Source organism: Paraburkholderia diazotrophica (assembly GCF_038900755.1).
Lineage (GTDB): Bacteria > Pseudomonadota > Gammaproteobacteria > Burkholderiales > Burkholderiaceae > Paraburkholderia > Paraburkholderia diazotrophica_A.
Genome location: NZ_JBBPEN010000002.1, coordinates 115,344 through 171,355 on the forward strand (window position 1 = coordinate 115,344; position 56,012 = coordinate 171,355).

A 56,012-nucleotide genomic window follows, 5' to 3' on the forward strand; every position below is an offset into this window, starting at 1 on the left:
TACGCGCAGCAACTGTCGACGCGTTTGACGGCTACGGCTTGATGTTCCTGGCAGTCTGAGTGTTTTGCGATAAAAAATCGGCGCCCCTTGGGGCGCCGATTTGCTTTGTGCGCCCGGCACGTGTGCAACCTTGCGGGAGTAAGTCCTGCCGTGAGTTCGCGACAGCAAACGAAGCGAAGCGCAACTGCGCGAGGGCGGCGGGCGTGGGAGCGGGTAGCCGCTACGACTGCTCCCTGTCACGATTGCGGGCGCGATGCGCCAAATGTCGATCGCCTATCGGCGCCGCGGAGGTCAAGATCACCTTTCATGGAATGGATCATGTTCCCAAACGTCTTGCGGTCATGGCCCAGCATTTTCGCCGCATAGTTTGATTGTTCACGGCGTCACCGCATGCATCTCCCTACAGATCACCGCTCACCCGCGTCGACATCAGCGGCATGATTCGCTTCGAGCCACATCACATTGATGATGCCGAACGCGAGCGCGAGGCCAATCCCGAGAATCCAGCTGAAGTACCACATGATTTGCTCCTCTTGGCGAGTCGTGCGTCAGTACATCGAGTGATGGTTTTGCTCGATTGCTTCGGCGGTCACTTTTCCGCGCATCACGCGATACACCCAACTCGTGTAGATGAGCACGATGGGCAGAAACACGATCACCGCGATGAGCATGATCTGCAGCGTCATCTGGCTCGATGTCGAATCCCAGACGGTGAGACTGCTGCGGCCATCCAGCGACGACGGCATGATGAACGGAAACATCGAGAAGCCTGCCGTCAGAATGACGCCGATCACCATCAGCGACGTCGACAGAAACGCCGTGCGCTCGAAGCGCGAGTTCGCGAGCACCAGCGCGAGCATGCCGCCGATGATGCCGGCCAGAGGCGCCGCGATCATCCACGGATACAGCGAATAGTTCGTGAGCCACAGGCCGGGCGCGCCGATCACGTTTTTCAGCAACGGATTCGCGACGGTATCGAACGGGGCTGGGTCGATGATCTGATAGCCGCCGATCAGCGTCGCGACCAGCACGCCCGCGATCAGGAACAGCGCGACGGCGGTGAGCGACGCGATGCGCAACGCGACGGACGCGCGCCGTGCCACGATGCCATCCGCTTTCATCTTCACGAACGCCGCGCCGTGCGCCGCGAGCATCGACACGCTCAATAGTCCGCACAGAAGCGCGAACGGGTTGAGCAGCGCGAAGAAGCTGCCGTGATAGGTGACGCGCAGTTCCTGATCGAACGCGAACGGCACGCCTTGCAGCAGATTGCCGAACGCGACGCCGAACACCAGCGCGGGCACGAAGCCGCCCGCGAACAGCGCCCAGTCCCACGCGCTGCGCCAGCGCGGGTCATCGCGTTTGCCCCGGTAGTCGAAGCCGACGGGGCGGAAGAACAGCGCAAACAGCACGAGCAGCATCGCAAAGTAGAAGCCCGAGAACGACGCCGCATAGACGAGCGGCCACGCGGCGAACATCGCGCCGCCAGCCGTGATGAGCCACACCTGGTTGCCTTCCCACGTCGCGCCGACGGTGTTCACGACGATGCGCCGCTCCGCGTCCGTCTTGCCGATGAACGGCAGCAGCATGCCGGCGCCCATGTCGAAGCCATCGGTGAGCGCGAAACCGATCAGCAGTACCCCAATGAGCGCCCACCAGATCAGTTTGAGAGTTGCGTAATCCATGGCGTGGTATCCCTCGATGCAAGCGTCTCGATGCCGTTCATGCGGCCGTGTTCGCGCCGACCGTGGCCGTCTCGGTCCGCTCGTGGTGATAGCGGCCCGTGTGCAACGACGACGGACCGAGCCGCGCATACTTGAACATCAGCGTGATCTCGATGATGAAGAGCGCGGTGTAGAACACGACGAAACCGGCAAGGCTCAGATACAGATCGCTCGCCGTCAGACTCGACGCGGACAGCGACGTCGGCAGAATGCCCGCGATGGTCCACGGCTGGCGTCCCAGTTCGGCGACGACCCAGCCGAATTCCGCCGCCAGCCACGGCAGCGGAATCGCCCACACGGCCCAGCGCAGGAACCAGCGCCGGTTGTCGCGCAGCAGCGTGCGCTGTGCGCAGAAGAAGAACGCGAGCACGAATGTCGCGAGGAACAGCAGCCCGAGACCGACCATCAGCCGGAGCGACCAGAACACGGGCAGAATGGGCGGGACCGTTTTCTTCGCGGCCTGCCTGATCTGATCGGCGGAGGCGTCGGTGACGTTAGCCGTGAACTGCCTGAGCATCAGGCCGTAGCCGAGATCCTGCTTGTGCGCGTCGAACGAGGCGCGCGTTTGGTCGCTCGTATCGCCCTGCTTGATCTTTTGCAGCGCGCCATACGCGATCATGCCGTTTCTGATGTGCGCTTCGTTGCGCGTCATTAGTTCCTTGAGTCCGACGACGGGTTCGTCGAGCGAACGTGTCGCGATGATGCCGAGCGCGAAGGGCACACGCAATGCGTAATCGGTGCGCTCTTCCTGCTGATTCGGGATGCCGAAAATCGTGAACGACGCGGGCGGCGGCGCGGTTTCCCATTCGGATTCGATCGCGGCGAGCTTCATCTGCTGGACTTCGCCCGTCGTATAGCCCGATTCGTCGCCGAGCACGATCACGCACAGCGTTGACGCGAGTCCGAAGCCCGCTGCGATCGCGAACGAGCGCAACGCAAACTCGGTGTCGCGGCGCTTGAGCAGATACCACGACGACAAGCCGAGCACGAACATCGACGCCGTCACATAACCTGCCGATACCGTGTGCACGAATTTCACCTGCGCGACCGGGTTGAAGATCACGGCGAAGAGGCTCGACAGTTCCATGCGCATCGTTTCGTAGTTGAACTCGGCGCCGACGGGATTGTTCATCCAGCCGTTCGCGATGAGAATCCAAAGCGCGGACAGATTCGAGCCGAGCGCGACGAGAAACGTGACCATCAGATGCTGGACGCGGGACAGCCGGTTCCAGCCGAAAAAGAACAGCCCGACGAAGGTCGATTCGAGAAAGAACGCCATCAGCCCTTCGACGGCGAGCGGCACGCCGAAGATGTCGCCGACGTAGTGCGAGTAGTACGACCAGTTCGTGCCGAACTGGAATTCGAGCGTGAGCCCCGTCGTGACGCCCATCGCGAAGTTGATGCCGAACAGCTTGCCCCAGAACTGCGTCATGTCCTTGTAGATCGGCTTGCCCGTCATCACGTAGACGCTCTCCATGATGACGAGCAGCCACGACAGTCCGAGCGTCAACGGTACGAAGAGAAAGTGATACAGGGCCGTAACGGCGAACTGCAGACGTGAAAGGTCGACGACATCGCTAGCGGGCATGGTTGTCACCTTGGGACGGGGGCGAGGCGGGCACGGAAAGCAGTGCCTGGGCGACCTGGGCGGGCGGCAGCGACATGTGCTGCGCCTGCGGATGATCGAAGAATGCGAGCTTGAGCGAGAGCAGAAGCGCGAATTTGACGGCGAGGACGATAGCGATATCGCGTGCGAAGGTCGGGCTGCGGGCCCACGCGACGATGCGGCTGCCGGGGGCGCGGCGTGAAGGATTCCTATGATTGAACGTTATGGCCATGATCGGTTGGAAACGACATCGCGCCGGATGCTCCGGCAGGACCCAGCGCCTCACACAGCCGCACTGGCGCATGCATAACGATTGTAGGAATGGTCTGTCGGTTGGAGGCGCGTCATCGCGTCGCGAGCCCGGCAATGCTTCACCACTAATAGGCCAGGTTCCACATCAGGTCAAGGCGAGTGCCCGGCGGCGAGTCGCGGTGACTCAGCTTTCGACGATGGAAATAAAAAGCCCTGCCTTCTTTCGAAAGGCAGGGCTTGGTGCGGGTTCGATGCGGCGGCTTTCCGCCGCCCGATGCTTCTCTGACTGTTTCTCTCTAAGGTTACGCGTACTCGGCCAGCGCGGTGCGCATCTTCTTCATCGCGCTAGCTTCGATCTGACGGATGCGCTCAGCCGACACGCCGAATTCATCGGCGAGTTCGTGCAGCGTCGAGCCGCCCGAGCCGTCGTCTTCGACCTGCAACCAGCGCGCTTCGATGATGCGGCGGCTGCGCGGATCGAGCGACTCCAGCGCGCTCGCGATACCGTCGCTTTGCAGGCGGTCGCGCTGGCGTGCAGCCAGCACGGCCGTCGGCTCGTTGTGCGAATCGGCCAGGTAGGCGATCGGGGCGAACGCTTCTTCGCCGTCCTCGACCTGTCCTTCGAGCGCAATATCGCCACCCGACAGACGCGTTTCCATCTCGGCCACTTCCTCGCGCTTCACGTTCAACTCTTTCGCGAGACCGTCGATCTCGTCCGGCGTGAACGACTGCAACCCTTGCTTGTGGCTGCGCAGGTTGAAGAACAGCTTGCGTTGCGCCTTGGTCGTTGCCACTTTCACCGTGCGCCAGTTGCGCAGGATGTATTCGTGGATCTCAGCCTTGATCCAGTGCATCGCATACGACACGAGGCGCACGTTCTGCTCCGGGTCGAAGCGCTTCACCGCCTTCATCAGGCCGATGTTGCCTTCCTGGATCAGGTCGGAGTGCGGCAGACCATACCCGAGATAGTTGCGCGCGATCGACACGACCAGCCGCAAATGCGACAGAACGAGCCGGCGAGCGGAGTCGAGGTTGTTGTGCTCGCGGTATTCGGTGGCGAACTGGCGCTCTTCTGCCGGCGTCAGCATCGGAATCCGGTTCACGGCCTGGATGTAGGCGTCGATATTGCCCAGTTGGCCGGGCAGAAGAGAAGCATGCGAGAGCGTCAGCGCACCTGCCGAACCGGCCTTGGCCGACGACGGGCTCAGAGTACTCGGAAGGGTCAATGTGTTGCTCACGTAGCAAACTCCTTTATTCAGACAAAAGTCCGGCAAAGCCAGACCACGATGGATGTTAGCACTCTCGTATGCTGAGTGCTAATACTTAGAGCCGATAGGGGCATCCAAGTTCCCGACTGTCTATCGAAACTCGCATGTCAATAGCATTGTACCTCGTCTGCTAGTTCTCTACCGAACGCGTAGCATCCATCGCCTGAAGCAGGAAATCGCAATCATCAGTAAGATTTTTTCGGAAACGGAAGCAATTATTTGCGACTCTTTGGTTGTTTTTAAAGGGTCCGATAATTGCTGCTGTCTCTAAAATGTTGCTGCGCGATTTTGCCGCTCGACCCTTGAAATCTCAGTGGACACACGATGGAAGAAAAGAACAAGGCTTGGTGTGGTCTGGTACTCAGTTGCGCTGCGGCGGCCGCGCTTTTGGGCGTGTGCGGTCCGGCTTTCGCGGACCAGTTTGGCGTGCAGATCACGGGCGCTCTTGCCGATCATCATGTACGCAAGCTCGATCTGGGCTTCGTCTGGGACCCGAACCTGACGTGGTGGGAAATCGGCGGCTGGCACTTCGCGCTGATCGGCGAAGCGCACGCAGCGTGGTGGCACACGGACGAAGGCAACGTCCACGACAACATCGGCGAATTTGGTGTCACGCCTGTCGTGCGGTTCATCAAAGGCTCGGGAGCGTTCCGGCCGTTCGTCGAGGCGGGCGTCGGCGTTCGCGTGCTGACCAGTCCGCGAATCTCTTCGACCTTCACGATGGGCTCTGCGTTCCAGTTCGCCGACATGGTGGGCGCGGGCGCGCAATTCGGCTCGCATCAGCAGTATCAGCTCGGCTACCGTTTTCAGCATGTCTCGAACGGCGGTATCAAAGAGCCGAATCCTGGTATAAATTTCCACCAGGTTTACGTGCAGTACAACTTCTGACGACGGCCGCCGTTGCGAGCGCTGTCGTCCTTGGGGGCGAACGCGATGGCGGCAAAAGTGATCGAGGCGATTCGCGGGCTGGAGCGCGATCGCTTTCGCGCGATGGTCGAAGGCAACGGGCAGCAGCTCGACGCGCTGCTCTCCGACAACGTCATTTACGTCCACACGAACGGCAAGCGCGAGTCGAAGCAGCAGTTCATCGATGCGATCACGGCCGGGCGCCGCCGCTATCGGCAGATCGAGATCCAGTCTCAGGACGTGCTGCCCGTCGGCCGCGAGACGTGCGTAGTCACGGGACGCGCGTTGATCGAGATGGAGGCCAACAGCGGCGCGCTGCTCTTTCCGATCGCTTACACCGCGATTCAGGCCCAAGAGGACGGAAAGTGGCGGCTGATCGCCTGGCAGGCGACGCGTTGCGCAATCGAGTGACGCGGATCCCGCGATCCCTCTGTTCCTGACGGCGCCGCCTCGTGGGCGGCCCGTGCGCGCCGCGGTGATCCGAACCGTTGGCGCTGGCGTTTTTCTGCGTTCCCGCTCGTGTGTCCGTCCCGATGTCTCTACGTCAGTCCGGCTACTACGCAGCAACGCGCCGGTCCGCCGTTGGCCATCCGGCTCGATTGACGCCGCTGACTACGGCATCGACGACGGCAGTCATTTGGTCGTCCGCGACGCCGACGCCATGCCTGATCGGCTGCTCGCCGACACGGCAACCGACGAACACCGCCGTGCGCCCGTCCGTCGTGCGCACGGTCTCGAACGACGTGATTTCGATGGGCTGCTTCGCCGCCGCTGCCATTTCCTGCGCGACAGCCTTTGCATACGCCTCGTGACCGTCGACGCGCGTCGCCGCCGTCGCGGGCACGCCGATCTCGCGCTTGTTCCAGCGGACCGTCGATCCGTTCACGCGCTGCGCCGGTCCTTCAGCCTCGTAGTATTCGCGCGCGAAGAGCGCGCAGATCGCGTCGCCCGTCACTTCTTCGCCCGACTGGTCGGCAACCGTCTGCACGGCGTGGCTGAATTCGATCTGCACGCGACGCGGCGGCGCGAAGCCCATGCCGCGCTCGAGCAGATACGTCGCGCCGCCCTTGCCGGACTGGCTGTTCACGCGAATCACCGCGTCGTAGCTGCGGCCGACGTCGGCGGGATCGACGGGCAGGTATGGCACTTCCCACACCGCGGCCGCCTTCTGCTGCGCGAAGCCCTTGCGGATCGCGTCCTGGTGCGAGCCGGAAAACGCCGTGTAGATGAGATCGCCCGCATACGGATGGCGCGGATGCACGGCAATCTGGTTGCAGCGCTCGACCACGCGCCGCACTCCGTCGATATCCGAGAAATCGAGCTTCGGGTCGACGCCCTGCGTGTACAGGTTCATCGCGAGCGTCACGATGTCGACGTTGCCCGTCCGCTCGCCGTTGCCGAACAGGCATCCTTCGACGCGGTCCGCGCCGGCCATCAACGCGAGCTCGGCCGCCGCGACGGCCGTGCCGCGATCGTTATGCGGATGCACCGACAATACGATGCTGTCGCGGTAGCCGAGATTGCGATCCATCCACTCGATCTGATCGGCGAACACGTTTGGCGTCGCGGCTTCGACGGTGGCGGGCAGATTCACGATCATCTTGTGGTCGCGCGTCGGGCGCCACGTCTGCGCGACGGCGTCGCAGACTTCGCGCGCGAACGGCAGCTCGGTCATGCTGAACGTCTCCGGCGAATACTGATAGGTCCAGTGCGTCTGCGGGCGGGCATCGGCGTGCTCGCGAATGATCCGCGTGCCCTCGACGGCCAGCGCCTTCACCTCTTCCTTCGACTGGTCGAACACGATCTTGCGGAACGACGGGCAGATCGCGTTGTAGAGATGGACGATCGCGCGCGGCACGTCTTGGAGCGCCTCGAACGTACGCGCGATCAGCTCTTCGCGCGATTGCACCAGCACTTCGATCGTCACGTCGTCGGGAATGCGCTTTTCGTCGATCAGCTTGCGGATGAAGTCGAAGTCCGTTTGCGACGCCGACGGAAAGCCGACTTCGATCTCCTTGAAGCCGATCAGGACGAGCATCTCGAAGAACTCGGTCTTTTGCCCGATGCTCATCGGCTCGATCAGCGACTGGTTGCCGTCGCGCAGATCGGTGCTCATCCAGATGGGCGCGCGCTCGATCGTGCGACTGGGCCACTTGCGTCCCGTCAGGCGGACGGCGGGGAAGGGACGGTATTTCTCGGCAGGGTTGCGCAACATGGTGAGCCTCGTTCGTTTCGTTTAGTCGTGTGCTGGGTGATGTGGCGTCGAGCGGCTGGCGGGCTGCCACGGATGCACGTCCCGCAAGCCGGGCGCTAGCGGGAGCAACGAACGGGCGCGGACGAAGAACGTCATCGGGACGACGACGAAGGCAACGATCGGTACTGAAGCCCATGCAACGTGCATTTGACCCTCGCGATTCGTCCGAGCGGTAAACGGACGAATACAGACGACTACAGGTTTTGAAGGAACTACGGACTGGGGTGAAACAGGAACTATGGGAACTGCTTCGGAGGACCGCGCGAGCCGCTCTGACGACTGCGTGCGGCGCTACGCCTGGCTTACGCTAGACGTAGCGATAGAGGCCGCGCTAGGCGGCCGAGGGTAATTCGGAGGGTGTTCGGGTGAGAACGCATTTTTTAAGAGTAAGCGAGGCCGCGCGTGGCTGTCAACACGCCGCGGCCTTACGATGCTTTTCTGAGTGCGCTCGCCGCGGCCATCCGCGGCGGTTCGCAGCTTGCGTGAAGCCGCTGTTTGCCTCCATCAGGCGGCCTTCCTGGCGATGTCGACGATCAGCTCGACCTGGCGCGTGATCGCGGCCGGCACAGGCGCTTCGCCACGCAGAACGGACTCGATCCACGCCGCCGTCGTAGGCGCGTCGCGGCCTTCGGGCAGTTCGACTTCGGGCGCACCCGGCGACGAGCGCTCGGCGGCGACGCGCGTTTCGCAGATGCCGTCGTGCAGCCAGTCGATCTGCACCTGGCGGCGTGTATCGGCGACCGCTTCGCCTTCCGTGCCGCGCGCAAGCAATGCGCCGCCAATGGCCGCGTCGGGATGCGAGACGAATAGCTGCGTCAGACTTTCACGGTACGGCGGATGCGTGTAGTTCACGAGCCGCAGACCTGCGGGCGCGAACGGCTGAAGGATCTTCACGAGCGTATGCGTCGAGTTGCGCACGCCCATCCGCCGACGCAGCGACAGCAGCCGCGCGAGCTTCGGCGCCAGCGTTTCGATGGGCGCGAATGCGATGCGCCGGATCGCGAGGCCCGTTTCGATGTCGGCGTGCGTTTGCGCTGGCGCGACGTCCAGATGGGCGAAGATTTCCGCGCTGGTCACGCGTCCGGGGTCTTCCGTCACGCCGTGAACCAGCACGGGCACGCCTTCGCGCGCGAGTAGCGACGCGAGCAGCGGCACGAGGTTCGGCTGCTTGCGCGCGCCGTTGTAGCTCGGGATCGAGACGGCCTGATGCACGTCGTGCGTCACGTTGACGGGCGCGAACGACGCATGGGCTGCCGCCAGCATGGCGGCCAGCTCATCGGCGGATTCCCCTTTCACGCGATACGCGAGCAGAATCGCGCCCAGTTCCAGGTCGGACACGCGGCCGTCGAGCATCGCGGCGTAGAGCGCATGCGTGTCGCCGGGTGTGAGCGCGCGCGCGCCATTGGGGCCGCGCCCGATTTCCTTGATGAATCGGGCGCAGGGGAAAGGAGCGGCAGTGTCGGTGAAATCGGTCATCGGGCAAATCGGTTCGTGGAGACAGCGCGCAACGAGGCTTCGCATTGGCTCGTGAGCGAGCGGGCGCGGATCGCGTGGCGTGGGCCGTTTGGTTCTGGTTCAGTCCAGTATCGCACGCTGCGCATGCCTCCAGAATTCGAGCAAATTGCCGGCCTGCATCGAACGTTAAAGCATGGCTGCGAGGCTCGCCACCTGGCCATTCGGCCAGGCTACGCGCGTGATGGTGTCGCGTTACACTCAATGCTTCGCCGCGTCGGGCGGCTCAACCAATAGAAGACGGAGAACGGAATGGGTTACGTGTTTGCGCCAGCGCCGGTGACGGCAGTGCCGGTCGTCGGATCGGACGATCAATTCGCGGTGCGCCGCATTTACTGTGTCGGCCGGAACTATGAGGCGCACGCGCGCGAAATGGGCCACGATCCCGATCGCGAGCCGCCGTTCTTCTTCGCGAAACCCGCTGATGCCATTCTGTACGTGGCGCCTGGCGCGACGGGCGAATTCACGTATCCTGCGCAGTCGAAGAATGTGCACTATGAGATGGAGCTTGTCGCGGCAATCGGCAAGGCGGGCAAGAACATCTCCGCCGATAAAGCGCTCGACCACGTCTACGGTTACGCCCTCGGCCTCGACATGACGCGCCGCGACCTGCAGGCCGAGGCGAAAAAGCTGGGCCGTCCGTGGGACACGGCAAAGGGCTTCGACCAGTCGGCGCCGCTCGGGCCGATTCATCCCGTGTCGAAAGTCGGGCACGTCGGCGAGGGCGCGATCTGGCTCACGGTCAACGGCGAGGAGAAGCAGCGTTCGGATGTGTCGCAACTGATCTGGTCAGTCGCGGAGACGATCGCGTATCTGTCGACCTTCTTCGAGCTGCAACCGGGCGACCTGATTTTCACGGGCACGCCGGAAGGTGTCGGCGCGATCATGCAAGGCGATCTGATGAAAGGCGGCGTGGACGGGTTGGGCGAGTTCAGCGTACGCGTCGTTTGATGATGTAGAAGTGAGGTTGGGGAGGACAACACAATGAAGCTGTATAGCTACTTTCGCAGTTCCGCGTCATATCGCGTGCGCATTGCGCTGAACCTGAAGCACCTGCCGTACGAGTATTTGCCGGTGCATATGCTGCGCGATGGCGGCGAACAGTTCAAGCCCGAATATCGCAAGCTCAATCACGATGCCGTCGTGCCTACGCTGGTGGACGACGGCACCGTGCTGACTCAGTCGATCGCGATCGTCGAGTATATCGAGGAGACGCATCCAGAACCGCCGCTGCTGCCGTCAAATCCCGCCGACCGGGCGTATGTCCGCTCGATCGCGTTGCAGCTCGCATGTGAGATTCACCCGTTGAACAATCTGCGCGTGCTGAAGTATCTGAAGCGCACCGTCGGCGTGAACGACGAGGTGAAGGATGCGTGGTATCGCCACTGGATCAGTTCGGGCTTTGCGGCGCTCGAAGAATATCTGGTTGCGGACGGGCGCGCGGGCAAGCTGTGCTTCGGCGACACGCCGACTCTGGCGGATATCTGTCTCGTGCCGCAGGTGTTCAACGCGACCCGCTTCAATGTCGATATGAGCCCATATCCGACTATCCAGCGCATCTGCGAATATGCGAACACGCTCGATGCGTTCGCACGTGCGGAGCCCGGCGTGCAGCCCGACGCTGAATAAATCAAGGCCTTTGAGCGGCCTGTTATCGCGATACCCGAACGGTGAGCGCAACAAAAAGGGCGTCATGCGAACACATGACGCCCTTGGTGCCGGATGCATCACCAGCCTTAGCGGCCTGACACCTCAACCCAGCAACGCATCCGAGAACTCTTCGGCGCTGAACGGCTGCAAATCCTCGACTTTTTCGCCTACGCCGATGAAATACACGGGCACTGGCCGCTGCCGCGCGATCGCTGCGAGAATGCCGCCCTTCGCGGTGCCGTCCAGCTTGGTCACGATCAGGCCGGTGAGCTTCAGCGCATCGTCGAATGCCTTGACTTGCGCGAGCGCGTTCTGACCGGTGTTCGCGTCGATGACGAGCAGCACCTCATGTGGCGCACCGTCCATTGCCTTGCCGATCACGCGCTTCACTTTGCGCAGCTCTTCCATCAGATGGAGCTGCGTCGGCAGACGGCCGGCCGTATCCGCCATTACCACGTTGATCTTGCGAGCGCGCGCCGCGCCGACCGCGTCGAAAATCACGGCAGCGGGATCGCCGCTTTCCTGCTGCACGACCGTCACGTTATTGCGCTCGCCCCAGATCGCGAGCTGTTCGCGCGCTGCGGCGCGGAACGTATCGCCCGCAGCCAGCAGCACGGACTGGTTGAAGTTCTGCATGTGCTTCGCCAGCTTGCCGATGCTCGTCGTCTTGCCGGCGCCGTTCACGCCCGCGATCATCATCACGGTCGGCTGGTAGTGGCCGAGCGTCAGTGACTTTTCGAGCGGCTTCAGCAGGTCGACGAGCAGTGCGCGCAGCGCGCCCTTGACCTGCTGCGGGTCGGTAAGGCGCTCGGCGCGCACTTTTTCGCGCAGCGCTTCTAGCAGATACTCGGTCGCGTCGACGCCCGCGTCGGACATCAGCAGCGCCGTCTCCAGTTCTTCGTACAGTTCTTCGTCGATCTTCGTGCCGACGAAAATGCCCGTGATGCTCGAACTGGTCTTCGACAGGCCGCTCCGCAGACGCGTGAGCCATGTGCGCTTCGCTGCCGCTTCGGGTTGCGGCGGCGGGATGATTTCGACTGCCTCCTCTGCGTCTTCGAAGTCGGCGGCGCTGGGCACGTAGTCGGGGTCGAATTCGGGCGCGTCGGCCGAGTCGGGCACCGGCCGCGCGTCACGCGCGGGCTTCGACGAAGCGGCGGGCGGTCCAGAAACGGCGGGTGCTTCGGGTGCGGCGGCGTCCTGCGTATCGACGTCGTCGCCGGAATCGGTCTGCGACGCCTCAGGCGTGCCGTCGGGCGTCTTCGAACCCTTGAATCGTTTGAAAAAGCTGAACATGGTCTGAGCTGCGTGAGAGTGCGCTGGATTCCCGCTATTTGCCCGATGGCGCGTGGCGACGAACGTCGACGCGTCGGTTCTGGCGGCGGGGCATGGCAGTGCGGGATGCGAGGCGCTGGAAGCCCGACATTTTATCAGGCGCTTCCGGCGCCGTCGTGACGGCGTGTCATTGGCACCGCCACAGGCGGCATCGCGCACCAGCCGGTGAACTTCGGCGAAGGCCACCGCGCGCGTGTGGTAACGTGGGCGCTCCGGCCCGCCTGTCGACGAAGCCCACGCGATCTATCGATCCCGACGCGTTTCGACCGCATCCGCGACAGGCAGGCGCACGCTCAACACACGAACCGCATGCCCCGTACTTCCCCTGCACGCGCAAGAAGCGCGCCGTCCGGCCGTGGCCAGGCGCACACCATTCGCATCATTGGCGGCGACTGGAAACGCACGCCGCTGCCCGTGATCGACATCGACGGGCTGCGTCCGACGCCCGACCGCGTCCGCGAAACGCTGTTCAACTGGCTCGGCCAGCGGCTTGACGGCCAACGCTGTCTGGACCTTTTCGCCGGCAGCGGCGCGCTCGGCTTCGAGGCCGCGTCGCGCGGCGCGGCGCGTGTGCTGATGGTGGAGCGCAACGCGCGCGCGGCGGCGCAGTTGCGCGCCAATCAGGCCAAGCTGTCGGCGAGCGCGATCGAAATCGCCGAGGCGGATGCGTTGCGTCTCGCCGCAAGCCTCGCGCCCAGCTCGTTCGACGTGGTCTTTCTCGATCCACCATTCGGCGAGGATCTGCTGGGCCGCGCCCTCGAGGTCGCCGTACCGCTCGTAAGCGCGGATGGCTTTCTTTATGTCGAGTCCGGAGAATCGCTCGACGCTGCTGCAAACGCGGCGCTCGAAGGCTGGACGCTGATCCGCGAGGGAAAGGCTGGCGCCGTCCGCTATCATTTGCTGCAACGCGAAAATGAGGAATAATGCGCGTTCATAACAAGCGCCGGGCGGCTTGCCGCTGAACGCGCGGTGTCGTTGTCGGACAGGTCCTGCGGGCGTTCCGGCACGCTTCTAGTCTGTAGAGAGGAGAAATCCCATGGTAGTCGCCGTGTATCCCGGTACGTTCGATCCGCTCACGCGTGGTCACGAGGACCTCGTGCGCCGCGCATCGAGCATTTTCGACACGCTGGTGGTGGGAGTGGCGGATAGCCGCAACAAGAGGCCGTTCTTTTCGCTCGAAGAGCGGCTCGACATCGCCAACGAGGTGCTCGGCCACTATCCGAACGTGCAGGTGATGAGCTTCAAGGGGCTATTGAAGGATTTCGTCCGCGTCAACAACGCGCGCGTGATCGTGCGCGGCCTGCGCGCCGTATCGGACTTCGAGTACGAGTTTCAGATGGCGGGCATGAACCGCTATCTGCTGCCGGACGTCGAGACGATGTTCATGACGCCGTCCGATCAGTATCAGTTCATCTCGGGCACGATCGTCCGCGAGATCGCCCAACTCGGCGGCGACGTGAGCAAGTTCGTATTCCCGTCGGTGGAAAAGCGGCTGCAGGACAAGGTCGCGGCAATGGAGCAGGCGCGGGCGGCGGCGCAACCGTGATCTCTGTCGCCCGACGGAGCGCTGCGTTCTCGTAGTCGATAACCGGATGCTGAACGTGGTCAATCCGACAGGCGTAAAATTGCAGATTACGGAATGTTAGCCGGCATGCGCGCGACGCGCGCCGGCATGAAGTGAGAACAGCATGGCCCTGATGATTACCGACGAGTGCATCAATTGCGACGTTTGCGAGCCCGAGTGCCCGAACGACGCGATTTCGATGGGCCCGGAAATCTATGTGATCGATCCGAAGAAGTGCACCGAATGCGTCGGCCATTTCGACGAGCCGCAATGCGTGCAGGTGTGTCCCGTCGAATGTATTCCGCACAATCCGGAACATCTCGAGACGCCGGAACAGTTGATGACGAAGTACAACGCGCTGCAGGCCGCAAAGAGCGCGTGATCTCACCCAAAGCGGCGCTCTGGGCGCGCCGCTTGTCTTGTTCTCGGCGTATCAGCCGACGATCTCCTTCAGCGCATTCAAGAGCGTGTCGCACTCGGCATCGGTGCCAATCGAAATGCGCAGATGCTGATCGATGCGCGGCGCCTTGAAGTGTCGCACGAAGATTTCCTTTTCCCTGAGCCGCGCGGCAAGCGTCGCGGCATCGTATCCGGCGTGACGCGCGAACACGAAATTCGCCGATGACGGCACGACTTCGAAGCCGAGCGCGGTCAACTGCACAGTGAGCCGTTCGCGGCTTGCGATCACTTTCTCGGTGCAATCGCGGAACCACGCGTCGTCCGTGTATGCGGCCGTCGCGGCGGCTTGCGCGAGACGGTCGAGCGGATACGAGTTGAAGCTGTCCTTCACGCGATTCAATGCATCGATCAACGCAGCATCCCCGAAAGCAAAGCCGACGCGCATGCCGGCGAGCGAGCGCGACTTCGACGTCGTATGCACGACGAGCAGATTCGGATACTTGCCGATCAGCGAAATCGCAGACTGCGCGCCAAAGTCCACATACGCTTCATCGACGACGACCACCGAATCGGGATTCGATGCGACCACTCGCTCGATGTCCGATAGCGGCAGCGCGTGGCCGGTCGGCGCATTCGGATTCGGAAAGAGGATGCCGCCGTTCGGCTGCATGTAGTCGTCGATGCGAATCTTGAACGCGTCGTCGAGTGGAATCGTCCGATACGCGACATCGTAGAGACGCGCGTACGTCGGATAGAAGCTGTATGTGATACCGGGAAAGAGAATCGGCTTATCGTGCTTCAGAAGCGCCTGAAATACGGTCGCGAGCACTTCATCTGAGCCGTTGCCCGCAAACACCTGATCCGCCTTCAGTCGATGATGCGCGGCCACCGTCTCACGCAGCACGCGCGCAGTCGGATCGGGATAGCGGCGCAACGACTCGGCGTGCTCGCCCAGTTCGTTGCGGACCGCGCTCACCACGCCGGGCGACGGCGGATACGGATTCTCGTTGGTGTTCAGCTTCACGGGATGCGCAAGCGCGGGCTGTTCGCCCGGCTCGTACGGCGTCAGCCGATGAACGATATCGCTCCAGTAGTGGCTCAAGCTTCTCTCCTTTGCCCCGACGCGCGCCGCGTCAGGGGTTGCGATGCAGCTGCATCATCGCGCGTTCGAGTTCGCCCTTGACGACGGTCGGCATCACGGCAAGCGCGCGCTCGATCGACGCGTCGATCAAGTCCTGTTCTTCCTTGCGCGGCGGCTTCAGCACGAAGTTCGCGACGTCCGGTTTCGCGCCCGCGCGTGCGCTCTCGGGAATCAGGTCGCGCGGATGGCCGATTCCGATACGAAGTCGCCAGTATTGCTGCGTCGACAGATGCGCGGAAATGTCCTTCAGCCCATTATGTCCGCCGCTGCCGCCGCCGAGCTTCAGCTTGACGGTGCCGGGCGGCAGATCGAGTTCGTCGTGCGCGACGAGAATCTGATCCGGCAAAATCTTGAAGAAATGCGCGAGCGCGACGACCGATTGACCCGAACGGTTCATATACGTCTGCGGCTCGAGCAGATGCACTTCTTCGCCATACAGACGCACTTTCGCATAGAAGCCGTGAAAGCGCCGTTCGTCGCGCAACATCGCGCCTGCTTCGCGCGCGAGTTGGTCGACGAGCCAGAAGCCGGCGTTGTGGCGGGTCGCGGTGTATTCGGCGCCCGGATTGCCGAGCCCGACGATCAGCTTGATCATGTTCGAGTGAGCCGCGCGGCACGCACGCGGCCTGGAAAAAATCGAAAAAAAACCCGCCGGGGCGAACCGCGGCGGGTTACGTCGACCGTTCCATGGAAACGGATCGAGAGGATAGCGGCCTTATTCGGCAGCCGGCGTTTCGCCTTCAGCCGATGCTTCTTCCGACACGGTACCGGCAGGAATCGGCGCCGAAACGATCACCGGGTTTTCTGCTGCGAGGTGCGCAACGAGTGCGACGCCAGCCGGCAGAACGATGTCCGCTGCGTGCAGCGATTGACCTGCTTCGATCTTCACCAGATCGACTTCGATGAACTCCGGCAGAGCGGCCGGCAGGCATTCGACTTCGATTTCGTTGATGACGTGCGAGATCACCGCGCCACCCAGCTTCACAGCCGGGTTGGTTTCCTGGTTCAGGAAGTGCAGCGGCACCTTCGTGTGAATCTTCTTGTTCGCGTCGACGCGCTGGAAGTCCACGTGCAGAATGATCTGACGGAACGGGTGGTATTGCACGTCGCGCAGCAGAACCTGTTGCGACTTGCCTGCCACTTCCAGGTCGAGGATCGACGAGTGGAATGCTTCTTTCTTCAGTGCGTGAAACAGCGCGTTGTGATCGAGTTCGATCAGTTGCGGTTCGCCGGCGCCGTACACGATACCCGGGGTCTTGCCCGAGTTACGCAGGCGGCGGCTCGCACCCGTACCTTGCAGATTACGCTCGAAAGCGATGACTTTCATTTGATTCTCCATTATCTGCCCGCGACCAGGCAGCAAGACGGGGCCTGCATACCTAAAACCGGATTAACGGCCCCAGACACGACGGCGTGAACCTTCGTCCGCTCACGCCGAAATGCAAAAGCGCCGCATTCGTCATGCGGCGCCTTCGCGAATACTTTAGCTTTCCGCGAACAGCGACATCACTGAGTCGCCGCGACGGATACGCGAGAACGTTTCGGCCAGCAGACCTGCGCTCGTCAGCGAGCGGATCTTCGGGCACGAGCGGGCTTCTTCGCCGAGCGGGATCGTATCGGTCACGACGACTTCGTCGAGTGCCGACGCGGCAATGCGCGCGCCAGCACCGCCCGACAGGACCGGGTGCGTCGCATACGCGAAAACCTTCGTTGCGCCGCGCTCTTTCAGCACTTGCGCTGCCTTGCAGAGCGTGCCGGCCGTATCGACCATGTCGTCCATGATCACGCAGGTGCGGCCTTCGACTTCACCGATGATGTTCATCACTTCAGCGACGTTCGCTTTCGGACGACGCTTGTCGATGATCGCCAGATCGCAGTTCAGCTGCTTTGCAAGTGCGCGGGCGCGGACCACGCCGCCGACGTCCGGCGACACGACCAGCAGGTTCTCGTGATTCTGCTTGCGCAGATCACCGAGCAGCACGGGCGTTGCGTAGATGTTGTCGACGGGAATGTCGAAGAAACCTTGAATCTGGTCAGCGTGCAGATCCATTGTGATGATCCGCTCGACGCCAGCGATTTCCAGCATGTTCGCCACGACCTTCGCCGAGATCGCGACGCGCGCCGAACGCGGGCGGCGATCCTGACGGGCATAGCCGAAGTAGGGGATGGCTGCCGTGATCCGGCCGGCGGATGCGCGCTTGAGCGCATCGACCATGATCATCAGTTCCATCAGATTGTCGTTCGTCGGCGCGCACGTGGACTGCAGGACGAAGACGTCCTTGCCACGAACGTTTTCCTGAATCTCGACCTGGATCTCGCCGTCCGAGAAACGGGAGACCATTGCTTTACCGAGGGGAATACCGAGGATCTTGACGACTTCCTGTGCAAGCGCCGGATTTGCGTTGCCAGTAAAAACCATCAGGCCGTCATGGCTGCTCATCATGCACCTGCTTCAGGCTGTGGGAGGCGAGGAACTGCGAGAATTTTTGGCAGGGGAGGAAGGACTCGAACCCTCGAATGCCGGAATCAAAATCCGGTGCCTTAACCAACTTGGCGACTCCCCTACACTAACTTTGAGCTTCGCTGAACATGTAGGCTATTCAGCGCCGCGAAACTTATGCCGCGAAAGCGAAGAGTGGATGCGTATCCAGACTTGCCGTAACTGCACTGTTCCATTCGACGGGCAGTTTGGCTTGCGCCGCAATTGCTTCATCTTTGCTACGGAACGCTGCAAAAACGCTTGCGCCTGATCCCGTCATCCGCGCCGGCGCGATGTCGTCAAACCATCGAAGCACCTGCGCGACTTCCGCGTATTTTCCCGCGACAACCTGCTGCATGTCGTTCCGGCCGAAGCTGTCCGGCCATTCTGCGCTGCAGCTATGCTGTGCAAGAAAGTCTGCTATTGTGAGGGCTTTTGTATCTCTTGTCAACGTTTTTTCGGAAAAAATCGCTGAGGTTGGGACGTGAACCCTCGGTGTCACCACCAGAAAGTGGCGCGGCGGCAATTGTACCTGCTCAAGTTCTTCTCCGATACCCTCAGCGAAGGCATTTTTTCCGAAGATAAAGAACGGCACGTCGGCGCCCAGTTTGACTGCGAGCGCCTGCAATTCCACGCGCGGCAAGTCGAGCTTCCACAGACGGTTCAGCGCGAGCAGCGTCGTCGCCGCGTCGGAGCTGCCGCCGCCCAGGCCCGCGCCCATCGGCAGGCGCTTGTCGACCTCGATGTTCACGCCGAGGCGCGTGCCCGTGTGCTCCTTGAGTAGCTTCGCTGCCCGCACGGTGAGGTCTGCGTCGGCGGGAACATCGACGATCTCGGTGCCACGCGTAATCGCGCCGTCGTCGCGGCGCGTGAAGTGCAGCGTGTCGCCCCAGTCGAGCAACTGGAACACCGTCTGCAATGCGTGATAGCCGTTCGGCAGACGGCCGGTGATGTGCAGGAAGAGATTCAGCTTCGCCGGAGCGAGACAGTCGCGCAGCGAGTCGTTCGTTTCGATCATGAGTCTTTGCGAGGAGCGCGTGCGCGCAGTTACTGGTCGAGCACGAGCTTGATGTCGAGCGGCGGTTCGGAACGTTCGAGATTGACGCGCTTCACGCCGGTTGCGGGCGCATCGGCATAGGCGAGATAGTCGATCGTCCAGCCGTCCTGTTGAATCTGCTTCAGATGCGATTGTTGCTGCGGATCGCTTTCGGTCGTCGCCTTCGACGTCGGCGCGACGGACGGCTGCAGCCAGTAGCGCAGTCCTTCGACGGGCAGCGTGAAGCCGAGCGCATTCTGCATCAGCGTAGCGACGTTGTCGGCCGTCATCGGCTGACGGTTCGGCAGTTCGAGCGTCGCGGTCGCCGGCGACGACGTCACGATCGCCATGGTCTGTCCGAGCGGATTGCGCAATTGCACGGTGACAGTGTCGCCGCGCTCCTGCCAATCGAAATTGCCGTAGGCATTGCGCTGCTGGCCGTTCTGGTCGACGTACTGAACGGCAAAACGGCCGTGATACGCGCGGGCCGTCTGCGCGGTGACAGCCGTTGCGGCATTCGACGTGGATGGGCCCTGCGGCTTGACGGAAGCACAGCCCCCCAAGGCGACGACGGCTGCGGCTGCGAGACCCAGCGCCGCGCGGCGCGGCGCTGGACTTGAAAACACGAGACGGGAAAAATGCATCAGAGATCGTTCACCTGAAAACGTTTGAGCGTTTTTACGAGTGTGTCGTTGTCCGGTTCGAGCTTGCGCGCATCGCGCCATGCCGCGCGCGCCTGGTCTTGATCGCCGCTCTTCCACAGCACTTCACCGAGATGCGCGCCGATTTCGGCGTTCGGCTGCAGGTCGTAGGCCTTGCGCAGCAGATTGATCGCATCCGTCGTATCGCCGAGTCGGTACTTGACCCAGCCGACGCTATCCATGATGAACGCATCGTTCGGCGCGAGCGACAGCGCCTTCTCGACGAGCTTGTCCGCTTCCTGCAGACGCTGGTTGCGGTCCGCGAGCGAATAGCCGAGCGCGTTGTAGGCCTGCGCGTTATCCGGTTGCGTGCGCATCAGCTTGCGCAGCTGCGTTTCCATCACGTCGAAATGGCTGTTCTTTTCCGCAGCCATTGCGTAGTCGTAGGTGAGATCCGGATCTTCCGGGAAATCGCCCGTGGCTTGTGCGAGCCGCGTTTCGGCTTCCGAATAACGCTTCGCGTCGAAGAGAATGGCGGCGTCGGTGCGCGCGATCAACGCCTGATCGCGCGGGTCCTGTGGGTGAATGCCCGCCAGCAGCTTGCGCGCGTCATCGGCTTTGCCCTGCTTTTCGAGCAGCTGCGCGCGCGTGATCTGAGCGGGGACGTACTGCGTGCTGGTCGGCGAGATCTTGTCCAGCCAGCGGCCCGCCGCGTCGTTGTCCTTCTGTTCGAGCGACAGTTGCGCGAGATAGATATACGCCTGACCCGCATCGGCGCCCGGCATTTTTTCGGCTCTCTGCGCGTACTGCTGCAGATAGTTCTGCGCTTCGGGCAGATTCTTTTGCTGGATCTTGATGAGCGCAAGCGCCATCAGCGGCGTCAGATCGTTCGGGTTGTCCTTCTGCATGTACTCGAACTGTTTCTGCGCGTCGTCGAGGCGATCGCTCGCGAGGTACATTTGCGCGAGCGCGAGCCGTGCTTCGTGCGACTTCGGATTGGCCTTGACGTACTTTTCCAGCGACTCGATGCCTTCCTTGCGTTCTTCCGGTCCCATCTGCGAGAGCAGCAGCGCGGCGGGCAGATAGTCGGGCTTGAGCTTGAGCGCCTGTTCGAGCGACTTGCGCGCGCCGGGCGCATCGTCGGCGAGAAGCTGCTGACGACCCATCGCGAATTGCGCTTCCGGGCGGTTCATGTCGTTCGCGAGCAGATCCTGCAGCACGTGCAATCCGCCCACGCGATTCGGCCCGCGCGAAATCAGCAACTGCAGCGCGAGAATGCCGTTGCCGCGATTTTCCGGCGCGATCTTCGCGAGTTCTTTCGCGAGCATCGGCTTTGCGTCATCGGGCTTGCCCGACAGCACGAGCAGCGATGCGTCGAGTTGCGCGGCGCGCTCGGACGTCGGCGCATATTGTTGCCATAGTTGCGCCGCCGTCAGCGCATCCGACGGGCTCTGCGCGGCGAGCGCGATTTCCGTCGCGCGCTGCGCCATGCGCGGATCGTGCGTGTCGCGAGCGAGCGAGAGATAGGTCTGATACGCGGGCGCGGGCTGATTGCGCTGCAGCGCGACTTCTGCTGCGAGCACCTGGAAGACGATCTGGCTCGTCAGCGCAACGTTCGGCAGATTGTTCTTTTCTTCGGCGGATTCCGGGCCGAAGGCGTCTTGCACGGAGACGGCATTGTCATCCGTATCGGGCGACGGATCCTGAGCATGCACTGGCGATGCGGCGAGCGCCCAGACAGCCAGAGCGGCCACACCGAGCAGCCGGCGTGGGGAAACAGCGTGCGGCACGCTGTTCACACCAGTCCGGCGCTTGAAAAACTGCGTAACGAAGGACAGGTTCATACAGATCCGTTCAATGTTTCGGACGATTGTAACGCGCTCGCTACAATAAGCGCATAACCACGGACGCAAGTTGCAGACCAGTTAGACATGCCAGAGTTGCCAGAAGTTGAAGTTACGCGACGCGGAATCGAGCCGTTTGTCGCCGGGCGGCGCGTCGAGCGCGTCGACGTACGCACGCCCGCGCTGCGCTGGCCGATTCCAGCCGGTTTCGCGCGCCTGCTGCATGGCCGGCTGGTCCACAAAGTGGAACGGCGCGGCAAATATCTGCTGTTCGAGATCGACGAGGGCTGGTTCATCGTGCATCTCGGCATGACGGGGACGCTCAGAGTGCTGCGCAACGTGCCGCATCCGCCGGCAGCCGCAAAGCACGATCACGTCGACTGGGTGTTCGACGACTTCATTTTGCGCTTTCGCGATCCACGTCGCTTCGGCGCTGTGTTATGGCACCCGCGCGCGGCAGGCGACATTCTTGATCATCCCTTGCTGGCAGCGCTCGGCGTCGAGCCGTTCGCGCCGTCTTTTTCGGGTGCGCTGCTGCATCGTAAGACGCGGGGGCGCAAGGTATCGGTGAAGCAGGTGCTGCTCGCAGGTGAAATCGTCGTCGGCGTGGGCAACATTTACGCATCCGAATGCCTGTTCCGCGCCGGCATCCGGCCGACCACGCCAGCCGGACGCATCTCGCTCGTTCGTTACGATCTGCTTGCAGACGCCGTGCGCGCCACGCTCGCGTCCGCGATCGAAAAGGGCGGCAGCACGTTGCGCGATTTCGTCGGCAGCAATGGCGAGAGCGGCTACTTCCAGCTCGACTATTTCGTCTATGATCGCGCGGGTCTGCCATGCCGCGTGTGCGGCACGCCGATCAAACAGATCGTGCAGGGGCAACGCTCCACTTACTACTGTCCGACCTGTCAGCGCTGAATCATTCATGTCCGCTTCCGCTTCCTCGACCGTTTCCGCGGCTGCCTCTTTGAGCGCATCTGCGACCGACTGCTCGACAGCCACGATACCCGCTCTGTCCGATTTCTCTGTGCGCCTGATCGCATGGCAGCGCGAACATGGCCGTCATGACCTGCCGTGGCAGAACACGCGCGATCCATACCGGATCTGGCTGTCGGAGATCATGTTGCAGCAGACGCAGGTGTCGACGGTGATTCCGTACTACGCGCGTTTTCTCGCGCGTTTCCCCGATGTCACCGCGCTCGCCTGCGCTCCTGCCGACGACGTGATGACGCTATGGGCCGGCCTCGGCTACTACACGCGCGCGCGCAATCTGCATCGTTGCGCGCAGGTCGTCGTGGAACAGCACGGCGGCCGGTTTCCCGAATCGGTCGAAGCGCTCGCGGAACTGCCGGGGATTGGACGATCGACGGCGGCTGCGATTGCATCGTTCGCATTCGGTGCGCGCGCGACGATTCTCGACGGCAACGTGAAGCGCGTGCTTGCCCGCGTATTCGGCGTCGAAGGTTTTCCGGGCGAGAAGAAAGTCGAGAACGGCATGTGGCTGCTCGCGGAATCGCTGCTGCCCGTGAACGCAACCGACGATGACGTGAGCGCGTACACGCAAGGCCTGATGGATCTCGGCGCGACGCTGTGCGTGCGCGGCAAGCCCGATTGCGCGCGCTGTCCGTTTGCGGTGGACTGCGTGGCGAAGGTGACGGGCCGTCAGCGCGAATTGCCGGCGGCGCGTCCGAAAAAGACCGTACCGACGCGTCGCACGTGGATGCTGCTGCTGCGCGACGGCGATACCGTGATGCTCGAAAAGCGTCCGCCGTCGGGCATCTGGGGCGGCTTGTGGAGTCTGCCGGAAGCGGCGGATGAAGCGGCGCTCGCCCAACTCGCGCGCGACTTCGGCGCGAGCGCCGATGTATCGCCGCTCTCGCCGCTCACGCATGTGTTCACGCATTTCAGGCTGGATATCGAGCCGCGTCTCGCCGAACTCGATCGCTCGTCAAGCGCCGCGAATGCGCGCGACGCCGGAACCGTGTGGATGTCGCTGAATGAACTCGACGCGTATGGCGTGCCGGCTCCCGTGCGCAAGCTGCTGGAAGGCCTGCAGGGTTCGCTGATCTGATCGGCGCGAGCAATAACGGCTTATAGCAACTGATGCTGCTGCATGTAGTGATGCACGACGTCGATGCGCGCGCCGGCGTCTTGCAACTCCATCAGTTTTTGCCGCGCCTTCAACGCGATCGGCAGCACTTCCGACAAACGGTTCGATACCCATGTGGGATCGTCGAGCCTGAACGGTTCGATGAACGGAAGACTTTCCGGGTCGCGCTCGCGTATGGTCGCGATGATGCGTTCGAGCACTTCCGCGCACGCGCCGAATTTCTCCATGTGCCCGGTGCCTTCGAGCGGCAAGTCGCCGCCGATCGGCTCTGCCATGCCGACCAGCAAGCCGCTCGATTCGACGCGATGCGACAGCAGGCGAAACCGTTCTGTGCCGCGCGCGCGAATCAGCAGCATGCCGAACTCGTCGACATCGCACACGTCGATTTCCGCGAGACAGCCTATCGCTTCCGGCACAGAAGGTTCGTTGGGCTGCGCGACTTCCGCACCGCTTTTCAGCAGACACACGCCAAACGGCGTCTTGTCGCGCAGACAGTCGCGCGCCATGTCGAGGTAGCGGGCCTCGAAGATTTTCAGAGGCAGCAGTCCATCGGGAAAGAGGACGGTGTGCAGTGGGAAAAGCGGCACATCGGCAAGCACTGACGGTGTAGAGGACATGGCGCAACGCTTCGGTTAGGGCCGCCTCGAGCGGCCGGTCAAGCCACCATCGGAGACCTCAGGCGACCAGTTTCGATGAGTCGTCGACGTCGATCGGCGCATCGCGATGCCGCACTATCACGTTCGCTTCGCTCGCGAAACGCGCGGCAAGCGTTTCGGCGATAAATACCGAGCGGTGCTGTCCGCCCGTGCAACCGATCGCGACGGTCAGGTAACTGCGATTGTCGTCGCGGAAATGCGGTAGCCATTTCTGCAGGAACGACTCGATGTCGGCCATCATCTGCTGGACGATCGGCAATGCATCGAGGAAATCGATGACGGGCTTGTCGAGTCCCGTCAACGGACGCAACTCGCGGTCGTAGTAAGGGTTCGGCAGCGCGCGCACATCGAACACGAAGTCGGCATCGAGCGGCACGCCGCGCTTGAAGCCGAACGACTCGAACATCAGCGCGAGGCCCGTGTGCTCCTGCTCGATAAAACGCTTGACCCATGCGCGCAAGACGTTTGCCCGCAGGTTGCTGGTGTCGATCTGATGGCCGAACTCGGCGAGACCTGCGACCAGCTCTCGCTCGCGTTCGATCGCTTCCGCAAGCGATGTCAGCACGCCGACGTCGGCATCGTGCGCGGGCGAGCCCGACAGCGGATGGCGGCGGCGCGTTTCGGAAAAGCGCTGGATCAGGGCTTGCGTGCTGGCGTTCAGGAACAACACCCGCACGTCGTGCTGGCCGGCGAGATCGCGGATCATCTGCGGCATGTCTTCGAGCGAGGCGCCCGAGCGTGCGTCGATCGCGACCGCGAGCTTGTCCTGGCCGTCGCTCGCGATGTACGCGGCGAGTTCTGGCAGAAAGCGCGGCGGCAGATTGTCGACGCAGTAGTAGCCCGCGTCTTCGAGCGCGTTCAACGCAACAGACTTGCCGGAGCCGGAGATGCCGGTGATCAGGATAATGCGCATGGAGTCGAGGAATCCGTTGAGTTCATCATAGCATCCGGTGCGAACCGCTGTGCCGGTACGGCTTCTCGTCCATCGCGTCAGATCAGCTTGCCGGGAAACTGGCTGTCGGGGTCCTGCATCGCGAGACGCTGGCGATCCATGAAGTCGCGCAAGGTATCGATGCCGCGCAGTTGCAGGATCGTGTTGCGCACGGCGGCCTCGACCAGCACCGCGAGGTTGCGGCCGGCCGCCACCTGGATCGTGACCTTGCTGATGGGCAGGCCGAGCACGTCGACGGTCTGGCTCTCGAGCGGAAGACGCTGGAATTCGCCGTCCGGTCGGCGTACCAGCTGCACGATCAGCTTCAGCTTCATCTTCCGGCGCACGGCCGTTTCACCGAAGATCGTCTTGATGTCGAGCAGCCCCAGGCCTCGTACTTCAAGCAGATTCTGAAGCAGGGGTGGGCAGCGTCCTTCGACGAAGTCCGGGCCGAGGCGCACGAAGTCGACGGCGTCGTCGGCGACGAGACCGTGGCCGCGGCTGATCAGTTCGAGGCCGAGTTCGCTCTTGCCGAGGCCCGAGTCGCCCGTGAGCAGCACACCCATGCCGAGGATGTCGAGGAACACGCCATGCAACGTTGCGCGCGGCGCGAGAATGCGCGACATATAGAGGCGCAGGCTATCGATCACGGCTGCCGGCGACATCGGCGTCGTGAAGAGCGGCGTCGACGAACGCGTGCAGCGCAGGACCAGTTCCGGCGGCGCGGCGACGCCGCCCGCAACCACCAGGAACGGCGGTTCGAGCGCGATCAGCTCGGCCATGTGGCGCGAACGGTCCTCGTCAGATTGACGCTGGTAGTAATTGGTTTCGGCATCGCCGAGCACCTGGATCCGGTTCGGGTGGATCAGGTTGAGGTGGCCGACGAGGTCGGCACTGGACGTTGCAGTCGCAACCGTTTCCGCCGAGAAGCCGCGCTCCCAGCCCTCATGCCCCGTCAGCCAGCTGAGCTTCAGCGCGGCGGCGTTGTCGTCGAAAATGCTTTGGGCGTTGATGCTGGACGTATCCATGAATCCCTGACTCCCTGACCTCATATGTGCCGCTGTGGTGCTGCCCTGGTGCTGCCGTAGTGCCGCTGCGGTGCGCTCTGCCCGTTGCCCGGTCTGTTTGCCTGCTCGCTATCCGCTTGTGACCCGCTGGTCGCGCGTTCCGCCCCGCTTCGCGCGGGATGTGTTCGGTTCGCCGCGACGCCCCGCTCACGGGACGATCGCCGCGTGCTCCGGACGTGGCCGCGTGCTCTTCTCACGGACAGTGCGCCACGCCGACACGTCAAGGTTGCCACTGAGTGAGCAGGCGATGCAATGCCTCCGGGTCCTGTTCCGTGTGCAGCCGTTCGCGCGCTTCGCGGTCCGACAACAGTTGGGCGATCTCCGACAGGATCTCCAGGTGTTGCTGCGTCGCCTGTTCCGGGACCAGCAGGAAGATCAGCAGCGAAACGGGCTGGCCGTCGGGCGATTCGAACGGGATCGGTTCGGACAGGCGCACAAACGCGGCGAGCGGCTGCTTGAGGCCCTTGATACGGCCGTGCGGGATCGCGACGCCTTCGCCGAGTCCCGTCGAACCGAGACGCTCGCGCGCGAACAGATTGTCAGTCACTGTGCTGCGGGCGATACCGTTCTGGTTTTCGAAGATCAGGCCCGCTTGCTCGAATACGCGCTTCTTGCTGGTAACCGAAAGACCGACGACGACGTTTTCGAGGGGAAGATATTTGGCTAAACGATTCATGTTGGCAGGCGCAAAGGTCGCCTGGATTCTCCTCGCTGTGGCGTTTGAAAAGCGTTCCATGCGTGGCAACTGCTCATAGCGGACACAACGATGCGCAATGAGCCCCACCCCTGAGATCCGCAACGACCCCTTTGTGCAGGACTCGGGCTGGACAAAACCCCTAAAGGCAATCGATTCATTATAGAACAGGGTTGCAACAGATGGTGCGCCGCGCCATGAGCGAAACGACGAGTCGTCCACTATCGCGTGTGCGGACGCGAACGTTCGCATGAAACGCGGTGCACGGGCAATCGATTGCGACGGGCTACTCAACGAAAAACCGCCCGATGTCGGGCGGTTTCGCGGGGAAGAAAGTAACTTCCGTATCTGCTTATTGCGGCGGCACTTCAGGTTGCGCCGCCACCGGCTGATACTTGATCGCGTCGTGCTGATGGCCTTGCAGGCGATCCTTGTGACGAATGACTTGCCGATCCAGCTTGTCGATCATCAGGTCGATCGCGGCGTAAAGGTCGCCATCGCAGCTTTCGACGAAAATGTCCTTGCCTTTCAGATGCAGGTTGATTTCAACCTTTTGTCTCTTTTCCTTTTCCTTGTGGTTGTCGACCGAGAGGACCACATTGCCATCGATCACCTGATCGAAATGTCTTAGCACCCTGTCTAATTTGGTGATCACGTATTCTCGCAACGCTGGCGTTACATCGAGATGGTGTCCACTGATCTTCAGATTCATAGTGCTTCTCCAAGCTAGTGGCCGCTTGGTCCGCATGAATCGCGCGAGCGCCGGTCGATTGTCGCGACTGCCACGCCGTCCCCCGTTGACAGGCTACTGGCAGGTCGCATCGGCCAGCCTGCTCCGCCATACAGCGGCGCGGCCGGAAAATACCCGCCACAGGAGGCAGCGGGCTACAGAGACTTGCGCAGATTGACTGCCGGGATTTTCAGTGCTTCGCGATACTTCGCAACTGTACGGCGCGCTACCACGAAACCCTGTTCTGCCAGCAGTTCGGCAATGCGGCTGTCTGAAAGAGGAGATTTGGTGTCTTCTGCTCCTATCAGTTGCTTGATGAGTGCGCGAATGGCCGTGGAAGAGGCCGCGCCCCCCGTGTCGGTGGACACGTGCGATCCGAAGAAGTACTTAAATTCAAGCGTCCCGAACGGGGTGAGCATGTACTTGCCGGTTGTCACACGCGAGACCGTCGACTCGTGTAAACCCAGCGTATCAGCTATTTCCCGCAAAACCAAGGGGCGCATGGCAATTTCGCCGTGGGCAAAAAAGTTCTTTTGACGTTCGACAATCGCCTGGGCGACACGCAGAATCGTCTCGAAACGCTGCTGAATATTTTTGATCAGCCAACGCGCTTCCTGTAGTTGTTGCCGCAGCGAACCGCTGCCCGGATCGCCGCGATTGTTGCGCAGGATATTCGCGTATAGATGGTTGATGCGCAGCTTCGGCACGACTTCCGGGTTCAGTTCGGCCACCCATCCCTGTGCCGTTTTGCGTACCATGATGTCGGGCACGACGTAGTCTGCTTCTGCCTTGCCGTACGAAGCACCTGGGAAAGGTTCGAGCGAGCGGATCAGCGCGTGGGCTTCGCGCAAGTCGTCGTCGCTGGCCTTCAGGTATTTGCGCAGCCGCGTGAAATCGCGTGCGGCGAGCAGTTCAAGATGATGCGCGACGATATCGAGCGCAAGCGTGCGCGTCGGCGACGGCTCGAGTCGGCACAATTGCAGACGCAGGCACTCCGACGCCGAACGCGCGCCGACACCCGCCGGATCGAAGCTATGCAGCAACGCCAGTGCCGCGTTCAGTTCGTCGGTATCGACTTCGAGTTCTTCGGGAAGATCAGCGAGAATTTCATCGAAGGTGGCCGTCAGATAGCCGTCGTCGTCGAGCGATTCGATCAGGAACGTGACGAGCGCGCGGTCGCGCGGGCTCGCCTGTGTCACGCGCAATTGCGCCGTCAGGTGATCGCGCAGCGTCGTAGTCGATTCGTGGATTTGCAGCGGCGGCAGATCGTCGTCATCCGACGCGTTACCCGAACGGCCGTAGTCGTCGAGGTTCCATTGCGTCGAATCTGCGTTCGCATCCGAGCCCAAGCCGTTGTACTCGTCGACGCCCTGCGGTTCGCCGCCATCGGCGCTCTCGCTGGTTGACGTCGACGAAGCGGACGGCGGCGCGCTCGACATTTCCTCCGGCGCGGTGTTCTGCGACGTCTGCGCGATCACGGACCCGTCGGCGGCGACGCGCAACGGACTCGCGATCCAGTCGTCCTCCGCTTCGAGCAGCGGATTCTGAGCGATCGCCATTGAGACTTCCTGTTGCAGCTCAAGCGTAGACAGCTGCAGCAGCCGGATGGACTGCTGCAGTTGAGGTGTCAGCGCAAGATGCTGCGACAGGCGGAGTTGGAGGCTGGCTTTCATGGCAAGTTGTGAATCATTGTAGAGAGTTTGCCACGACCGCGATACATTGCGACACCCGCAAAAACGCGCGTGCATCAGATTTTGGCCCGGACGGCGGAAACAAGCCAGTCCGGCGTCAAAATTACTGGGAGCCGTTCGTGAAACAGGCGCAGGGTTGGGCGAAGAAGGGCGAGCCGAACGCGGCGGCCGCCCGGCGCGGGCGCGCCTTTACATGCGGAAGTGTTCGCCCAGATAGACGCGACGCACGCTCTCGTTTTCGATGATGTCGCCGGGGGCGCCGGCCGCGAGCACGCTGCCGTCGCTGATGATGTATGCGTGATCGCAAATACCGAGCGTCTCCCGGACGTTGTGATCCGTGATGAGCACGCCGATGTTGCGCTGCTTCAGGAACTTCACGATCTTCTGGATTTCCAGCACGGCAATCGGGTCGACGCCCGCGAACGGCTCGTCGAGCAGAATGAAGCTCGGGTTCGTTGCCAGCGCTCGTGCAATTTCGACACGGCGGCGCTCGCCGCCCGACAGCGACAGCGCAGGATTTTCACGCAGATGGGCAATCTGCAGTTCGTCGAGCAAAGCTTCCGTGCGCGACGCGATCGCATCTTTCGACAGCCGCTTGCCGTCTTCGCCGATCTGCAGTTCGAGCACGGCGCGGATGTTTTCCTCGACGGAGAGCTTGCGGAAAACGGAAGCTTCCTGCGGCAGATACGACAGTCCGAGCGATGCGCGCTTGTGAATCGGCAGAAGACTGATCGACTTGCCGTCGAGGTCGATCTCGCCGGCATCGAGCGGCACCAAACCGACGATCATGTAGAACGACGTGGTCTTGCCCGCGCCGTTCGGCCCGAGCAGGCCGACCACTTCACCGCTTTTCACGTCGAGCGACACGTCCTTGACGACCGTGCGCGAGCCATAGCGCTTCTTCAGATTGCGTACGACGAGCGAACTGCTGGTGCCGGCGGGCTTTCGGTTGGGAAGGGCGGGGGCGCTCACGGCTTCGTCGTTCCTTGTCCTTGGAATTGGTTGGCCGGTTGCAGCGTCGCGGACGGGCCGCTGATCGGTTGCGCGCCGCCGTTGCGCGGCGACAGCATCGCGCGCACGCGGCCATTCGGATTGCCCGGACCCGCGACGTCCTTGCCGGCCTTCGCCGTGTAGAAATCGTTCTGGCCGTCATACGTGATGACGCTGCCATGCACTTCGTCCATCAGCGTCGTAAGGCCTTGCAGGCGGCGCACCGTTGCGCGCGTCGTCAGCGTGGTGAGGTCCTGCTTGCCGTCGTAGTCGATGCGTTCGGCATCGCCGTCGATATATTCGTTGACGCCGTCGCGCTTCTGGCGGAAATACGCGAGATTCTTGCCCGTCGACGTGCCCGTTGCATATTGATAGCCCTGCGGGTCCTGCGAGACTTCGACGCGGTCCGCCTTGATGACGATCGTGCCTTTTGTCGCGACCACGTGGCCGGTGAAAATGTTGACCTGCTTGAGGTCGTCGTACGTCATGTTGTCCGCTTCGATGTTGAGCGGCTTATCCTTGTCGGCACGCTCGGCGTGCGCGAGCGGCGCAAAACCGGCGAGCGGTAATGCGATCAACAGTGCCGCAAGTCCGGCGCGGCTCGCGCGCAGCGCGCGCATGCGGCCGGACTCAAAACGGGGGAACGATTCGTTCATGCAGTCACGCCTGGAATTGAATTACCCGGGTTGCTTCTGGGAGCCGCCGGAGTCGACGGGGGCGATGGCGCCGCGCACGTTGCCGAATAGCTGCATGACCCGGGTGACATTGTTGTATTTCATGCCGCTGGCCGTCATGATCGACTGGCCGCGCTGAAGTTTAACCGGCTTTTCCGTCTCGATCACATCGTCGTTGACGAGCACGCGGAAATGCGAGGAATCGGCCTGCATCTGCGGATCGCCGTAGCCCGCGTCGCGAAGGATGCGCGCGTTGTCGTACAGATCGACGATCGACGCGTCCGCGTTCACCGTGCCGCGATCGCCCGTCGCGGTGACGACGGGCTTGCCGGGCTGAAACGCGCGGATCGCGGGCTTGGTCAGGTCGCTCACTTCGGTGTCCTCGTAGTGAACGAGCTTCGCCGCGGTGAGGCGGTATTGCGTCGCGCCCGACTGATCGAGTTCGGACACCGAGAAGCTGTCGGCGAAATAGTCGGGCGTGTGCTGCTTCGGCTTGACGACGCCTTCGTTCTGGCGCGGCAGCGTTGCTTGCAGCAGCCAATATGTGATTCCTGCGAGCGCCGCCATCGCGACGAGCGGTATCAGCGAAGTCCAGCGAAACCGGTTCATCCGACGAGGCCCCGCGGCATCTCGCCGCTACACGCTGCCGCGAGCAGCGCGTCATAGCGGCCTTGCGCGCGCAGTAGCGCATCGCATACTTCGCGCACGGCGCCGTGGCCGCCGCGCGCTTCGCTGACCCAGTGCGCACGGGCGATCACTTCGGGATGCGAGTTAGCCGGCGCGGCCGCGAAGCCGACTTTCAGCATCACGGCCAGATCGACCCAGTCGTCGCCCATATAGCCGCATTCTTCGGGCGCGCGGCCCGTTTCGTTCAGCAGTTGCGAGAACGCTTCGAGCTTGTGTTCGACGCCCTGATAGAGATGCGTGATGCGCAGTTCCCGCGCGCGCGCCGCGACGATGCCCGACTTGCGCCCCGTGATGATCGCCGTGTCGATGCCGGCTTCGCGCAGCAGTTTTGCGCCGTGGCCGTCCATCGAATTGAACGCCTTCATCGTGTCGCCTTCGGCCGTAAACAGCAGGCCGCCGTCGGTGAGCACACCGTCGACGTCGAAAATCATCAGCTTCACGCGGCTCGCGCGTTCGGCCGCGGTCAGGGCGGAAGAGGCCATCAGATCACCTTCTTCGAGAACAGGTCGTGCATGTTGAGCGCGCCGATGAGCTTGCCCGTTTCATCGACGACGAGCATCTGATTGATGCGATGACGCTCCATCAGTTCCACGGCTTCGACGGCGAGCCGGTCGGGACCGATCGTACGCGGGCCATGTGTCATCACTGATTCGATCGGCAGCGCGCGGAAATCGCCGTCGCGTTCGAGCACGCGGCGCAGGTCGCCGTCGGTGAAAATGCCTTTGACGCGCTCGTTTTCGTCGACAATGGCCGTCATGCCCATGCGCTTCGCCGTCAACTGGAACAGCGCGTCGCGCACGGTCGATCCGGACAGGACCATCGGCATCTGATCGCCCGTGCGCATTACGTCGCGCACATATGTGAGCAGGCGTCGGCCGAGCGCGCCGCCCGGATGCGAGCGCGCGAAATCGTCTTCTCCGAAGCCGCGCGCTTCGAGCACGGCCACCGCGAGCGCGTCGCCGAGCGCGAGCGCTGCTGTCGTGCTCGCCGTCGGCGCGAGATTCAGAGGACACGCTTCTTTTTCGACGCCGCAATATAGATGGACGTCGGCGAGCCTCGCGAGACTCGAAGTGGGGCGACCGGTCATCGCGATCAACTTTGCGCCGAGGCGCTTGATCAGCGGCAGGATCGAGACCAGTTCTTCGGATTCGCCGGAGTTGGACATGCCGATGAAGACGTCATCGGCCGTGACCATGCCGAGGTCGCCGTGGCTCGCTTCGGCGGGATGCACGAAGAACGCGGGCGTGCCCGTGCTGGCGAGCGTCGCCGCCAGCTTGCGCGCGATATGACCGGATTTGCCGATGCCTGAGACGACCACGCGTCCACGGCAGCCGAGTATGAAATCGATCGCTTCGACGAAGGAGTCGTCGAGATGATCGCGAAGGGAGCGCACGGCGTCCGCTTCGATGTCGAGCACGTCACGAGCGAGCGCAAGTGCCCGATCGCCATTGATTTTCGCTATCATCCGGGGAGTATAGCAAAGGCGTATGTTCGCCGCGCCGGGACTGACCGTTCCGGACATTGCCCTCACCGGCCCTTCGACCTTGCTGCGCGGGCGTTTGCGCGTAGCTTCGCTGACGAACCAGGACGCTCTCTCCGATGCGCTTTTGCCGATGATTTCCCCGCTCGAAATGACGCTGTTTCTGCTGCTGGCCTCAGTGGTGGGCGTCGTCGTGTTCCGCTATCTGAACCTGCCGCCGATGCTGGGTTATCTGACGGTTGGAATCGTCGTCGGGCCGCACGCGTTCGGCCTCGTGCCCGATTCCGTCGGCGCGCAGAATCTCGCCGAATTCGGCGTCGTGTTCCTGATGTTCTCGATCGGGCTGGAGTTTTCGCTCGCGAAACTGCGCTCGATGCGCCGGCTCGTATTCGGCCTCGGCCTGCTGCAGGTGCTCGGCACGGTGGCCGTCGCGGTATCGCTCGGCATGGTGCTGGAGCGCTGGGTGCACATTTCGTGGCAGGGCAGCGTCGCGCTGGGCGGCGCGCTCGCGATGTCGTCGACGGCCATCGTCAGCAAGATGCTCGCGGAGCGGCTCGAGATCGAGACCGAGCACGGCCGCAACATCTTCGGCGTGCTGCTGTTCCAGGATCTCGCCGTCGTGCCGCTTCTGATCATCATCTCGGCGTTGGGCGGAAACTCGGACGATCTCGTCAGGTCGCTCGGCATCGCGTCGATCAAGATCGTGATCGCGCTGTCGCTGCTGCTGATCGTCGGGCAGAAATTCATGACGCGCTGGTTCAACGTCGTCGCGCGCCGCCGTTCGCAGGAACTGTTCATCCTGAATCTGCTGCTCGTCACGCTCGGCGCGGCGTTCATCACCGACAGGTTCGGCCTGTCGCTCGCGCTCGGTGCGTTCATCGCGGGCATGCTGATCGCCGAGACGCCGTACCGGCATCAGGTGGAAGAGGACATCAAGCCGTTTCGCGACGTGCTGCTCGGTCTCTTCTTCGTGACCACGGGCATGCTGCTGAATCCGCGCGTGATCTGGACGCATCCGCTCGTCGTGCTCGCGTTCCTGATCGGCCCGCTGCTGCTGAAAGCCGTGATGATCACGGGGCTCGCGCGGCTGTTCGGCGCGACGCCGGGCGTGGCGATGCGCACGGGCATCGGGCTCGCGCAGGCGGGCGAGTTCGGCTTTGTGCTGCTCAATCTGATCCTCGATAAACATCTCGTCGACGCGACGTTCCTGCAGGCGATTCTCGCCGCGATGCTGCTGTCGATGCTCGCCGCGCCGTTCCTCATTCAGAACGCGGATCGCATCGTGCTGAGGCTGTCGTCGACTGAATGGATGATGCAGTCGTTGCAGATGACGCGCATCGCGACGCAAAGCCTGAAGCAAACGGGCCACGTGATCATCTGCGGCTACGGTCGCGCCGGGCAGAACCTCGCGCGGATGCTGGAGCACGAAGGGCTGTCGTACGTCGCGCTCGACCTCGATCCCGATCGCGTGGCGGCGGCCGCGGCGGCGGGTGAATCGGTCGTGTTCGGCGATGCGGGGCGGCGCGAGTCGTTGCTCGCGGCGGGTATCCATCGCGCGGCGACCGTCGCGATCACGTATGCGAACACGCCGTCGGCGCTGCGCGTGCTGCACAACATCCACGAACTGGAACCGACGCTGCCCGTCATCGTGCGCACCGTCGACGACAGCGACCTCGAAAAGCTGCTTGCCGCGGGCGCGACGGAAGTGATTCCGGAAATCGTCGAAGGCAGTCTGATGCTCGCGTCGCACACGCTCGTCGTGATGGGCGTGCCGATGCGGCGCGTCGTGCGGCGCGTCGAGGAGTTGCGTGACGAGCGCTATAGCCTGCTGCGCGGCTATTTCCACGGCGCGGACGACGTGGATGACGACGACGGTCACGAACAGGTGCGGCTACAATCGGTCCCCGTCGACGAGAAGGCCGATGCCGTCGGGCGCACGCTCGAAGAACTCGGCCTCTTCGATCTCGGCGTCGAAGTGACGGCGATCCGGCGGCACGGCATTCGCGGCGTCGAGCCCGATCCATCGACTAAACTTCGCGCAAGCGACATCGTCGTGCTGCGCGGCCTGCCCGAAGCGCTGGCGGAAGCGGAGGAGCGTCTGTCGAAGCTTCGGCGACCGGGCGCGGCGGCGGCCTGACGTTGCCGCCATTCACCGGCACCGATCACGCGGCGGCGCTCGACGAACGCTCGCCGTATTCAAGCAACTCACTGGAAACATCGGGGTCTTCGACGACCCGTCTGGAGTCATCATGTCCAACGCGCCTGCGAACAAGCCATTCGATCCGGCCGAATACATCAACAGCCAGATCCGCACGGTGCCCGACTGGCCGCAGGCCGGCGTGCAGTTTCGCGACATCACGCCGTTGCTGCAAAACCCGAAAACGCTGCGCGTGCTGATCGACCTGTTCGTGCAGCGCTACATCGACCAGAAGCTCGACTACATCGCGGGGCTCGACGCGCGCGGCTTCATCATCGGGCCGATTCTCGCGTACGAGCTGAACCTCGGCTTCATTCCGATCCGCAAGATTGGCAAGCTGCCGTACAAGACGGTGTCCGAATCGTATGCGCTCGAATACGGCACGGCGACCGTCGAAATTCATGAGGACGCCTGCAAGCCCGGCGACCGAATCGTGATCGTCGACGATCTGATCGCGACGGGCGGCACGATGATGGCGGGCAAGAAGCTGCTCGAGCGTCTTGGCGCGACGGTGGTCGAAGGCGCGGCGATCGTCGATCTGCCCGATCTCGGCGGCTCGAAGCTGTTGCGCGATGCGGGTCTGCCGCTTTTCACCGTGACGGCATTCGGTGGTCACTGATTCTTTCCAACGGAGTTTCTGAGCGATGCCCAATTTCCTGCTCTTTCTCGCGACATCGATAGCGATCACGTTCGCGCCCGGCCCCGACAATCTGCAAGTGCTCGCGCGCGGCATTTCACAAGGACGCGCGGCGGGCTTCGTCGCCGCGCTCGGCTTTGCCGCGGGCATTTCGTTTCACACGACGCTCGCGGCGCTCGGCGTCGCCGCCGTGCTGCGCTCGTCGCCTGTCGCGTTCCAGATCATCAAGCTCGCGGGCGCCGCGTATCTCGTGTGGATCGGTATCAAGGCGCTGCGCAGCAACGGTCTTGCAACAGCGCACGAGCGCCCGCCGCAGCCGCTTTCGTCGATCTTCCGGCAAAGCGTGATCGGCAACATGATGAACCCGAAGGTGACGCTGTTCTTCGTCGTGTTCCTGCCGCAGTTCGTCGATCCGCACGGCGCGCAGAGCGTCACGTTGCAGATGCTCGAACTGGGTGTGCTGTTCATGCTGCAAACGGTCGTCGTGTTCTCGCTGTTCGGCGTGTGCGCGGGTGTGATCGGCGGATGGCTGAAGCGTCGCCCGCGCGCGGGCGTGTGGCTCGACCGGCTCGCGGGCGCGACGTTCATCGCGATCGGTATCCGCGTCGCGCTGCGCGACTGATCTGATCGGTTCGCTGTTTGCCACTTGAGACGTTGGCTGGATCGTCAACACGTATCACGCTGTCTGGAGCTTTCATGTCTTTGCCTTGCATCGCCGCCGCGCGCCGCTTCGATCCTGCGCGGCATCTTCCGTTCGTGATCGACGGGGAGCGCGTCGGCTGGATTCGCGCGACCGACGTGCCGCTGCTCGCGCGCTGGCCCGATGTGTTCGACATCGATGCGAAGAACGTTGTGCTGGCGCCGCGATTCAACACGGTCGCACTGCGTAGCGCGGCGCTGGGTTCGGTGATCGGCGCGCTTGCCGCCGACGGCTGCATTCCCGGCTGGCGCGACGAAACCTACGCGATCCGCAATGCGTTCGACGCGCCGCCGCTCGCGTATATCGAGCGCGCAGCGTCACGCTTTTTCGGCACGATGACGTACGCGGTGCATCTCAACGGCGTCGTAGAATATGAAGATCGCGCGCCGCAGTTGTGGATCGCGCGCCGCAGCGACACCAAGGCGACCGATCCGGGCATGCTCGACAACGTCGTCGCGGGCGGCATCGGCTGGGGCTTTAGTCTCGCTGAAACGATCGTCAAGGAGTGCTGGGAAGAAGCGGGCATTCCGCAAGAGATCGCCGCGCGCGCGGTCGCGGGACGCACGGTGCATGTGTTGCAATCGTTGCTCGAAGGCACGCAGGCCGAGCAGATTTTCATCTACGACCTCGCATTGCCCGCAGACTTCGCGCCGCGCAATCAGGATGGCGAAGTGGGCGAGCATCGGCTGGCGCGCATCGAAGATGTCGCGCAGTCGATCGAAGAAGGCGCAATGACGGTCGATGCGAGCCTCGCGACACTCGATTGCCTGCTGCGCCGCCGCTGGATCGACGAAGACGCGTGTGCAGGCATCGACGCGCTGTTCGAGCCACTCGTCTTCGACTGATGCTGACGGACGAACGCGCACGCGCACCTGAAGCGCCGCATCACACTCTACGAAACACGCACTGAAGAAGGGAGTCACCGAGGTCATGTCGACCGAACACAGCTTTATTCTCAAACTGTCGTGTGCCGATCGGCCCGGCATCGTTCACGCCGTGTCGGGTTTTCTGTTCGAGCGCGGCAGCAACATCCTCGACTCCGCGCAATTCGGCGACAGCCACACGGGCGAATTTTTTATGCGCGTCCACTTTCAACAAGTGGGCGGCGATCCCGGCCTCGACGCGCTGCGCGATGCGTTCGCGACGCTCGCCGAACAGTTCGGCATGCGCTGGGAATTGCACGACGCGAACGTGAAGCCGCGCGTCGTGATCATGGTGTCGAAGATCGGCCACTGTCTGAACGATCTGCTGTTCCGCTATCGCACGGGACAGCTGAACATCGAGATTCCCGCCATCATCTCGAATCACAAGGAGTTCTACCAGCTCGCCGCGAGCTACGATATTCCGTTTCATCATTTCCCGCTGACGTCGAAGGACGCGAAGGCGCAGCAGGAAGCGCGCGTGCTCGAAGTGATCGACGAATGCAAGGCGGATCTCGTCGTGCTCGCGCGCTACATGCAGGTACTGTCGCCGGAATTGTGCGAGCGGTTGGCGGGGCGCGCGATCAATATCCATCATTCGTTCTTGCCTAGCTTCAAGGGCGCGAAGCCGTACTACCAGGCATTCGATCGCGGCGTGAAGCTGATCGGCGCAACGGCGCACTACGTGACGACGGATCTCGACGAAGGCCCGATCATCGAGCAGGAAGTGGAGCGCGTCGATCACAGCATGACGCCGGATCAACTGACGGCGATCGGCCGCGACGTCGAATGCGTGACGCTCGCGCGCGCGGTGAAGTGGCATGTCGAGCACCGTATCGTGCTGAACGGCAGCAAGACGGTTGTGTTCCGCTGATTCGCTTCCGTTTTCGCTAAAACCGGCGCGGGTCGTGAGCGACCGCGCCGGTTTTTTATTGCGACGTCGCGCTTTCGGTTTGCGCGCGAACGGCGCGTGACTTTGCGTCTCGCGCGATCGTCGCATGGCGGCGCGCGTTCATCTTCTTTAGCCAGATCAACAGGCCCGTCGCGCTCAGCACGGCCACCATCACGCCGACGAAGCTGACCAGAATGCGTCCGCCGATGCCGAGGATGCGCCCTGAATGCAGCGGGAATTGCGCCTGCATGAAGAGGTCGCCCGCCGTGCCCTGGCCGGGAATCTGAGCGCCGAGCGCCTGGCCTGTCCGCGCGTTCCAGTACGTCCATGCATTGCCGAGGCCGCCGTCGCCGTGATCGTTGCCGGCTCCGAAATAGCCGACGCCGTACACATGGAGCGCCGGCGCGTAATAGATCGCGCCTGGCGGCGCATCGATGTGTTTTTCGATACGCGCCTGTTCTGCGGCCTTCAGAATCTGCTCGCGCGGCAGTGGGTCGTCGTTGGGTTTGGCGTTGGGCAGCATCGACGGATCGGTGAACGGCGTCGGCGTGAGCGTCGAGAACAGCTTGACGATCGGCTGCACGACGGGCGTCGACAGATTCATCGAGACCGACGTCACCGCGACGATCAGCAGCAGCCCCCAGATCCATACGCCGCCCGAGCGGTGCAGATCGAACGTGAGCGCGTAGCCGCCGCGCCGCACGCGAAACTCAAACGACTTTCTCCACGCCTTCGCGCTGGGAAACGCGAGCACGAGCGCGATCACGCTATCGAAAAACCACACGATGCCGACGATGCCCATCAGCCACGTGCCGATGTCGACGCCATGCGTGAACGGCAGAAACAACGTGTAGTGCAGCTTGTAGATGAATGGCAGCAGATCGATCCGTGCGACCGACAGCGCGCCCCATTCACGCCTGCCCTGAATGTCGCCCGTGGCGGGATCGACGGCGATCTGATTGAAGTCGAGCGGATACGGCTGGTTCGTTTTCGGATCGACGCGCGGCATCACCATCATTTGCAGCGTGTGTCCCTTTTCAGCCGCCAGCGGCAGATAGGTCACTTGCAGTCGGGGGTCGCTCGACTCGACGCGGCGCGCGAGTTCCAGCGACGGCAACGGCGCGGCGTGGGTGCGCGCGTCGAAGAACGACGGATTGAGCGCCGCGTCGAGTTCGTGATCCCACGCGATCAGCGCACCCGTCAGTCCCGCGACGAACAGAAACAGCGCCGTCCCGATGCCGAACCAGCGATGCAGTCGAACGAGCGCGGGTCTCATACGCGGATTCCGTCGAAAGCGACGGCCGTCGACCGCAAAAAAGTAACAGACATGACCGCGTTGCTTCCTTGCAAATAAGAATTATTCGCATCTTATGGGGCGAGCACCGATGTCGCAAGATTTCATGGGCGCTCGCGGCGCATATTTTCTTTGTCAGCGGCGGCTTCGCAGGCAGACGGACAACCGATCCACGGCCTCCGTTGGATGTGCATGCGACGAAATGTCGCATCTAGGCGCTTACAGAAATCCCACGGTTCCGGGCATCATTCGTTTGCTGTAAATACGAATGATTCGTATTTGTATAAAATAAATCGACTGACTGTCTGGAACAACAATGAAAAGCGCTGCTGAACAAGGGGTAGGTAAGAAACAACGCGGAAAGGCGAATGTACCGGCGATCGGCGTCATGTATATAGCGGTGATGCTGGCGTTTACCGGGAACCAAAACGTTTACGCGCAGACGGACGCGCCGGTAAATGCGTCGAGTGCTGCCGCGGAATCCGCGGACGCAGCAAACGACGCCGCCGCCGAGAAATCGTTGCCCGCCGTCAAGGTGACGGCCGCGCAGGACTCGCCCCAGCATCTGAACGCCGACATCGGCGGCGGTGCGCTCGGCACGCGCACGCAACTCGACACGCCGTACTCGACGACGGTCGTGACGAGCGAGGAACTGCAGGACATGCAGCCGCAAAAGCTCGGCGACGTATTCGCGCGCGACGCGTCCGTCTCCGACAACGGCAATCCGTACAGCGCATGGGCCACGTATCTGAGCGTGCGCGGCATGCAGCTCGACTGGCAAAACGGCTTCAAGATCGACGGTTTGCCGTTCAACAGCTACGGCATCACGATGCCGTACGAACAGCTCGAGAACGTCGAATTGCTCAAGGGCCTGTCCGGTTTCATGTACGGCTTTGGCGCGCCCGGTGGCGTCGTCAACTATGTGACGAAGAAGCCGCCGCTTTCGGGCACGCCCATTCGCAGCGTCGACGTCGGCTATCGGACGGACGGCGTATGGGCCGAACACGCCGACCTCGGTGGCCGCGTCGGTCCGAACGGCATGTTCGGCTATCGCTTCAACGCGACGCACGAAGAAGGGCAGACGTACAACGACGGCACGCTTCGCCGCAACGCATTCTCGCTCGCGCTCGACGCGCGCATCACGCGCGACCTGAGCGCGACGTTCGGCGCGTTGTATCAGGACCAGCACACGACAGGGCAGGGCGGCTCGATCTCGACGGCGCAATACGTCGGCACGTCGCTACCGACGACGCTCAGCGGCTCGACCGACAACCTCGGCAATCCGTCGCAGCATCTAAACACGAATCTCCAGCTTTACACGGCGGGCGTTCACTACAACCTGAGCCCCGACTGGACCGCGCATCTGATATACAGCTTCAGCAAGAGCTTCCGCGATCGCAACGAAAGCACGTTCTTCCTCCAGAACCCGGCCGCTGACTATACGGACTTCCGCTTCGCCGGCAAGGAAGGACATCGGCTGAGCCTCTGGCAGGCGATGGTCGAAGGCAACGTGAAGACGGGACCGTTCGAGCATCAGCTGGTATTTGGCGCGGCGTGGCAGAAGCAGGTGAACGAGAACGAAGCGAACAGCGTCTACGAGCAGATCGGCACGGGCAATCTCTATTCGCCGAACACGAACCTGTTCTACAGCCCCGAAGGACTATCGACCTATCGCGCCGGCGACATCACGCAGAAAGCGCTCTTCGCGAGCGATACGATCCGGTTGACCGAACGCTGGTCGGTGCTCGGCGGTGTCCGTTATACGAACTACGAGCAGAACGGCTACACGCTGACGGGCGCGACCAGTTCGCACTACAGCCAGAGCGGCGTGCTCACGCCGACAGTCGCGCTGATGTTCAAGCTCGCGCCGACGACCACGCTCTACACGAGCTATGTCGAATCGCTCGAACCCGGCTCGATCGTCGACTTCACTTATGCGAACGCCGGCCAGATGCTCAAGCCGCTGCGCAGCAAGCAGTACGAAGTCGGCATCAAGAGCGAGCATGCGCGCTGGAGCGCGAGCACGGCGCTGTTCCGCATCGAGCGCGGCGCGGAGTATGCGAATAGCGCGAACGTCTACGTTCAGGATGGCGAGTCGATTTTCGAGGGCGTCGAAGCGGGCGCCGATGTACGGCTCGGCGCGAACTGGACGGTCGGCGGCGACCTGATGTGGCTGCATACGAAGTACGAGCGCGGCTCGTCATTTGATGGCAACCGCGTCGCGGGCGCGCCCGGTTTCGTCGCGGCGGGCCATGTGACGTACAACGTGCCGTACGTGCCCGGCCTCAGAGTCGGCGCCGACGCGAAGTTCACGGGCAACACGACCGTGCGTCCGGCCGGTGATCTGAAAGCGGGCGGCTACACGCTGTTCAACGTCGGCGCGTCGTATGCGACGCGTATCGGCGGCTACGGCGTGACGTTCCGTGCCGCGATCGACAACATCACGAACAAGCGTTACTGGGAATACCAGTACGCGGACTACATCTCGCCGGGCGATCCGCGCACACTGTCGCTCAACGCGCGCATCGACTTCTGATTGCCGCGGCGATGTGGACATGAAGCGTACGTGGAAGCGCACATCGAAGCGCACATCGAAGCGCACATCGAAGCGCACATCGAAGCGCACATCGAAGCGCACATCGAAGCGCACATCGAAGCGCACATGCAAAAAGGGCGGCCTCGCGGTCGCCCTTTTTGCGTCGATGCCCTCGTTGCGATGCGCTACACCAGCCGCAGATAGATCAGTTCGCGCTTGATGTACGCATAGAAGATCGGCGCAGCGATCACGCCGGGAATGCCGAACGCGGCTTCCATCACGAGCATCGCGATGAGCAGTTCCCATGCGCGCGCCTCGATTTGTCCGCCGATGATGCGCGCGTTGAGGAAATATTCGAGCTTGTGAATCAGGATCAGGAAGATGAGCGCCGTCACGGCCGCCGGAAAGCTCACCGACAACGCAACTGCGACGATCAGCGTGTTCGAGATCAGATTGCCGATCACGGGCAGCAGGCCGACGATGAACGTGAGGATGACGAGCGTCTTCGCCATCGGCAGCGGCGCATGGAAGAGCGGCAGCAGCAACAGCAGGAATATGCCCGTGAACACCGTGTTGATCGCGGAGATCTTCATCTGCGCGAACACGATGCGGCGGAACGCATCGGCGAAACGGCTGACGCGCGCGATGAACGCCGTCGACAGCGGCAGCCGCTGAATGTGCTTCTGCGCGCCGACCGCGACGATCGCGCCGATGATCATGCCGATCAGCACATGCGTGAAGATGCGCGCCGCGTTCTTGCCGCCTTGCGAGAGCGTGCTCGCATGCGTCTGCATCAGCACGGTGGCCTTTTCCTTCATCTGCTCGGTGGAGACGGGCAGGTTCTGCGCGATGAACTGTGGCAGGCGGCCACGCGCCTGGTCGATCAGCGACATCGCCTGGTCGAGCAGCTTCTGGACGCTCGGCACGTCGCTCTCGAAGTGCTCGATGATCGCGACGGTGAAGCCCGTCAGCACGCCGACGATCACGGCGGACAGAATCACCACCGCGAACCAGCGCGCGCGATAACTCGACATGTGCTTTTCGATGCGCGGCGCGAGCGTATGGACGAGCTGGAACACAAGCATGCCGGCGAGCAGCGCGCCCAGCAGCTTCAGTTCGAGCACCGCCCACATCGCGAGCAGCGCGACGACATAGCTGCCGATCTCGACCGCCGACAGTTTCGGCAGGCTCATGTCGCTGGTCAGCCTGACCGGGCGAGGGCGCAGATCCTGCACCTGCCCGTCATCGCGGGCCGGATTACGCTTGGCCATGGCTTTCTATTGTCTCCAACCTCGGGTTTTTACGCTCGGCTTGCCGGCTTTTGCTGTCGCTTTTGCCGTTCCTGCCGCAGGCTTCGCTGTCGATTTCGAAGCCCGTTTCGGTGCATCGGCGGCGACGGCCTTTTTTGCCCTCGCCGGTTTTACGGCTGTTTTTGCGGATTCTGCAGTGGTGTCGCTTCCTGTTGCCTCGGCCTCGCCGGTTTCATCGTCGGATGGTTCGCCGGATTCCGCATCCGTCGATTCAACCGATGCGGCCCGTGCTTCCGCTGCCGATACGCCAGCCGCCGAGCCGCGCAGCAATAGCGGCGCGAGATACCGGCCGGTAAAACTTGCCTTCGATTTCGCGATCTGCTCCGGCGTGCCCTGCGCGATGATCTGACCGCCGCCGGCGCCGCCTTCGGGACCGAGATCGATGACCCAGTCGGCTGTTTTTATCACATCGAGATTATGCTCGATGATGACAACCGTATTTCCTTGATCGCGCAACCGATGGATTACTTCCAGCAGCAGCGCGATATCGTGGAAATGAAGGCCCGTCGTCGGTTCGTCGAGGATATAAAGCGTGCGACCCGTATCGCGCTTGCTCAGTTCCAGCGAGAGTTTGACGCGCTGCGCCTCGCCGCCCGACAGCGTGGTCGCCGACTGGCCGAGGCGGATATAGCCGAGGCCGACGTCGAGCAGCGTCTTCAGCTTGCGCGCGACGACGGGCACGGCACGGAAGAACTCGTGCGCGTGCTCGACGGTCATCTCCAGCACTTCGCTGATGTTCTTGCCCTTGTACTGGATGTCGAGCGTCTCGCGGTTGTAGCGCTTGCCGTGACACACGTCGCACGGCACGTACACGTCCGGCAGGAAGTGCATCTCGACCTTCAGCACGCCGTCGCCTTGACATGATTCGCAGCGTCCGCCCTTCACGTTGAACGAAAAGCGGCCCGGATCGTAGCCGCGTTCCTTCGCGGCGGGCACGCCCGCGAACAGTTCGCGGATCGGCGTGAAGACGCCCGTGTACGTCGCGGGATTCGAGCGCGGCGTGCGGCCGATCGGCGACTGGTCGACGTTGATGACCTTGTCGAAATGCTCGAGGCCTTCGATCGCCTCGAACGGCGACGGCTCCGTCGATGAGCCGTACAAGTGCTGCGCGACGGCGTGATAGAGCGTGTCGTTGATCAGCGTCGACTTGCCCGAGCCCGAAACGCCCGTCACGCAAGTCAGAAGACCGACGGGCAGATCGAGCGTCACGCGCTTAAGGTTGTTGCCATAAGCCTCGACGATGCGCAGATGGCGCTCGTCGGGCTGCTTGCGGTCGTCGGGGAATTCGATGCGGCGCGTGCCCGCGAGATACTGGCCCGTCATCGAAGCCGGGTCCGCCTGCACTTCGACGGGCGTGCCTTCCGCGATCACCATGCCGCCGTGCTCGCCCGCGCCCGGTCCCATATCGACGACATAGTCGGCCATCCGGATCATGTCCTCGTCGTGCTCGACGACGATCACCGAGTTGCCGAGATCGCGCAGATGCTTGAGCGTCGAAATAAGGCGGTCGTTGTCGCGCTGATGCAGGCCGATCGACGGCTCGTCGAGCACGTACATCACGCCCGTCAGTCCCGAGCCGATCTGCGACGCGAGCCGGATGCGCTGCGCCTCGCCGCCCGACAGCGTTTCGGCGCTGCGCTCCAGCGACAGATAATCGAGCCCGACGTTGTTCAGGAACATCAGGCGCGCGACGATTTCCTTGATGACCTTGTCGGCGATTTCGCGTTTTGCGCCTTCGAGCCGCAGCGTCTGGAAATAGCCGAGCGAGTCGCGCAGCGGCCAGCCGCTCACTTCGTAGATCGCGCGCGCGTCGCCGTCCGCGCCGATGCGCACGAACCGCGCTTCGCGCCGCAGACGCGTGCCTTCGCACGACGGGCACGCCTGGTTGTTCTGATACTTCGCGAGCTCTTCACGCACCGCGACGGAATCCGTCTCGCGATAACGCCGCTCCAGATTCGGAATGATCCCTTCGAACACATGCTCGCGCACCGAAGTGCGCCCGCGCTCGTTGATGTACGAGAACGGCACGGTCTGCTTGCCGGAGCCGTACAGCAGAATCTGGCGCACCTTTTCCGGCAGGTCCTCGAACGCGGTGTCGATATCGAACTCGTAGAACGCCGCGAGGCTTTGCAGCATCTGAAAGTAGAACTGGTTGCGCCGGTCCCAGCCCTTCACGGCGCCCGCCGCCAGCGACAGCGACGGATGCGCGACCACCCGCTTCGGATCGAAGAACGTGATCTGGCCGAGGCCGTCGCATTCCGGGCACGCGCCCATCGGATTGTTGAACGAGAAGAGGCGCGGCTCCAGTTCTTGCAGCGAGTACGAGCAGATCGGGCACGCGAACTTCGAACTGAACAGATGCTCGTTGTCCGTATCCATTTCGAGCGCGATCGCGCGGCCGTCGGCGAGACGCAGCGCCGTTTCGAACGATTCGGCGAGACGCTGCTTCGCGTCGGGCCGCACCTTCAGACGGTCGACGACCACATCGATCGTGTGCTTGTCGTTCTTTTTCAGTTGCGGCAGCGAGTCGACTTCGTAGATCTTCGCGACGCCTTCGTTCGCGGTGCCGCCGCCCGAGCGCACGCGAAAGCGGATGAAGCCCTGCGCTTGCATGTCTTCGAACAGTTCGGTGTGCTCGCCCTTGCGATTCGCGACGACGGGCGCGAGGATCATCAGCTTCGTGTCTTCGGGCAGCGCGAGCGCGGCGTCCACCATCTGCGAGACGCTTTGCGCCTCGAGCGGAATTTCGTGGTCCGGGCAATACGGCGTGCCGACACGTGCGTAAAGAAGCCGCAGGTAGTCGTGGATTTCGGTGACGGTGCCGACCGTCGAGCGCGGGTTGTGCGACGTCGCTTTCTGCTCGATCGAAATGGCTGGCGACAGACCCTCGATCAGGTCGACGTCCGGCTTTTCCATCAGTTGCAGGAATTGGCGGGCGTATGCGGACAGACTCTCCACATAACGGCGCTGGCCTTCGGCGTAAAGTGTGTCGAAGGCCAGCGACGATTTGCCCGAGCCGGACAGGCCCGTAATCACGACCAGCTTGTGACGCGGCAGGTCGAGATTGACGTTCTTCAGGTTGTGGGTCCGAGCCCCACGGATACGGATTTGTTCCATGAACCGGCGGGAAGAGGAGAAGGCTAAACCTGCTACTATAACGACTTTTCCAGACCGCCGTTACGGCTTCCTGACAGCCCGCAAACGGCGTGCTGACTGATACGAAACCGTCGTTTTTTTGCGGTCCAGCGTCGCGGTGAACTGCCTGTGTGCGACCTGTATGTGAGGCGTTTTCCGTCGTCTGCAAGGCAACAGGTGGCCGGCGCGAGCGCTGCACGCGTCAGAAGCTGCGCATGCGGGCCCACGCGGTTCGCCGTCCGTTCATTCGAATATCGCTCCCGATGTCCAATCCGTCCGCCACCTCTTCACGCATGAGCGCGCATGAACTGCGCGCGACCGTGTCGCTTGCCGCGATCTTCGCGCTGCGCATGCTGGGTCTCTTCATGATCATGCCCGTCTTCTCGATCTACGCGAAGACGATTCCGGGCGGCGAGAACGTGTTGCTGGTCGGCATCGCGCTCGGTGCGTATGGCGTCACGCAATCGCTGCTCTATATTTTCTACGGCTGGATCTCGGACAAGGTCGGCCGCAAGCCCGTCATCGCGACGGGCCTGCTGATCTTCGCGCTCGGCAGCTTCGTCGCCGCGTTCGCGCACGACATGACGTGGATCATCATCGGACGGGTGATTCAGGGGATGGGTGCGGTGTCGTCGGCGGTGATCGCGTTCATCGCCGACCTGACGGCCGAAGAGCATCGCACCAAGGCAATGGCGATGGTTGGCGGATCGATCGGCGTATCGTTCGCGGTTGCGATCGTCGGCGCGCCGATCGTGTTCCATTGGGTCGGCATGAGCGGCCTGTTCGCGCTCGTCGGCGTGTTCTCGATCCTCGCGATCGGCGTCGTGCTGTGGATCGTGCCGGATGCGCCGAAGCCCGTTCACGTGCCCGCGCCGTTCCGCGAAGTCCTGCACAATCGTGAGCTGCTGCGCCTCAATTTCGGCGTGCTCGTGCTTCACGCGACGCAAACGGCGCTCTTCCTCGTCGTGCCGCGCATTCTTGAAGCGGGTGGCCTGCCCGTCGCGTCGCACTGGAAGATTTACCTGCCCGTGATGGGGCTGGCGTTCGTGATGATGGTGCCTGCGATCATCGCCGCCGAAAAGCGCGGCAAGATGAAGGCCGTCCTGCTGGGTGCGATTGGTCTTATCCTGATCGGCCAGTTACTGCTCGGTGTCGCAGCGCATACCATTATGGCTGTGGCGGCGATCCTGTTTGTCTACTTTCTCGGCTTCAATATTCTCGAAGCATCGCAGCCTTCGCTGGTGTCGAAACTGGCGCCGGGCAACCGCAAGGGCGCGGCGGCGGGCGTCTACAACACCACGCAATCGATCGGCCTCGCAATGGGCGGCGTGATCGGCGGCTGGCTGCTGAAAGTGGATGGACAAAGTGCCGTGTTTTTTGCATGCTCGGGGCTCGTAGCTTGCTGGCTTATAATCGCCGCGAGCATGAAGCAGCCGCCGCGCAAGGCATAAATCTTTTACGGCACGAATTTAAAGGCGGCGGTCAAACGGGGCGCGGGGGCGCGCTTTCCGGTCATTGACACAGGCGGCCCTGGCGTAGAAAGCCATCGGTGCCGCGTCGCCGGAAACGGAATCAACAGGAGAAACTCATGGCATCCGTGAACAAGGTCATTCTCGTCGGCAATCTCGGCGCCGATCCGGAAGTCCGTTACCTTCCGAGCGGTGACGCAGTGGCGAACATCCGCCTTGCCACGACCGATCGCTACAAGGACAAGCAGTCGGGCGAATTCAAGGAAATGACTGAGTGGCATCGCGTGTCGTTCTTTGGGCGCCTCGCGGAAATCGTGTCGGAGTACCTGAAAAAGGGCTCGTCGGTGTATATCGAAGGCCGTATCCGCACGCGCAAGTATCAGGCGCAGGACGGCACCGACCGTTATTCGACGGAAATCGTCGCTGACCAGATGCAGATGCTTGGCGGCCGCGGCGGTTCTGGCGGCAGCGGCGGTGACGACGGCGGCTATAGCCGTGGCGAGTCGATGGAGCGCGGCGGTGGCGGCCGCATGTCGGGCGGTGGCGGCGGTGGCCGTGTGTCGGGCGGCGGTGGTGGCGGTGGCGGTCAGAGCCGTCCGAGCGCGCCGGCCGGCGGCGGATTCGACGAGATGGACGACGATATTCCGTTCTGACGCGTCCCGCGCAAAAACTCTCCGGCGCAGCGAAACACCGCGCGTCGAGCGAACAGGAAAACACCCCGCCTTCGAGCGGGGTGTTTCTTTATGCTCAGGCCTGTCGCGACTGTTGCAAGAGCAAGCATAAGGAGCCAATCATCCAAAGCCCCGCTCCTTGCCTCAAGCCAACCCCCCATTCGCCCGCAGAATCTGCCCGTTGACCCACGCGCTATCCGGCCCTGCCAGAAACGAGACCACGGACGCAATATCCTCCGGCTGTCCCAGGCGTTGCAGCGGCGGCATCTTCGCGAAGTTCTGGATCTGCTCTTCCGTCTTGCCTTCGAGGAACAGTGCGGTCGCGACGGGTCCCGGCGCGACCGCATTCACGGTGATGTCGCGGCCGCGCAGTTCCTTGGCAAAGACATGCGTGAACGCTTCGACGGCCGCCTTCGTCGCGTTGTAGACCCCGTAGCCCGGCATGTTCAGCGCGAGCGCGGTGCTCGAAAAGTTGACGACGCGCCCGCCGTTGTTCATCCGCGCCGCCGCTTCGCGCAGCGTATTGAAAGTGCCGCGCACGTTGATGTCGAAAGTCTGCGTGTAGAGCGCGTCGCTGGTGTCGGCGAGCGGCAGCGGCTTCATGATGCCCGCGTTGTTGACGAGCACGTCGACCTTGCCGAGCTGCTGCTCGGTCGTTTCGAACATGCGGCGCACGTCGTCGGCGTTCGACACGTCCGCTTTCACCGCAATCGCAGCCGCGCCCTGTGTGTTCAGTTCCGCGACGAGCGCGTCCGCTTCCTTCGAACTCGCCGCGTAGTTGACGACGACTGCAAATCCATCGGTGGCGAGCCGCCGCGCGAGGGCCGCGCCAATGCCGCGCGATGCGCCCGTCACGATAGCCACCTTGGCGTTCTTCACGTTATTCATGATCCCGTTCCTCGAAGTAGTGATTCGGTGAAAGGATGATCGGATATTTCATGGAAGAGATAATCGGTCGGGAGTTGCTATCATCGTTCCATTTACTTCAACAATGTGCCGCATGAGGCGGCGGAGCTAGCCGTCATGGACCGTTTCCAGGAAATGCAGGTGTTCGTCCGCATCGCCGAGCGGCAAAGCTTCACGCGTGCCGCCGACGATCTGCAGATTCCGCGCGCCACTGTCACGAACCTGATGAAGCGGATGGAGCAGCGGCTCGGCGCGCGTTTGCTCGAGCGCACCACGCGCACCGTGCGCCTCACGCCCGACGGCGAAGCGTATTACCGCCGCTGCGTGCGTCTGCTCGCCGATATGGAAGAGGCTGAAGGCTCTTTCCGCAACGCGGCGCCGAAAGGACTGTTGCGCGTGAACTTGCAGGGTACGCTCGCGCGGCACTTCATCGTCCCGGCGCTGCCGGATTTTCTCGAACGCTATCCGGGCATCGAACTGCATATCGGCGAGGACGACCGGCTCGTCGATCTCGTGCGCGAAGGCGTCGATTGCGTGCTGCGGGCGGGCAACCTGCAGGATTCGTCGATGGTGGGGCGGCGCGTCGCGCGGCTCGAACAGGTGACGCTCGCGAGCCCCGCGTATCTGGAACGGCACGGCCTGCCAGCCGATCTCGCCGCGCTCGCGACGCATCGTGCCGTCAACTACATATCGAGCGCGACGGGCAGTGCAATGCCGCTCGAATTCACCGTCGACGAACGCGTGGTCGAAGCGAATCTCAAGGCGATCGTGTCGGTGACGGGCGCCGATCTGTACACGGGCGCGGCGGTCGCCGGACTCGGTCTCGTGCAGGTGCCGCGCTATCGGGTGCTGAACGAACTCGCCGCGGGCAGTCTCGTCGTCGTGCTGCCGCAGTTTCCGCCGCCGCCGATGCCCGTCACGGTGCTGTATCCGCAAAGCCGCCAGTTGTCGTCGCGCGTGCGGGCGTTCGCGCAATGGCTGCGCGGGATCTTCGACGCCGCGGGCGGACTCAACGTCGGTTGATCCACGGCACGCCCGGCGTTTCGGCCGAGATTGCGCGAGATCAAGCCCGGCGGCCTTCCGGCAGAACGCTTCCCGGCAGGCCATAAAGTTTTTGGCAAATCAGCCGTAACTGGCAGTGTGGTGCATCTGCTTAATGTTCAATCGAGTTGCGGACCTTGCCTGGCGGCCTGGGCGCAGCAATCCTGCCACGGAACTCTGGAGATTCCGGTCAGGCGGCCATAGGAGACATGCTTCATGTTGAAAGGTCTTTCGATACGCACATACCTCACGTTGATGATCGTGCTATTCGGCATCGTATTGCTGATCGGCGCGGCGGCGGGACTGCTGTCGCTGCGTGCGAGCAATGCGTCGTTGCAGCGGATGTATACGGTCGATACGCCCGCCGTCGCGGACCTCGAAGGCAGCGCGGGGCAACTGCTTCGCCTGCGCCTCTCGCTCGCGACGTACTCATCGCTCAACGAACTGAACGATCAGCAAGGCGCCGACGCCGTACTCAAGCGGTTCGATACGTATCTGAAGGTGTCGAACGAACGTCTCGCCAATTTCCTGCGCGCTGCGGGCAATGCGGCCGACGAGCAGGGGCTCATCAAGGAGATGCAGGAGAAGCGCGACGCGTTCCTGCACGAAGGCGTCGAACCTGCAATGGCGGCGCTCAAGGCCGGCGACAAGGCGGCGTTCCACGAGTTGCAGGGGCATAAATTGTCGCCGCTGTATAGCGCCTACGAAAAGCCGATGCTGGCGCTCGAAAAGGTGCAACTGGATCATGCCGAAAAGCGCTATCAGGATGCGCAACAGCTCTTCTATGCCGTCTGCGTTGCTGTTGCGATCGGCATGGCGGGCACGCTGATCTTCTCGTGGATCGGACGCGTCGTGATGGTTCGCGCGATCGTGCATCCCGTCGACGCCACGATCGAGCAGTTCCAGCGCATCGCGCACGGGGACCTGACAGGTCGCATCGAAAGCACCGGCGACAACGAAATGGGCCGCCTCGCTGCGGCGCTGCGCAGGATGCAGGAGTCGCTGATCGCGACGGTGAACACGGTGCGCCACAGCACCGATTCGATCGACACAGGCGTGAGCGAAATCGCAGCGGGCAATACGAATCTGTCGCAGCGCACGGAAGAGCAGGCGGCCTCGCTCGAAGAGACGGCGGCGAGCATCGAAGAACTTACGTCGACGGTCAAGCAGACGGCCGACAACGCGAAGCAGGCCAGCTCGCTTGCGCAAGGCGCATCGACGCTCGCGGCGCAAGGCGGCGAGCTCACGCAGCAGGTGGTGGGCACGATGCAGCAAATCGTCGACGACTCGCGGCGTATCGCTGATATCGTCGGCGTGATCGAGGGCATCGCGTTCCAGACGAATATCCTCGCGTTGAACGCCGCTGTCGAAGCGGCACGCGCAGGCGAACAGGGGCGCGGCTTTGCCGTCGTCGCGAGCGAAGTCCGTTCGCTTGCGCAGCGTAGCGCGGCAGCGGCGAAGGAGATCAAGGGATTGATCGGCGCGTCGAATGACCGTGTGACGGCGGGTGCCGATCTCGTCCAGCGCTCGGGCTCGACGATGACAGAAATCGTCGACGCGATTGCGCGCGTCAGCGCGATCATGAGCGAGATCGCCGAAGCGGCGAACGAGCAGAGCACGGGTATCGATCAGGTGAACGTCGCCGTCGCGCAGATGGATGAGGTGACGCAACAGAATGCCGCGCTCGTCGAGCAGGCCGCAGCAGCCGCGAGTTCGCTCGAAGAGCAGGCGCGGCATCTCACGGAGGCTGTTTCCGTGTTCCGCACCGATGGCGCGCGCGCCTCGTCGCCGCGTGCCGTTGCGCATCACACGGTCGCGCAGAAGCCAGATGTGGACGTATCGCTGGAGACGGCCGAAGCCGTCTAGGCACGCCGGCGAATGGAATGGCGGAGACGTGGCTCACTTCTTCGCATCGCCGGCGGATGAAGGTGCGTGAAGCAGGGGAGTAGCACCGGTAACTCGCGCGTCGTTATCGAAGCAAAACAGAACGGCCGTGCAAGCCTTCAACGCTTGTACGGCCGTTTGTTTTCTAGCGCAATGCGCGCGGCAGCCTATAACCCCAAGAACTTAGGTCCTCAGGTCCTTAAGGCCGCACTGCGTAATACTTCGCCACGCCGTCGATTTCTTCCGGCGTCATGTTGCGCGCGACGTTACGCATCTGTTCGTTGACGTCGTTATGACGATCGCCGTTGGTGAACGCGCGCAACTGCGCCGCCATATACACCGACGACTGCCCGCCCAGCCACGGCGCGGACCCTTTGCGATCGCGCTCGCCGTGACACGCGGCGCACGGCGCGATGTTGCGCATCGGCGAGCCTTCGTTGACGAGCTTGCGGATGCTCGCGTCTTCGACTGTGCCCTTTTCGACGGCGGGCGGGCGCGGCAGCGTCGAATAGTAGTTCGCGAGATCGTGCAGATCGCGGTCGTTCAGGTGGCGGATGATGGGCGGCATGATCGAGTTCATGCGCTGCCCGCTCTGATAGTCGCGCAACTGCTTGTAGACCACGTCCGCGTATTGCCCCGCGAGCACGGGCGCCGTGACCTGAATCAGGCTCTCCACGCCGTGGCACATCGAGCAGTTCTGCGCGAGTGTTGCGCCGCGCCCGACTGAAACTGCATCGGGACTCGGGCGGCTCAACGGCGGCGCAGGAGGCAGCACGACCACATTGCTCGGCGCCGGGCCCGCGATGTTCCCGTTTTGCGTGTACCACGACGACGGCGCGCCCGCCGCGCTACAGATCGTCGCCCAGAGTCCGCGTTGCGTGAAGTCGGAATGCTTCGACGGCAGCCAGATGAAGCCGATCAGAATCGACACGACAGCAATCACGATCACGCCGCCGACGCTCGACGTGAACCACCGGTTGCTGAAGCTGAATACGCGTTCCTCGCTCATCACCGTGCTCCCACTGCGACGGCCGGCACGGACGTCTGTTGCAAGCCGAGCAACTGCGCGATCGGCACGCTGTAGTTCACGACCGTCAAACCGATCATCAGCGCGACCCACAGGCCGAAGCTGTTCAGCGCGGCCGGCACGCGCTCGACGGGATGCACGGGCGCGCTGAAGCGGAACTGCTTCGGCTGCTCGATCGCGCCGAACTGCGCTTTCGCGAGGATGTAGAGGAACAGCAGACCGGAGATCACGAGTATCAGGCCGCCGAATGCCGACACGGCAACCCAGATTGCTTGCGGCGCAATCGCGGGATTGCTGTAGTCGTAGTAGGCCATCCGGCGCGGCGCGCCGAGCAGGCCGACGTAGTGCCAGGGCAGCGTGACGACCATCATGCCGATGAACCACAGCCATAGTTGCCAGCGGATCAGGTTCAGCGAGCCGATCGCGCGGCCCGTCAGTTGCGGCCACAGTTCGTACGCGATCGCGAAGTACATGATGACGATCGCGCCGCCGAAGATCAGGTGAAAGTGGCCCGTGACCCACTGCGTGTTGTGAATCGTCTCGTTGAGCTGGTAGCTCATGTTGATGAGGCCGCCCGCGCCGCCGAAGCCAAGCATGATGAACGAGAACGCAATGACGAGCATCATCGGGTTGTCCCACGGCAAAGCCTTCAGCCAGCCGAATGCGCCCTTGCCGCCGCGCAGCCGCCCGGCGATTTCCACCGATGCGCAAATCGTGAACACGGTGAGCAGCGTCGGCACCGACACCATGCCCGTGAACACTGCATGAACGAACTTGAAGCCCGCGCCCACTTGCGGATCGGCGAACAGATGGTGAATGCCGATCGGCATTGCGAACACGAGGAACAGGACGAACGACACACGCGCCATCGAATCGCTGTACAGCCGTCCGCCGATCGCGCGCGGCACCAGCGTGTAGTACGCGATATACGACGGAACCAGCCAGAAGTAGACGATCGCGTGCAGTGTCCACGAGAAGAGCACGCGCGCGAGGCCGGCGTCGATGGTCGTCTTGAGGCCGAGCGCGACGGGCAGGATCTGGAAGAGGATTTCGAGCGCCGCGCCGACGGCCGTCCACGCCCACAGGTAGGCGCCCGCGACGTTCGCATACATCGCGAGCGGCACCGGCTTGCCGGGGTTCGCGCGCTTCCAGATGCGCAGGTTGATGCCCATCAGCGCGACCCAGATCCACGAGCCCACGACGACGAGCACGACGCCGAGGTAATAGAACGGGCTGCCGATCATCGGCGGATAGAACGTGAAGAGCACCGATGCCTGGCCGGCCGCGACGGGCACGATCGCCATCACCGCGCCCACCGCGAGCACGATCAGCGCGGCCCATGCCCACTTCAGGCCGACCAGCGCCTGTTGAAGCGCGAGTTCGACGATCGCGTAGCCGAAGCCCATCGCGACCAGCGTGGGCAGCACATAGGCCATCACCGTGCCGTGCGCCGTCACCGAACGGTAGTAAAGCTCCGGGTCGCCGATCCACGGATGCAGCGGACTGCGCACGAGCATCTGCCATGCGCCCAGCAGCAGCGCTACTCCGAACGAGATGAACGCGAGCCAGAAGTGCGCGAGAACGAGTCGCTTAGCGTGAAACACAGCTGAGCCTCCGGTTTTGTTTTGCCTGTTCGAAGAAGGCGGCCTTGTCGATGACCTTCACGTGCGCCCACATCGTCTGATGGCCGAAGCCGCAGAACTCGTGGCACGGCATCAGATGATCGGCGGGTTTGTCAAAGGAGGAGGAAAACGTCGCGACGTAGCCGGGCACGACCATCGTGTTGATGTTCGTGTCGGTGACGAGCAGGCCATGCACGACATCGGCGCTCGTCGTGCGGAAGGTAACGTCGGTGCCGGCGGGCACCAGCAGGCATTGCGGCGTGAACGAGTACTGCTGCGCGATGAAGCGCACGACGACCGAACCGTCGGGCTCGACGGCGCTGCCGAGATTGCTCTCGACGAATTCGCCCGACATCTGCAGCCGCGACGGATCGATGGTCTCGACGCGCGACGGCGGCATCATCGCCCAGTGCAGCCCCGAGTACACGACGAGGACGAGCATGAACACGACGA

54 protein-coding genes and 1 tRNA gene (2 of these 55 cut by a window edge) are annotated in these 56,012 nt (G+C 62.8%); 21 read left to right on the forward strand and 34 right to left on the reverse strand.

Features of this window, described 5'->3' with window-relative positions; all coding sequences use genetic code 11:
• Positions 1-42, forward strand: partial view of an N-acetylglucosamine-specific PTS transporter subunit IIBC gene (gene nagE, locus AABE10_RS05825; protein WP_342932360.1) — the end only. It extends 1,752 nt beyond the left edge of the window; 42 of the gene's 1,794 nt are visible here — the last part of the coding sequence; the start codon falls outside the window, past its left edge; the stop codon is at positions 40-42.
• Between the two features lie 365 nt (positions 43-407).
• On the opposite strand, the gene cydX is transcribed toward nagE, so the two are convergent.
• The 5 genes from cydX to rpoH form a co-directional block, all read right to left on the reverse strand.
• Positions 408-521 carry a cytochrome bd-I oxidase subunit CydX gene (gene cydX, locus AABE10_RS05830; protein WP_342932361.1) on the reverse strand — a complete coding sequence of 38 codons (114 nt, stop codon included), beginning with the start codon at positions 519-521 and terminating at the stop codon, positions 408-410.
• Between the two features lie 27 nt (positions 522-548).
• The gene (gene cydB, locus AABE10_RS05835; RefSeq protein WP_342932362.1) at positions 549-1,685 is read right to left on the reverse strand and encodes a cytochrome d ubiquinol oxidase subunit II; all 1,137 of its coding nucleotides are present in this window, start codon (positions 1,683-1,685) and stop codon (positions 549-551) included.
• Between the two features lie 37 nt (positions 1,686-1,722).
• Positions 1,723-3,312, reverse strand: coding sequence for a cytochrome ubiquinol oxidase subunit I (locus AABE10_RS05840; RefSeq protein ID WP_342932363.1), 1,590 nt, complete (start codon positions 3,310-3,312; stop codon positions 1,723-1,725).
• Entirely contained in the window at positions 3,302-3,562 is a 261-nt protein-coding gene (gene cydP, locus AABE10_RS05845; RefSeq protein ID WP_342932364.1) for a cytochrome oxidase putative small subunit CydP, read from the reverse strand. Before cydP ends, AABE10_RS05840 begins: the two co-directional genes overlap by 11 nt.
• 322 nt (positions 3,563-3,884) lie before the next feature.
• Positions 3,885-4,820, reverse strand: a complete 936-nt coding sequence (gene rpoH / locus AABE10_RS05850) for an RNA polymerase sigma factor RpoH (protein ID WP_342932365.1) — start codon at positions 4,818-4,820, stop codon at positions 3,885-3,887.
• Between the two features lie 354 nt (positions 4,821-5,174).
• On the opposite strand from rpoH, the gene AABE10_RS05855 reads away from it, so the two are divergent.
• Both AABE10_RS05855 and AABE10_RS05860 read left to right on the forward strand, forming a co-directional pair.
• A complete protein-coding gene (locus AABE10_RS05855; protein ID WP_342932366.1) occupies positions 5,175-5,738 on the forward strand; it encodes an acyloxyacyl hydrolase in 564 nt (187 codons plus the stop codon).
• A gap of 45 nt (positions 5,739-5,783) precedes the next feature.
• The gene (locus tag AABE10_RS05860) at positions 5,784-6,167 is read left to right on the forward strand and encodes a nuclear transport factor 2 family protein (protein ID WP_087734154.1); all 384 of its coding nucleotides are present in this window, start codon (positions 5,784-5,786) and stop codon (positions 6,165-6,167) included.
• A gap of 145 nt (positions 6,168-6,312) precedes the next feature.
• On the opposite strand, the gene leuA is transcribed toward AABE10_RS05860, so the two are convergent.
• Positions 6,313-7,971 (reverse strand): 2-isopropylmalate synthase, encoded by a 1,659-nt coding sequence (gene leuA / locus AABE10_RS05865; protein WP_342932367.1) that lies wholly within the window; start codon positions 7,969-7,971, stop codon positions 6,313-6,315.
• 543 nt (positions 7,972-8,514) lie between these two features.
• Entirely contained in the window at positions 8,515-9,486 is a 972-nt protein-coding gene (gene ybiB / locus AABE10_RS05870) for a DNA-binding protein YbiB (protein WP_342932368.1), read from the reverse strand.
• Positions 9,487-9,774: 288 nt separating this feature from the next.
• Between ybiB and AABE10_RS05875 the strand changes: the two genes are divergently transcribed.
• Both AABE10_RS05875 and maiA read left to right on the forward strand, forming a co-directional pair.
• On the forward strand, positions 9,775-10,473 hold the full coding sequence (locus tag AABE10_RS05875) for a fumarylacetoacetate hydrolase family protein (protein ID WP_342932369.1): 699 nt from the start codon (positions 9,775-9,777) through the stop codon (positions 10,471-10,473).
• A 33-nt stretch (positions 10,474-10,506) separates the two neighbouring features.
• Positions 10,507-11,151 (forward strand): maleylacetoacetate isomerase, encoded by a 645-nt coding sequence (gene maiA, locus AABE10_RS05880; protein ID WP_342932370.1) that lies wholly within the window; start codon positions 10,507-10,509, stop codon positions 11,149-11,151.
• Positions 11,152-11,274: 123 nt separating this feature from the next.
• On the opposite strand, the gene ftsY is transcribed toward maiA, so the two are convergent.
• The gene (gene ftsY, locus AABE10_RS05885; RefSeq protein ID WP_342932371.1) at positions 11,275-12,465 is read right to left on the reverse strand and encodes a signal recognition particle-docking protein FtsY; all 1,191 of its coding nucleotides are present in this window, start codon (positions 12,463-12,465) and stop codon (positions 11,275-11,277) included.
• 348 nt (positions 12,466-12,813) lie between these two features.
• Here ftsY and rsmD point away from each other — a divergent pair, with 348 nt between their 5' ends.
• The 3 genes from rsmD to AABE10_RS05900 all read left to right on the forward strand — a co-directional run bounded on the left by rsmD (position 12,814) and on the right by AABE10_RS05900 (position 14,450).
• Positions 12,814-13,428 (forward strand): 16S rRNA (guanine(966)-N(2))-methyltransferase RsmD, encoded by a 615-nt coding sequence (rsmD, locus tag AABE10_RS05890; RefSeq protein ID WP_342932372.1) that lies wholly within the window; start codon positions 12,814-12,816, stop codon positions 13,426-13,428.
• Positions 13,429-13,540: 112 nt separating this feature from the next.
• Positions 13,541-14,050, forward strand: a complete 510-nt coding sequence (coaD, locus tag AABE10_RS05895) for a pantetheine-phosphate adenylyltransferase (RefSeq protein ID WP_087734149.1) — start codon at positions 13,541-13,543, stop codon at positions 14,048-14,050.
• A gap of 142 nt (positions 14,051-14,192) precedes the next feature.
• On the forward strand, positions 14,193-14,450 hold the full coding sequence (locus AABE10_RS05900; RefSeq protein ID WP_342932373.1) for a YfhL family 4Fe-4S dicluster ferredoxin: 258 nt from the start codon (positions 14,193-14,195) through the stop codon (positions 14,448-14,450).
• Between the two features lie 51 nt (positions 14,451-14,501).
• On the opposite strand, the gene hisC is transcribed toward AABE10_RS05900, so the two are convergent.
• From hisC to AABE10_RS05940, 8 genes are all read right to left on the reverse strand, one after another.
• Positions 14,502-15,569: a histidinol-phosphate transaminase gene (gene hisC, locus AABE10_RS05905; protein WP_342932374.1), complete on the reverse strand. Its 1,068-nt coding sequence runs from the start codon at positions 15,567-15,569 to the stop codon at positions 14,502-14,504.
• Positions 15,570-15,600: 31 nt separating this feature from the next.
• A complete protein-coding gene (gene pth, locus AABE10_RS05910; protein ID WP_342932375.1) occupies positions 15,601-16,203 on the reverse strand; it encodes an aminoacyl-tRNA hydrolase in 603 nt (200 codons plus the stop codon).
• Positions 16,204-16,323: 120 nt separating this feature from the next.
• A complete protein-coding gene (locus tag AABE10_RS05915; RefSeq protein ID WP_342932376.1) occupies positions 16,324-16,935 on the reverse strand; it encodes a 50S ribosomal protein L25/general stress protein Ctc in 612 nt (203 codons plus the stop codon).
• Between the two features lie 156 nt (positions 16,936-17,091).
• Positions 17,092-18,048 (reverse strand): ribose-phosphate pyrophosphokinase, encoded by a 957-nt coding sequence (locus tag AABE10_RS05920; RefSeq protein WP_087734318.1) that lies wholly within the window; start codon positions 18,046-18,048, stop codon positions 17,092-17,094.
• A gap of 47 nt (positions 18,049-18,095) precedes the next feature.
• Positions 18,096-18,172 (reverse strand) — tRNA-Gln (locus AABE10_RS05925).
• A 51-nt stretch (positions 18,173-18,223) separates the two neighbouring features.
• A complete protein-coding gene (gene ispE / locus AABE10_RS05930; protein WP_342932377.1) occupies positions 18,224-19,105 on the reverse strand; it encodes a 4-(cytidine 5'-diphospho)-2-C-methyl-D-erythritol kinase in 882 nt (293 codons plus the stop codon).
• Positions 19,106-19,134: 29 nt separating this feature from the next.
• The gene (gene lolB, locus AABE10_RS05935; RefSeq protein WP_342932378.1) at positions 19,135-19,767 is read right to left on the reverse strand and encodes a lipoprotein insertase outer membrane protein LolB; all 633 of its coding nucleotides are present in this window, start codon (positions 19,765-19,767) and stop codon (positions 19,135-19,137) included.
• On the reverse strand, positions 19,767-21,608 hold the full coding sequence (locus AABE10_RS05940) for a tetratricopeptide repeat protein (protein ID WP_342932379.1): 1,842 nt from the start codon (positions 21,606-21,608) through the stop codon (positions 19,767-19,769). Before AABE10_RS05940 ends, lolB begins: the two co-directional genes overlap by 1 nt.
• An 87-nt stretch (positions 21,609-21,695) precedes the next feature.
• On the opposite strand from AABE10_RS05940, the gene mutM reads away from it, so the two are divergent.
• Together mutM and mutY are read left to right on the forward strand one after the other, a co-directional pair.
• Entirely contained in the window at positions 21,696-22,526 is an 831-nt protein-coding gene (gene mutM / locus AABE10_RS05945; RefSeq protein ID WP_342932380.1) for a bifunctional DNA-formamidopyrimidine glycosylase/DNA-(apurinic or apyrimidinic site) lyase, read from the forward strand.
• A 7-nt stretch (positions 22,527-22,533) separates the two neighbouring features.
• Complete coding sequence (gene mutY / locus AABE10_RS05950; RefSeq protein ID WP_342932381.1) at positions 22,534-23,679, forward strand: A/G-specific adenine glycosylase; 1,146 nt, start codon at positions 22,534-22,536, stop codon at positions 23,677-23,679.
• Between the two features lie 20 nt (positions 23,680-23,699).
• Here mutY and AABE10_RS05955 read toward each other — a convergent pair whose 3' ends face one another.
• The 11 genes from AABE10_RS05955 to kdsD all read right to left on the reverse strand — a co-directional run bounded on the left by AABE10_RS05955 (position 23,700) and on the right by kdsD (position 33,303).
• Positions 23,700-24,335: an LON peptidase substrate-binding domain-containing protein gene (locus AABE10_RS05955; RefSeq protein WP_342932382.1), complete on the reverse strand. Its 636-nt coding sequence runs from the start codon at positions 24,333-24,335 to the stop codon at positions 23,700-23,702.
• Positions 24,336-24,393: 58 nt separating this feature from the next.
• Positions 24,394-25,287, reverse strand: a complete 894-nt coding sequence (gene rapZ / locus AABE10_RS05960) for an RNase adapter RapZ (protein ID WP_342932383.1) — start codon at positions 25,285-25,287, stop codon at positions 24,394-24,396.
• 77 nt (positions 25,288-25,364) lie between these two features.
• Positions 25,365-26,333 carry an HPr(Ser) kinase/phosphatase gene (gene hprK, locus AABE10_RS05965; protein ID WP_028365019.1) on the reverse strand — a complete coding sequence of 323 codons (969 nt, stop codon included), beginning with the start codon at positions 26,331-26,333 and terminating at the stop codon, positions 25,365-25,367.
• A 259-nt stretch (positions 26,334-26,592) separates the two neighbouring features.
• Positions 26,593-27,108 carry a PTS IIA-like nitrogen regulatory protein PtsN gene (gene ptsN / locus AABE10_RS05970; RefSeq protein WP_342933073.1) on the reverse strand — a complete coding sequence of 172 codons (516 nt, stop codon included), beginning with the start codon at positions 27,106-27,108 and terminating at the stop codon, positions 26,593-26,595.
• Positions 27,109-27,418: 310 nt separating this feature from the next.
• A complete protein-coding gene (gene hpf / locus AABE10_RS05975) occupies positions 27,419-27,778 on the reverse strand; it encodes a ribosome hibernation-promoting factor, HPF/YfiA family (RefSeq protein ID WP_342932384.1) in 360 nt (119 codons plus the stop codon).
• Between the two features lie 173 nt (positions 27,779-27,951).
• Entirely contained in the window at positions 27,952-29,469 is a 1,518-nt protein-coding gene (locus AABE10_RS05980) for an RNA polymerase factor sigma-54 (RefSeq protein ID WP_342932385.1), read from the reverse strand.
• A gap of 207 nt (positions 29,470-29,676) precedes the next feature.
• Complete coding sequence (gene lptB / locus AABE10_RS05985) at positions 29,677-30,459, reverse strand: LPS export ABC transporter ATP-binding protein (RefSeq protein WP_060599301.1); 783 nt, start codon at positions 30,457-30,459, stop codon at positions 29,677-29,679.
• Complete coding sequence (gene lptA, locus AABE10_RS05990; RefSeq protein WP_342932386.1) at positions 30,456-31,133, reverse strand: lipopolysaccharide transport periplasmic protein LptA; 678 nt, start codon at positions 31,131-31,133, stop codon at positions 30,456-30,458. The genes lptB and lptA overlap by 4 nt, the downstream gene beginning before the upstream one ends.
• 21 nt (positions 31,134-31,154) lie before the next feature.
• A complete protein-coding gene (gene lptC / locus AABE10_RS05995) occupies positions 31,155-31,760 on the reverse strand; it encodes an LPS export ABC transporter periplasmic protein LptC (protein ID WP_342932387.1) in 606 nt (201 codons plus the stop codon).
• Positions 31,757-32,320 (reverse strand): HAD family hydrolase, encoded by a 564-nt coding sequence (locus AABE10_RS06000; RefSeq protein WP_342932388.1) that lies wholly within the window; start codon positions 32,318-32,320, stop codon positions 31,757-31,759. Before AABE10_RS06000 ends, lptC begins: the two co-directional genes overlap by 4 nt.
• On the reverse strand, positions 32,320-33,303 hold the full coding sequence (kdsD, locus tag AABE10_RS06005) for an arabinose 5-phosphate isomerase KdsD (protein WP_342932389.1): 984 nt from the start codon (positions 33,301-33,303) through the stop codon (positions 32,320-32,322). Before kdsD ends, AABE10_RS06000 begins: the two co-directional genes overlap by 1 nt.
• A 148-nt stretch (positions 33,304-33,451) precedes the next feature.
• Here kdsD and AABE10_RS06010 point away from each other — a divergent pair, with 148 nt between their 5' ends.
• From AABE10_RS06010 to purU, 5 genes are all read left to right on the forward strand, one after another.
• Complete coding sequence (locus tag AABE10_RS06010) at positions 33,452-35,455, forward strand: cation:proton antiporter (protein WP_342933074.1); 2,004 nt, start codon at positions 33,452-33,454, stop codon at positions 35,453-35,455.
• A gap of 112 nt (positions 35,456-35,567) precedes the next feature.
• On the forward strand, positions 35,568-36,134 hold the full coding sequence (locus AABE10_RS06015; RefSeq protein WP_342932390.1) for an adenine phosphoribosyltransferase: 567 nt from the start codon (positions 35,568-35,570) through the stop codon (positions 36,132-36,134).
• A gap of 25 nt (positions 36,135-36,159) precedes the next feature.
• Positions 36,160-36,774 carry a LysE family translocator gene (locus tag AABE10_RS06020; protein WP_342932391.1) on the forward strand — a complete coding sequence of 205 codons (615 nt, stop codon included), beginning with the start codon at positions 36,160-36,162 and terminating at the stop codon, positions 36,772-36,774.
• 74 nt (positions 36,775-36,848) lie between these two features.
• Positions 36,849-37,697, forward strand: a complete 849-nt coding sequence (locus AABE10_RS06025) for an NUDIX hydrolase (protein WP_342932392.1) — start codon at positions 36,849-36,851, stop codon at positions 37,695-37,697.
• Between the two features lie 85 nt (positions 37,698-37,782).
• The gene (gene purU / locus AABE10_RS06030) at positions 37,783-38,646 is read left to right on the forward strand and encodes a formyltetrahydrofolate deformylase (RefSeq protein WP_342932393.1); all 864 of its coding nucleotides are present in this window, start codon (positions 37,783-37,785) and stop codon (positions 38,644-38,646) included.
• 55 nt (positions 38,647-38,701) lie between these two features.
• Here the strand turns inward: purU and AABE10_RS06035 are convergent, their stop codons facing one another.
• Entirely contained in the window at positions 38,702-39,940 is a 1,239-nt protein-coding gene (locus AABE10_RS06035) for a PepSY-associated TM helix domain-containing protein (RefSeq protein ID WP_342932394.1), read from the reverse strand.
• Positions 39,941-40,361: 421 nt separating this feature from the next.
• Between AABE10_RS06035 and AABE10_RS06040 the strand changes: the two genes are divergently transcribed.
• Both AABE10_RS06040 and AABE10_RS06045 read left to right on the forward strand, forming a co-directional pair.
• Complete coding sequence (locus AABE10_RS06040) at positions 40,362-42,494, forward strand: TonB-dependent siderophore receptor (protein ID WP_428983285.1); 2,133 nt, start codon at positions 40,362-40,364, stop codon at positions 42,492-42,494.
• A gap of 30 nt (positions 42,495-42,524) precedes the next feature.
• Positions 42,525-42,698 (forward strand): hypothetical protein, encoded by a 174-nt coding sequence (locus tag AABE10_RS06045; RefSeq protein WP_342932396.1) that lies wholly within the window; start codon positions 42,525-42,527, stop codon positions 42,696-42,698.
• Here AABE10_RS06045 and AABE10_RS06050 read toward each other — a convergent pair.
• Both AABE10_RS06050 and uvrA read right to left on the reverse strand, forming a co-directional pair.
• Positions 42,680-43,765, reverse strand: a complete 1,086-nt coding sequence (locus AABE10_RS06050; protein ID WP_342932397.1) for an AI-2E family transporter — start codon at positions 43,763-43,765, stop codon at positions 42,680-42,682. The two genes, AABE10_RS06045 and AABE10_RS06050, sit on opposite strands and share 19 nt — an antisense overlap.
• 6 nt (positions 43,766-43,771) lie before the next feature.
• On the reverse strand, positions 43,772-46,921 hold the full coding sequence (gene uvrA / locus AABE10_RS06055) for an excinuclease ABC subunit UvrA (protein WP_342932398.1): 3,150 nt from the start codon (positions 46,919-46,921) through the stop codon (positions 43,772-43,774).
• A 281-nt stretch (positions 46,922-47,202) separates the two neighbouring features.
• Between uvrA and AABE10_RS06060 the strand changes: the two genes are divergently transcribed.
• Together AABE10_RS06060 and AABE10_RS06065 are read left to right on the forward strand one after the other, a co-directional pair.
• Positions 47,203-48,390 carry an MFS transporter gene (locus AABE10_RS06060; RefSeq protein WP_342932399.1) on the forward strand — a complete coding sequence of 396 codons (1,188 nt, stop codon included), beginning with the start codon at positions 47,203-47,205 and terminating at the stop codon, positions 48,388-48,390.
• 137 nt (positions 48,391-48,527) lie between these two features.
• A complete protein-coding gene (locus AABE10_RS06065; protein WP_342932400.1) occupies positions 48,528-49,061 on the forward strand; it encodes a single-stranded DNA-binding protein in 534 nt (177 codons plus the stop codon).
• 162 nt (positions 49,062-49,223) lie between these two features.
• Here AABE10_RS06065 and AABE10_RS06070 read toward each other — a convergent pair whose 3' ends face one another.
• Positions 49,224-49,967, reverse strand: a complete 744-nt coding sequence (locus tag AABE10_RS06070; RefSeq protein WP_342932401.1) for an SDR family oxidoreductase — start codon at positions 49,965-49,967, stop codon at positions 49,224-49,226.
• Between the two features lie 135 nt (positions 49,968-50,102).
• On the opposite strand from AABE10_RS06070, the gene AABE10_RS06075 reads away from it, so the two are divergent.
• On the forward strand, positions 50,103-51,008 hold the full coding sequence (locus AABE10_RS06075; protein WP_342932402.1) for a LysR family transcriptional regulator: 906 nt from the start codon (positions 50,103-50,105) through the stop codon (positions 51,006-51,008).
• A 234-nt stretch (positions 51,009-51,242) separates the two neighbouring features.
• Positions 51,243-52,892, forward strand: a complete 1,650-nt coding sequence (locus AABE10_RS06080) for a methyl-accepting chemotaxis protein (RefSeq protein WP_342932403.1) — start codon at positions 51,243-51,245, stop codon at positions 52,890-52,892.
• Positions 52,893-53,109: 217 nt separating this feature from the next.
• Here AABE10_RS06080 and AABE10_RS06085 read toward each other — a convergent pair whose 3' ends face one another.
• The 3 genes in view from AABE10_RS06085 to AABE10_RS06095 are tightly spaced (each overlapping or abutting the next) and all read right to left on the reverse strand, a layout consistent with a single transcriptional unit that may run on beyond the window.
• Positions 53,110-53,919 (reverse strand): c-type cytochrome, encoded by an 810-nt coding sequence (locus AABE10_RS06085; protein ID WP_342932404.1) that lies wholly within the window; start codon positions 53,917-53,919, stop codon positions 53,110-53,112.
• Positions 53,919-55,541 carry a b(o/a)3-type cytochrome-c oxidase subunit 1 gene (locus tag AABE10_RS06090; RefSeq protein ID WP_342932405.1) on the reverse strand — a complete coding sequence of 541 codons (1,623 nt, stop codon included), beginning with the start codon at positions 55,539-55,541 and terminating at the stop codon, positions 53,919-53,921. The genes AABE10_RS06085 and AABE10_RS06090 overlap by 1 nt, the downstream gene beginning before the upstream one ends.
• On the reverse strand, positions 55,528-56,012 hold the 3' portion of the coding sequence (locus AABE10_RS06095) for a cytochrome C oxidase subunit II (protein ID WP_342932406.1). The gene runs 88 nt beyond the window's last position; the window shows 485 of its 573 coding nt (coding positions 89-573); its start codon lies beyond the right edge, outside the window; its stop codon occupies positions 55,528-55,530. The genes AABE10_RS06090 and AABE10_RS06095 overlap by 14 nt, the downstream gene beginning before the upstream one ends.

Coding starts and splice junctions, on each gene's coding strand:
- AABE10_RS05840 (WP_342932363.1), bottom strand. CDS start 3,312: ATGCCCGCTAGCGATGTCGTCGACCTTTCACGTCTGCAGTTCGCCGTT.
- purU (WP_342932393.1), top strand. CDS start 37,783: ATGTCGACCGAACACAGCTTTATTCTCAAACTGTCGTGTGCCGATCGG.
- rsmD (WP_342932372.1), top strand. CDS start 12,814: ATGCCCCGTACTTCCCCTGCACGCGCAAGAAGCGCGCCGTCCGGCCGT.
- AABE10_RS05980 (WP_342932385.1), bottom strand. CDS start 29,469: ATGAAAGCCAGCCTCCAACTCCGCCTGTCGCAGCATCTTGCGCTGACA.
- ftsY (WP_342932371.1), bottom strand. CDS start 12,465: ATGTTCAGCTTTTTCAAACGATTCAAGGGTTCGAAGACGCCCGACGGC.
- cydX (WP_342932361.1), bottom strand. CDS start 521: ATGTGGTACTTCAGCTGGATTCTCGGGATTGGCCTCGCGCTCGCGTTC.
- AABE10_RS06040 (WP_428983285.1), top strand. CDS start 40,362: ATGCTGGCGTTTACCGGGAACCAAAACGTTTACGCGCAGACGGACGCG.
- AABE10_RS05875 (WP_342932369.1), top strand. CDS start 9,775: ATGGGTTACGTGTTTGCGCCAGCGCCGGTGACGGCAGTGCCGGTCGTC.
- ptsN (WP_342933073.1), bottom strand. CDS start 27,108: ATGGAACGCTTTTCAAACGCCACAGCGAGGAGAATCCAGGCGACCTTT.
- cydB (WP_342932362.1), bottom strand. CDS start 1,685: ATGGATTACGCAACTCTCAAACTGATCTGGTGGGCGCTCATTGGGGTA.
- coaD (WP_087734149.1), top strand. CDS start 13,541: ATGGTAGTCGCCGTGTATCCCGGTACGTTCGATCCGCTCACGCGTGGT.
- cydP (WP_342932364.1), bottom strand. CDS start 3,562: ATGGCCATAACGTTCAATCATAGGAATCCTTCACGCCGCGCCCCCGGC.
- AABE10_RS06025 (WP_342932392.1), top strand. CDS start 36,849: ATGTCTTTGCCTTGCATCGCCGCCGCGCGCCGCTTCGATCCTGCGCGG.
- AABE10_RS05955 (WP_342932382.1), bottom strand. CDS start 24,335: ATGTCCTCTACACCGTCAGTGCTTGCCGATGTGCCGCTTTTCCCACTG.
- maiA (WP_342932370.1), top strand. CDS start 10,507: ATGAAGCTGTATAGCTACTTTCGCAGTTCCGCGTCATATCGCGTGCGC.
- lptC (WP_342932387.1), bottom strand. CDS start 31,760: ATGAACCGGTTTCGCTGGACTTCGCTGATACCGCTCGTCGCGATGGCG.
- leuA (WP_342932367.1), bottom strand. CDS start 7,971: ATGTTGCGCAACCCTGCCGAGAAATACCGTCCCTTCCCCGCCGTCCGC.
- rapZ (WP_342932383.1), bottom strand. CDS start 25,287: ATGCGCATTATCCTGATCACCGGCATCTCCGGCTCCGGCAAGTCTGTT.
- AABE10_RS05940 (WP_342932379.1), bottom strand. CDS start 21,608: ATGAACCTGTCCTTCGTTACGCAGTTTTTCAAGCGCCGGACTGGTGTG.
- AABE10_RS06015 (WP_342932390.1), top strand. CDS start 35,568: ATGTCCAACGCGCCTGCGAACAAGCCATTCGATCCGGCCGAATACATC.
- AABE10_RS06075 (WP_342932402.1), top strand. CDS start 50,103: ATGGACCGTTTCCAGGAAATGCAGGTGTTCGTCCGCATCGCCGAGCGG.
- lptA (WP_342932386.1), bottom strand. CDS start 31,133: ATGAACGAATCGTTCCCCCGTTTTGAGTCCGGCCGCATGCGCGCGCTG.
- AABE10_RS05900 (WP_342932373.1), top strand. CDS start 14,193: ATGGCCCTGATGATTACCGACGAGTGCATCAATTGCGACGTTTGCGAG.
- AABE10_RS06060 (WP_342932399.1), top strand. CDS start 47,203: ATGTCCAATCCGTCCGCCACCTCTTCACGCATGAGCGCGCATGAACTG.
- mutM (WP_342932380.1), top strand. CDS start 21,696: ATGCCAGAGTTGCCAGAAGTTGAAGTTACGCGACGCGGAATCGAGCCG.
- ispE (WP_342932377.1), bottom strand. CDS start 19,105: ATGATCGAAACGAACGACTCGCTGCGCGACTGTCTCGCTCCGGCGAAG.
- AABE10_RS06080 (WP_342932403.1), top strand. CDS start 51,243: ATGTTGAAAGGTCTTTCGATACGCACATACCTCACGTTGATGATCGTG.
- uvrA (WP_342932398.1), bottom strand. CDS start 46,921: ATGGAACAAATCCGTATCCGTGGGGCTCGGACCCACAACCTGAAGAAC.
- AABE10_RS06035 (WP_342932394.1), bottom strand. CDS start 39,940: ATGAGACCCGCGCTCGTTCGACTGCATCGCTGGTTCGGCATCGGGACG.
- lolB (WP_342932378.1), bottom strand. CDS start 19,767: ATGCATTTTTCCCGTCTCGTGTTTTCAAGTCCAGCGCCGCGCCGCGCG.
- AABE10_RS06065 (WP_342932400.1), top strand. CDS start 48,528: ATGGCATCCGTGAACAAGGTCATTCTCGTCGGCAATCTCGGCGCCGAT.
- hprK (WP_028365019.1), bottom strand. CDS start 26,333: ATGGATACGTCCAGCATCAACGCCCAAAGCATTTTCGACGACAACGCC.
- AABE10_RS06020 (WP_342932391.1), top strand. CDS start 36,160: ATGCCCAATTTCCTGCTCTTTCTCGCGACATCGATAGCGATCACGTTC.
- AABE10_RS06050 (WP_342932397.1), bottom strand. CDS start 43,765: ATGGCCAAGCGTAATCCGGCCCGCGATGACGGGCAGGTGCAGGATCTG.
- AABE10_RS06000 (WP_342932388.1), bottom strand. CDS start 32,320: ATGGCCTCTTCCGCCCTGACCGCGGCCGAACGCGCGAGCCGCGTGAAG.
- AABE10_RS06085 (WP_342932404.1), bottom strand. CDS start 53,919: ATGAGCGAGGAACGCGTATTCAGCTTCAGCAACCGGTGGTTCACGTCG.
- pth (WP_342932375.1), bottom strand. CDS start 16,203: ATGATCAAGCTGATCGTCGGGCTCGGCAATCCGGGCGCCGAATACACC.
- AABE10_RS05860 (WP_087734154.1), top strand. CDS start 5,784: ATGGCGGCAAAAGTGATCGAGGCGATTCGCGGGCTGGAGCGCGATCGC.
- hpf (WP_342932384.1), bottom strand. CDS start 27,778: ATGAATCTGAAGATCAGTGGACACCATCTCGATGTAACGCCAGCGTTG.
- AABE10_RS06010 (WP_342933074.1), top strand. CDS start 33,452: ATGATTTCCCCGCTCGAAATGACGCTGTTTCTGCTGCTGGCCTCAGTG.
- AABE10_RS05920 (WP_087734318.1), bottom strand. CDS start 18,048: ATGAGCAGCCATGACGGCCTGATGGTTTTTACTGGCAACGCAAATCCG.
- AABE10_RS06070 (WP_342932401.1), bottom strand. CDS start 49,967: ATGAATAACGTGAAGAACGCCAAGGTGGCTATCGTGACGGGCGCATCG.
- AABE10_RS05915 (WP_342932376.1), bottom strand. CDS start 16,935: ATGAAAGTCATCGCTTTCGAGCGTAATCTGCAAGGTACGGGTGCGAGC.
- mutY (WP_342932381.1), top strand. CDS start 22,534: ATGTCCGCTTCCGCTTCCTCGACCGTTTCCGCGGCTGCCTCTTTGAGC.
- AABE10_RS05855 (WP_342932366.1), top strand. CDS start 5,175: ATGGAAGAAAAGAACAAGGCTTGGTGTGGTCTGGTACTCAGTTGCGCT.
- kdsD (WP_342932389.1), bottom strand. CDS start 33,303: ATGATAGCGAAAATCAATGGCGATCGGGCACTTGCGCTCGCTCGTGAC.
- ybiB (WP_342932368.1), bottom strand. CDS start 9,486: ATGACCGATTTCACCGACACTGCCGCTCCTTTCCCCTGCGCCCGATTC.